At 68.6% G+C, this 44,889-nt stretch carries 40 protein-coding genes and 1 pseudogene; 25 read left to right on the forward strand and 16 right to left on the reverse strand.

Features of this window, described 5'->3' with window-relative positions; translation table 11 throughout:
• Positions 1 to 1,589, reverse strand: a 1,589-nt coding sequence (gene recJ / locus B2J89_RS01895; protein WP_169167540.1) for a single-stranded-DNA-specific exonuclease RecJ, incomplete at its 3' end; no start/stop codon positions are given.
• On the reverse strand, positions 1,586 to 2,551 hold the full coding sequence (locus tag B2J89_RS01900) for a phosphoglycerate mutase (RefSeq protein WP_169167541.1): 966 nt from the start codon (positions 2,549 to 2,551) through the stop codon (positions 1,586 to 1,588). The genes B2J89_RS01900 and recJ, both read right to left, overlap by 4 nt.
• Positions 2,552 to 2,586: 35 nt before the next feature.
• Here B2J89_RS01900 and B2J89_RS01905 point away from each other — a divergent pair, with 35 nt between their 5' ends.
• The 5 genes and pseudogenes from B2J89_RS01905 to B2J89_RS22635 all read left to right on the forward strand — a co-directional run.
• A complete protein-coding gene (locus tag B2J89_RS01905; protein ID WP_169167542.1) occupies positions 2,587 to 3,840 on the forward strand; it encodes a lipoprotein-releasing ABC transporter permease subunit in 1,254 nt (417 codons plus the stop codon).
• Positions 3,833 to 4,579, forward strand: coding sequence for a lipoprotein-releasing ABC transporter ATP-binding protein LolD (gene lolD / locus B2J89_RS01910; RefSeq protein ID WP_169167543.1), 747 nt, complete (start codon positions 3,833 to 3,835; stop codon positions 4,577 to 4,579). The genes B2J89_RS01905 and lolD overlap by 8 nt, the downstream gene beginning before the upstream one ends.
• A 5-nt stretch (positions 4,580 to 4,584) precedes the next feature.
• Positions 4,585 to 4,917 (forward strand): multidrug efflux SMR transporter, encoded by a 333-nt coding sequence (locus tag B2J89_RS01915; RefSeq protein WP_169167544.1) that lies wholly within the window; start codon positions 4,585 to 4,587, stop codon positions 4,915 to 4,917.
• Between the two features lie 74 nt (positions 4,918 to 4,991).
• Positions 4,992 to 6,872: a potassium transporter Kup gene (locus B2J89_RS01920; RefSeq protein WP_169167545.1), complete on the forward strand. Its 1,881-nt coding sequence runs from the start codon at positions 4,992 to 4,994 to the stop codon at positions 6,870 to 6,872.
• Positions 6,873 to 6,921: 49 nt separating this feature from the next.
• A pseudogene (locus B2J89_RS22635) lies at positions 6,922 to 7,189 on the forward strand (TatD family hydrolase); the annotation flags it as partial.
• On the opposite strand, the gene B2J89_RS01925 reads toward B2J89_RS22635, so the two are convergent.
• From B2J89_RS01925 to B2J89_RS01945, 5 genes are all read right to left on the reverse strand, one after another.
• A complete protein-coding gene (locus B2J89_RS01925) occupies positions 7,117 to 7,389 on the reverse strand; it encodes a hypothetical protein (protein WP_206041376.1) in 273 nt (90 codons plus the stop codon). The pseudogene B2J89_RS22635 and the gene B2J89_RS01925 sit on opposite strands and share 73 nt — an antisense overlap.
• A gap of 72 nt (positions 7,390 to 7,461) precedes the next feature.
• Positions 7,462 to 8,508: a VWA domain-containing protein gene (locus B2J89_RS01930; protein ID WP_169167546.1), complete on the reverse strand. Its 1,047-nt coding sequence runs from the start codon at positions 8,506 to 8,508 to the stop codon at positions 7,462 to 7,464.
• A 30-nt stretch (positions 8,509 to 8,538) separates the two neighbouring features.
• Entirely contained in the window at positions 8,539 to 9,555 is a 1,017-nt protein-coding gene (locus B2J89_RS01935; protein ID WP_169167547.1) for a DUF58 domain-containing protein, read from the reverse strand.
• A complete protein-coding gene (locus B2J89_RS01940; protein ID WP_169167548.1) occupies positions 9,536 to 10,552 on the reverse strand; it encodes a MoxR family ATPase in 1,017 nt (338 codons plus the stop codon). Before B2J89_RS01940 ends, B2J89_RS01935 begins: the two co-directional genes overlap by 20 nt.
• 32 nt (positions 10,553 to 10,584) lie before the next feature.
• Entirely contained in the window at positions 10,585 to 11,523 is a 939-nt protein-coding gene (locus B2J89_RS01945; RefSeq protein ID WP_169167549.1) for a S1C family serine protease, read from the reverse strand.
• 116 nt (positions 11,524 to 11,639) lie between these two features.
• Here B2J89_RS01945 and B2J89_RS01950 point away from each other — a divergent pair, with 116 nt between their 5' ends.
• The 11 genes from B2J89_RS01950 to B2J89_RS02000 all read left to right on the forward strand — a co-directional run bounded on the left by B2J89_RS01950 (position 11,640) and on the right by B2J89_RS02000 (position 25,119).
• Positions 11,640 to 12,491 carry a TatD family hydrolase gene (locus B2J89_RS01950; protein WP_169167550.1) on the forward strand — a complete coding sequence of 284 codons (852 nt, stop codon included), beginning with the start codon at positions 11,640 to 11,642 and terminating at the stop codon, positions 12,489 to 12,491.
• A 72-nt stretch (positions 12,492 to 12,563) separates the two neighbouring features.
• The gene (locus B2J89_RS01955) at positions 12,564 to 13,103 is read left to right on the forward strand and encodes a DNA-deoxyinosine glycosylase (RefSeq protein ID WP_169167551.1); all 540 of its coding nucleotides are present in this window, start codon (positions 12,564 to 12,566) and stop codon (positions 13,101 to 13,103) included.
• Positions 13,104 to 13,114: 11 nt separating this feature from the next.
• Entirely contained in the window at positions 13,115 to 13,900 is a 786-nt protein-coding gene (locus tag B2J89_RS01960; protein ID WP_169167552.1) for a spermidine synthase, read from the forward strand.
• Between the two features lie 34 nt (positions 13,901 to 13,934).
• Complete coding sequence (locus tag B2J89_RS01965) at positions 13,935 to 15,728, forward strand: GspE/PulE family protein (protein WP_169167553.1); 1,794 nt, start codon at positions 13,935 to 13,937, stop codon at positions 15,726 to 15,728.
• Positions 15,729 to 15,842: 114 nt separating this feature from the next.
• Positions 15,843 to 16,331, forward strand: coding sequence for a tripartite tricarboxylate transporter TctB family protein (locus B2J89_RS01970; RefSeq protein ID WP_169167554.1), 489 nt, complete (start codon positions 15,843 to 15,845; stop codon positions 16,329 to 16,331).
• A 15-nt stretch (positions 16,332 to 16,346) separates the two neighbouring features.
• Positions 16,347 to 17,858 (forward strand): tripartite tricarboxylate transporter permease, encoded by a 1,512-nt coding sequence (locus tag B2J89_RS01975; RefSeq protein ID WP_169167555.1) that lies wholly within the window; start codon positions 16,347 to 16,349, stop codon positions 17,856 to 17,858.
• Positions 17,859 to 17,992: 134 nt separating this feature from the next.
• Positions 17,993 to 19,291: a DUF3422 family protein gene (locus tag B2J89_RS01980; RefSeq protein ID WP_169167556.1), complete on the forward strand. Its 1,299-nt coding sequence runs from the start codon at positions 17,993 to 17,995 to the stop codon at positions 19,289 to 19,291.
• A gap of 55 nt (positions 19,292 to 19,346) precedes the next feature.
• Complete coding sequence (locus B2J89_RS01985; protein ID WP_206041379.1) at positions 19,347 to 20,276, forward strand: EamA family transporter; 930 nt, start codon at positions 19,347 to 19,349, stop codon at positions 20,274 to 20,276.
• Between the two features lie 65 nt (positions 20,277 to 20,341).
• A complete protein-coding gene (locus B2J89_RS01990) occupies positions 20,342 to 21,172 on the forward strand; it encodes an SDR family oxidoreductase (RefSeq protein ID WP_169167557.1) in 831 nt (276 codons plus the stop codon).
• Positions 21,173 to 21,361: 189 nt separating this feature from the next.
• Positions 21,362 to 22,459 carry a TRAP transporter substrate-binding protein DctP gene (locus tag B2J89_RS01995; protein ID WP_206041380.1) on the forward strand — a complete coding sequence of 366 codons (1,098 nt, stop codon included), beginning with the start codon at positions 21,362 to 21,364 and terminating at the stop codon, positions 22,457 to 22,459.
• Positions 22,456 to 25,119, forward strand: a complete 2,664-nt coding sequence (locus B2J89_RS02000; RefSeq protein WP_169167558.1) for an EAL domain-containing protein — start codon at positions 22,456 to 22,458, stop codon at positions 25,117 to 25,119. Before B2J89_RS01995 ends, B2J89_RS02000 begins: the two co-directional genes overlap by 4 nt.
• Before the next feature lie 79 nt (positions 25,120 to 25,198).
• Here B2J89_RS02000 and B2J89_RS02005 read toward each other — a convergent pair whose 3' ends face one another.
• A complete protein-coding gene (locus tag B2J89_RS02005; RefSeq protein WP_169167559.1) occupies positions 25,199 to 26,098 on the reverse strand; it encodes a DMT family transporter in 900 nt (299 codons plus the stop codon).
• A gap of 93 nt (positions 26,099 to 26,191) precedes the next feature.
• Here B2J89_RS02005 and B2J89_RS02010 point away from each other — a divergent pair, with 93 nt between their 5' ends.
• On the forward strand, positions 26,192 to 27,178 hold the full coding sequence (locus tag B2J89_RS02010) for a quinone oxidoreductase (protein WP_169167560.1): 987 nt from the start codon (positions 26,192 to 26,194) through the stop codon (positions 27,176 to 27,178).
• Positions 27,179 to 27,241: 63 nt separating this feature from the next.
• On the opposite strand, the gene B2J89_RS02015 is transcribed toward B2J89_RS02010, so the two are convergent.
• The 4 genes from B2J89_RS02015 to B2J89_RS02030 form a co-directional block, all read right to left on the reverse strand.
• Positions 27,242 to 28,885 carry a Na/Pi cotransporter family protein gene (locus B2J89_RS02015; protein WP_169167561.1) on the reverse strand — a complete coding sequence of 548 codons (1,644 nt, stop codon included), beginning with the start codon at positions 28,883 to 28,885 and terminating at the stop codon, positions 27,242 to 27,244.
• Positions 28,886 to 28,978: 93 nt separating this feature from the next.
• Positions 28,979 to 29,482: a signal peptidase II gene (gene lspA, locus B2J89_RS02020; protein WP_169167562.1), complete on the reverse strand. Its 504-nt coding sequence runs from the start codon at positions 29,480 to 29,482 to the stop codon at positions 28,979 to 28,981.
• A complete protein-coding gene (gene ileS / locus B2J89_RS02025; protein ID WP_169167563.1) occupies positions 29,483 to 32,353 on the reverse strand; it encodes an isoleucine--tRNA ligase in 2,871 nt (956 codons plus the stop codon).
• Positions 32,354 to 32,481: 128 nt separating this feature from the next.
• The gene (locus tag B2J89_RS02030) at positions 32,482 to 33,537 is read right to left on the reverse strand and encodes a bifunctional riboflavin kinase/FAD synthetase (protein ID WP_169167564.1); all 1,056 of its coding nucleotides are present in this window, start codon (positions 33,535 to 33,537) and stop codon (positions 32,482 to 32,484) included.
• Between the two features lie 175 nt (positions 33,538 to 33,712).
• Between B2J89_RS02030 and B2J89_RS02035 the strand changes: the two genes are divergently transcribed.
• The 5 genes from B2J89_RS02035 to B2J89_RS02055 all read left to right on the forward strand — a co-directional run bounded on the left by B2J89_RS02035 (position 33,713) and on the right by B2J89_RS02055 (position 38,387).
• Positions 33,713 to 34,270 carry an HNH endonuclease gene (locus B2J89_RS02035; RefSeq protein WP_169167565.1) on the forward strand — a complete coding sequence of 186 codons (558 nt, stop codon included), beginning with the start codon at positions 33,713 to 33,715 and terminating at the stop codon, positions 34,268 to 34,270.
• A 130-nt stretch (positions 34,271 to 34,400) separates the two neighbouring features.
• The gene (locus B2J89_RS02040) at positions 34,401 to 35,342 is read left to right on the forward strand and encodes a bestrophin family protein (RefSeq protein ID WP_169167566.1); all 942 of its coding nucleotides are present in this window, start codon (positions 34,401 to 34,403) and stop codon (positions 35,340 to 35,342) included.
• A 139-nt stretch (positions 35,343 to 35,481) separates the two neighbouring features.
• On the forward strand, positions 35,482 to 36,471 hold the full coding sequence (locus B2J89_RS02045) for a TRAP transporter substrate-binding protein (protein WP_169167567.1): 990 nt from the start codon (positions 35,482 to 35,484) through the stop codon (positions 36,469 to 36,471).
• 97 nt (positions 36,472 to 36,568) lie between these two features.
• Positions 36,569 to 37,084: a TRAP transporter small permease gene (locus tag B2J89_RS02050; RefSeq protein ID WP_169167568.1), complete on the forward strand. Its 516-nt coding sequence runs from the start codon at positions 36,569 to 36,571 to the stop codon at positions 37,082 to 37,084.
• 19 nt (positions 37,085 to 37,103) lie between these two features.
• Entirely contained in the window at positions 37,104 to 38,387 is a 1,284-nt protein-coding gene (locus tag B2J89_RS02055) for a TRAP transporter large permease (protein ID WP_169167569.1), read from the forward strand.
• A 67-nt stretch (positions 38,388 to 38,454) separates the two neighbouring features.
• Here the strand turns inward: B2J89_RS02055 and B2J89_RS02060 are convergent, their stop codons facing one another.
• The 3 genes from B2J89_RS02060 to B2J89_RS02070 all read right to left on the reverse strand — a co-directional run bounded on the left by B2J89_RS02060 (position 38,455) and on the right by B2J89_RS02070 (position 41,621).
• Positions 38,455 to 39,570: an acyl-CoA dehydrogenase family protein gene (locus tag B2J89_RS02060; RefSeq protein WP_169167570.1), complete on the reverse strand. Its 1,116-nt coding sequence runs from the start codon at positions 39,568 to 39,570 to the stop codon at positions 38,455 to 38,457.
• Between the two features lie 106 nt (positions 39,571 to 39,676).
• Positions 39,677 to 40,858 (reverse strand): acyl-CoA dehydrogenase family protein, encoded by a 1,182-nt coding sequence (locus B2J89_RS02065; protein WP_169167571.1) that lies wholly within the window; start codon positions 40,856 to 40,858, stop codon positions 39,677 to 39,679.
• A 46-nt stretch (positions 40,859 to 40,904) separates the two neighbouring features.
• Positions 40,905 to 41,621, reverse strand: a complete 717-nt coding sequence (locus tag B2J89_RS02070; protein ID WP_169167572.1) for a YceH family protein — start codon at positions 41,619 to 41,621, stop codon at positions 40,905 to 40,907.
• A 20-nt stretch (positions 41,622 to 41,641) separates the two neighbouring features.
• On the opposite strand from B2J89_RS02070, the gene purN reads away from it, so the two are divergent.
• On the forward strand, positions 41,642 to 42,259 hold the full coding sequence (gene purN / locus B2J89_RS02075; protein WP_169167573.1) for a phosphoribosylglycinamide formyltransferase: 618 nt from the start codon (positions 41,642 to 41,644) through the stop codon (positions 42,257 to 42,259).
• Between the two features lie 63 nt (positions 42,260 to 42,322).
• Here purN and B2J89_RS02080 read toward each other — a convergent pair whose 3' ends face one another.
• Positions 42,323 to 42,880: a hypothetical protein gene (locus tag B2J89_RS02080; protein WP_169167574.1), complete on the reverse strand. Its 558-nt coding sequence runs from the start codon at positions 42,878 to 42,880 to the stop codon at positions 42,323 to 42,325.
• Positions 42,881 to 43,119: 239 nt separating this feature from the next.
• On the opposite strand from B2J89_RS02080, the gene B2J89_RS02085 reads away from it, so the two are divergent.
• Both B2J89_RS02085 and B2J89_RS22640 read left to right on the forward strand, forming a co-directional pair.
• Complete coding sequence (locus tag B2J89_RS02085; RefSeq protein WP_169167575.1) at positions 43,120 to 44,442, forward strand: RsmB/NOP family class I SAM-dependent RNA methyltransferase; 1,323 nt, start codon at positions 43,120 to 43,122, stop codon at positions 44,440 to 44,442.
• 127 nt (positions 44,443 to 44,569) lie between these two features.
• A partial coding sequence (locus tag B2J89_RS22640; protein WP_240964694.1) for a fatty acid desaturase occupies positions 44,570 to 44,889 on the forward strand: 320 nt, incomplete at its 3' end.

The following is a 44,889-nucleotide window of genomic DNA, read 5'->3' on the forward strand; positions in this document are numbered from 1 at the left end:
ACCGGAGCGCCCTGGTGCAGCAGCTTGAGTGAGAGGTGGTTGCGGCCTTCGCCCACCAGGCGCTGCGAGAGCACCTCGACTTCCTCGCTGAACGTGGGCGGCGCAAAGCCCTGGCCCCAGACTTCGCGGTGCAGCGTGTCCACCATGTCGGCGCGGCAGTATTCGGGCGCGAGCGGACCGTCCGTGTCGATCCGGCGCGTCAGCGTCGCGGCGTCCAGCCATTCGTGCGCGACCTGCGCCAGCGCCTGCTCGAAGACCTCGAACTGGTCGGCGGGCACGGTGCAGCCAGCGGCCATGGCGTGGCCGCCAAACTTGAGCAGCACGCCCGGGTGGCGCTTGGCCACCAGGTCGAGCGCATCGCGCAGATGGAAGCCGGCAATCGAGCGGCCCGAGCCCTTGAGCTCGTGCCCCCGGCCGCTCGCGCTGCTGGCGGCGAACACAAAAGCCGGGCGGTGCAATTTGTCCTTGATGCGCGAGGCCACGATGCCGACCACGCCCTCGTGGAAGCCGGGGTCGAACACGCTGATGGCAGGCGGCGGCGCCTCGCCCTCGGCAAACAGGCTCTCGGCCATCAGCAGCGCCTGCTCGCGCATGCCGCCCTCGATCTCGCGGCGCTCGCGGTTGATCGCGTCGAGCGTGCGCGCCAGTTCGCCCGCGCGCCCTGCGTCGTCGGTCAGCAGGCATTCGATGCCGATGGTCATGTCGGCCAGGCGCCCGGCGGCGTTGATGCGCGGGCCCAGGGCAAAGCCGAAGTCGAAGGTGGTCGCCGCCGCCGCCTTGCGCCCCGCCGCCGTGAACAGCGCGGCCACGCCCGCGGGCATGTGCCCGGCGCGGATGCGGCGCAGGCCCTGGGCGACGAGGCGGCGGTTGTTGGCGTCCAGGCGCACCACGTCGGCCACCGTGCCCAGCGCCACCAGCGGCAGCAGCGGGTCGAGCCTGGGCTGGCTCGCGGCATCGAAGACGCCGCGCGCGCGCAGCTCGGAGCGCAGCGCCAACAGCACGTAAAACATCACGCCCACGCCGGCCATGCTTTTGCTCTCGAAGTCGCACCCCGGCTGGTTGGGGTTGACGATGGCGTCGGCGGCGGGCAGCTGCGCGCCCGGCAGGTGGTGGTCGGTCACGAGCACGGAGAGGCCCAGCGCCTTGGCCTCGGCCACGCCGTCCACGCTGGCGATGCCGTTGTCGACGGTGACCAGCAGGTCGGCGCCGCGTTCCTTGACGCGCCGGGCGATCGGGGCGGTGAGGCCGTAGCCGTCGTTCACGCGGTCGGGCACGAGGTAGTCGACGTGCTGCGCGCCCAGCAGGCGCAGGCCGCGCACGGCCACGGCGCAGGCGGTGGCGCCGTCGCAGTCGTAGTCGGCGACGATGCACAGCCGCTGCTGCTGCGCAATGGCGTCGGCCAGCAGCCGCGCGGCGTCGGCGATGCCCTTGAGGCCCGCGGGTGGCAGCAGGCGCGCGAGGCCATCGTCGAGCTCGTCCTTGGCCGTGACGCCGCGCGCCGCGTACAGGCGCGCGAGCAGCGGGTGCACGCCGGCCTGCTCAAGCGCCCACGCGGCGCGCGGGGGGATGTCTCTCGCTACTATCTTCATAGCTGCTCGCGCACGCTGGCAAAGCGCTGGGGGCTGAAAATGCTTGAAACCTTTTGCCGCAGGCTGCGCGGCGCTGAGTGCCACGACAGCGCGCCGCGCTCGCCGCACAGCGTGAGCTGCGCCGCGCCGCCGCGCGCCACATAGGCGCCGAGCTGGGCGATCGGGCCGGCGTCAAGCTGCTGCCAGGCGCCGGCCCAGGCGTCCCAGTCTTCGCGCAGCGCGGGGCCGCGCAGCGACAGCTCCAGCGTGGGCGCCGCAGCGGGGGCAGCGGGCGCACCGGCCGGCAGCCCGCCCGTGCCGTGCACCCAGAACGCGTTCACCGGGGGCAGGCCGCGCGCTTCGCGCTCGGCGTTGAAGGCGTGGGTGTAGAGCAGCATCTGCACTTCGCTGTGCAGGCGGCGCAGGCCGGCGGCCTGCGCGCTGGCGGGCATCCAGGCGCGCACATCGCGGTGCAGCACGCGCTCGAGCGAGGCGCTCGCCAGGCCCGCGAACACCGCGCCGTGCGCGAGCCAGCGCGTGGGCTGGTCGTAGTGCAGCGCGATGCCGTCCTCGGCAAACCACGGTGCCACCACGTCCAGCAGCGCGCGCGAGGCGGCCTCGTCGAGCCCCAGGCGGGCCGGGTCTTCGAGCGTGACATGGTCGGTGCGCACCTGCCAGTGGCATGGCGTGACGAAGGCCCAGGCGGCATCGTGCGGGGCCGCCGGAGCGTCCGCGCCCAGCCCGCGCACATGCCAGGCCGCCCAGGGAATGAGACCGCCGGCATCGGGCAGGCCGCTGGCGCGCGCCAGGGCGCGCTCGTGCGGGGTGGCGGGATTTTCTTCGTCGTCCAGGTCGCTGGCCAGAGGCGTCAGGCGGGCCAGCAGCCGGTCGAGCTGGGGCAGGGCCAGGCCGGCCAGCGCCTGCTGGCCGGCCGGTGAGTGGAGCGCCGCATAGGGCACGAGCAAATGGGTGGTGTCCGACATGGCGGTATTTTGCGGGATGCCACAATCGCGGGCACATGCAAATTCCCTACGAACTCGCCCTGGGCTGGCGCTACACGCGGGCCGGGCGCGCCACACGGCGCAATGGTTTCATCTCCTTCATCTCGGGCGTCTCCATGCTGGGCATTGCGCTTGGCGTGGCGGCGCTCATCATCGTGCTGAGCGTGATGAACGGTTTCCAGAAAGAAGTGCGCGACCGCATGCTCAGCGTGGTCTCGCACATCGAGATCTTTGCGCCTGGCGGAGCGGCGCTGCCCGACATGGCGCGCACGATGGCCGAGGCCCGGCGCAACCCGCAGGTGGTGGGCGCGGCGCCGTTCGTAGCCGCGCAGGCGCTGCTGGCGCGCGGCGAGGACATGAAGGGCGTGCTGGTGCGCGGCATCGACCCGGCGCACGAGGCCGAGGTGACCGAACTCGCCTCCGCCAACGCCGCCGCGGTCGCGCAGCTGGTGCCCGGCGAATTCCGCGTGGTGCTCGGTGTCGAGCTCGCGCGCGCACTGGGCGTGCGCACCGGCGACGCCGTGACGCTGATCGCGCCCAGCGGCCAGGTCACGCCCGCCGGCGTCGTGCCGCGCCTCAAGCAGATGACGGTGGCCGGTACCTTTGACTCGGGCCACTACGAATACGACTCGGCCCTGGTGCTGCTGCACCACGACGATGCGCAGCGCATCTTCCGCCTCGAAGGCCCGACGGGCATCCGCCTCAAGCTCAAGGACCTGCACCAGGCGCGCGCCGTCGCCTACGAGCTGGCCGGCAGCCTCAGCGGCGACCTGCTGATCCGCGACTGGACGCAGCAGAACAAGACCTGGTTCGCCGCCGTCGAGCTCGAAAAACGCATGATGTTCATCATCCTCACGCTGATCGTGGCCGTGGCCGCGTTCAACCTCGTCTCCACGCTGGTCATGACCGTCACCGACAAGCGCGCCGACATCGCCATCCTGCGCACGCTGGGCGCGAGCCCGCAGAGCATCATGGGCATCTTTGTCGTGCAGGGCGCGATGGTGGGCGTGATTGGCACACTCAGCGGGCTGCTGCTGGGCCTGGCGATCGCGGTCAACATCGACGTGATCGTGCCGGCGATCGAGCATCTGCTCAACGCCAGCTTCCTGCCCAAGGACATCTACCTGATCAGCAAAATGCCCAGCGACCCGCAGTCCAGCGACATCGCGCCGATCGCCATCATTTCCCTGGTGCTGTCCTTTTTGGCCACGCTGTACCCGAGCTGGCGCGCCAGCCGCGTCAACCCCGCGGAGGCCCTTCGCTATGAATAATGTAGCTGTCAGTGCCCGTCCAATCAGCGCTCAAGCCCAAAATGACGCCAACAAAAAAGTGGTGCTGCAGGCGCGCGGCCTGACCAAGCGATTCACCGAAGGGCGCCTGGACGTGACGGTGCTGCACGGCGTGGACCTCGATGTCTACGCGGGCGAGACGCTGGCCATCGTCGGCGCCTCGGGCTCGGGCAAAAGCACGCTGTTGCACCTGCTGGGCGCGCTCGATGCGCCCACGGCCGGCAGCGTGGAGCTGCTGGGGCAGAACCTGGCGCAGCGCTCGGCCGCGCAGCAGGGCGTGCTGCGCAACCAGCACCTGGGCTTTGTCTACCAGTTCCACCACCTGCTGCCCGAGTTCAGCGCGCTCGACAACGTCGCCATGCCGCTGCGCATCCGCCGCCTGCCGTACGCCGAATGCACGCGCCAGGCCGCGCAGATGCTGGCCCATGTCGGCCTGACCGAGCGCGTGCACCACCGCCCGGCCGAGCTCTCGGGCGGCGAGCGCCAGCGCGTGGCGATTGCGCGCGCGCTGGTCACGCAGCCCGCCTGCGTGCTGGCCGACGAGCCCACCGGCAACCTCGACCGCAGCACCGCCGAAGGTGTGTTCCAGCACATGCTGGCGCTGGCGCGCGAGCAGGGCACGGCGTTTGTGATGGTGACGCACGACGAGACGCTGGCCGCGCGCTGCGACCGGCAGCTGCGCCTGGAGGCAGGCCGCCTGGTGCAGGCCGCCCGGGGGTAAGCGCCATGCACGCCTACCTCGCGCTGGGCATCGCCATCGTGGCCGAGGTGGTCGCCACCTCGGCGCTCAAGGCCAGCGCGGGGTTCACCCGCCTCGGGCCGTCGGCCATCGTGGTGGCGGGCTATGGCACGGCGTTCTATTGCCTCTCGCTCACGCTGCAGACCGTGCCCGTGGGCGTGGCCTACGCCATCTGGTCGGGCCTGGGCATCGTGCTGGTCACGGTGGCGGGCTTCGTTCTGTACCGCCAGAGCGTGGACGCGCCGGCGCTGCTGGGCATGGCGCTGATCGTGGCCGGCGTCGCCGTGATCCAGCTGTTTTCCAAGACCGCCGCGCACTGACAAAAAAGCGCGGCTGCCTTGACCCTGGAGGCCATTCCCGAGACGATCAGGGACTTACGCCACCGATTGCCCACATGCAACCCCACCAGCAGCGACAGGGCCAAGGCCTGCTCACCCTCGGGGCGCTGGGCGTGGTCTATGGCGACATCGGCACCAGCCCGCTCTACACCATGAAAGAGGTGCTCAATCCGGCCAATGGCGTGCGGCTGGACGCCACCGACATCATCGGCGCCGTCTCGGTCATTTTCTGGATGCTGATGCTGGTGGTGACGCTGAAGTACGTGGTGCTCATCCTGCGCGCCGACAACCGCGGCGAAGGCGGCATCATGGCCTTGACCGCGCTGGCAGCGCGCGCTGCCGGCAGCACAGCACAGCGCCGGCGCGCGCTGCTGCTGACGGGCGTTTTCGGCGCCGCGCTCTTCTATGGCGACAGCGTCATCACGCCGGCGATCTCGGTGCTCGGTGCGGTCGAAGGGCTGCAGATCGCGACGCCGGCCTTCAAGGCCTATGTGCTGCCGATCTCCGCGGTGGTGCTGGTCGCCCTGTTCGTAGTACAACGCCGCGGCACGGCGACCGTGGGGGCGCTGTTCGGGCCGGTGATGCTGGTGTGGTTCGGCGTGCTCGCGGTCACCGGGGGCCTGCAGATTACCCAGATGCCGGAGATTCTGGCCGCGCTGAACCCGGTGCACGGCGTGCGCTTCCTGCAGGCGCGCGGCTGGGAGCTGTTCGTGGTCATGGGCTCGATCGTGCTGGCGCTGACCGGCGCCGAGGCGCTCTATGCCGACATGGGGCATTTTGGCAAGCGCCCGATCCGGCTGGCCTGGACGGCCCTGGTGCTGCCGGCGCTGGCGCTCAACTACCTGGGCCAGGGCGCCTTGCTGATGCGCGACCCGGCGGCGCTGGAGAACCCTTTCTTCCACCTCTTCCCCGACGCCTGGCTGTTGCCCACCGTGCTGCTGGCGACCTTCGCTTCGGTGATCGCGTCGCAGGCCGTGATCTCGGGCGCGTTCTCGCTCACCAAGGAGGCCATCCAACTGGGGTTGTTGCCGCGGATGCGCGTGCAGTTCACTTCGGCGCAGGCCATGGGGCAGATCTACCTGCCGACCGTCAACTGGGTGTTGCTTGTCGCCGTGCTGCTGGCGGTGTTCGGCTTCGGCAGCTCGTCGGCCCTGGCATCGGCCTACGGGATTGCGGTCACGGTCACGATGTTCATCACCACCGTGTTGACCTTCTTCGTCGTGCGCCATGCCTGGCACTATCCGCTGCCGGTGGCGCTGGCCGCAACCGGCCTGTTTCTGGTCGTGGATGCGGTGCTGGTCGTTTCCTGCGCGCTCAAGTTCATGCAAGGTGGCTGGTTTCCGCTCACGCTGGGGCTGGCGCTGTTCGCCGTGATGGCGACGTGGCGGCGCGGGCGCGAATGCCTGGCCGAACAGATCCGCGCCGAAGCGCTGGAGTTGCAGCCCTTCATCGCGTCGCTGGCCAGCGAGGGCGCGCTGCCGCGCTCTGAGCGCACAGCCATCTACCCCACGGCTCATCCCGACATGGTGCCACCAGCGCTGCTGCACAACCTCAAGCACTACCAGGTGCTGCATGTGCGCAACGTGGTGCTGAAGGTGCGTTTTCTGGAAGAGCCCTGGGTGCCGGCCGAGCAGCGCGTGCACGTCACCGCCCTGCCGGGCGGCTTCTGGCAGGTGCAGGTGGACTACGGCTTCAAGGATGAGCCCGACATTCCGGCCGCGCTGGCGCTGTGCCACGGCCAGGGACTGGACCTGGACCCCTTCCAGGTGTCGTACTTCCTCAGCCGCGAACTAGTGGTGCCGACGGGCGGTGCCGCCATGACGCCTTGGCGCAGCCGCATGTTTGCCGCCATGTCGCGCAACGCCGGGAGCGCGGCCGACTATTTCCGGCTGCCCAACAACTGCGTCATCGAACTGGGCTCGCGCGTGCAGCTTTGAAGGCCCACCGCACCGCACGCCGCCCGCGCGTTGCGGCATGATCGCCGCCATGCCGTGCTGGATCGACACCCATTGCCACCTCGATGCGCCCGAGTTCGCGCACGATGTGGATGCGGTGCGCGCGCAGGCGCGCGCAGGACGTGCAGCACCTGGTGATTCCGGGCGTCGAGCTGGCCCATGCGCAGGCCGTGCGCCAGCTCGCGCAGCGCCATGGCGACAGCTATGCGATTGGCATCTATCCGCTCTACACGGGCCGCGCGGGCGATGGCGACGTGGCCGCGCTCGCGCAGGTGCTGCAGGCCCACCACAACGATCCGTCGTGCTTGCCGGCCTTGTGCTGGACTTCGCCGTCCGCGCGCAACTGCTTGACCTTGGCTGCGTTGTCGGCGATCAGCGTCGGGTTGGCCGCCAGCTTGGTGTCGATGGCCTTCATTTCGTTGGGGCAGCTATGGGCCAGCGCGATGCCGGCCGCGAGGGTGAGCAGCACCAGCGCTGACGCTTTGGTCAGAGAACGCATCACAGTCTCCTTTGGGTTCACGCCACGCCGCTTCTGGACCGGCGCGACGCTTGCGTCTGCGCTGCCCGGGGCCTACATCACCCTCCCGTACCACCACACCGAAAGTGCTGCCGCCAGCAGGGCCAGCGCCGCACCCGCGAGTGCTAGCAGGGAGGAGATTTCCGTTTCCTTCTTCTCAACCGTCAAGCGCGAGCTCAGGGTGGCATAGACCTTCTTGAGATCGTCGGCCGAGGCCGCATGAAAGTAATCGGCATTGGTGCGCGCCGCCACGGCCTTGAGGGTTTCCTCATCGAGCCGCACGCGCATCGACCAGCCTTCGAAGCCGATGGTTTCGCCCTGCAGCGTGCCCACGCCCACGGTGTACACGCGCACGCCCCGGTCGGCGGCCCACTTGGCGGCTTCCAGCGGATCCACGCCGGTGGTGCGCTGGCCGTCGGTCAGCATGATGATGGCGGCCGAGTTGTAGGACCCCGGTGGCACCGGTTTGAAGGACTTGGCGGGGTCCTGCGGCTTGTCAATCTCGTTGATGGGCCGGGCCCGCATGGCCTGCTGGCCCCCCAGGGCCGAAATGTCGATGCCGGCGTCGGGAAAGAGGGTGGCCAGGGAAAGCATGATGCCGTTGCCCGTGGCCGTGCCGCGCTGCAGCTGAAAGCTGTCGATGGCCTTGACCAGGTCCTCGCGGCTTTGCGTGGGCAGCTGCGCCAGTTGGGCGCTGCCGGCAAAGGCGACGATGCCCACGCGCACGTGGCGTGGCAGCTCGGCAATGAACGCCTTGGCGGCGTTCTGGGCGGCGGTGATGCGGTCGGGCTCCACGTCGGTGGCGCGCATGCTGCCTGAGACGTCCATGGCCAGCATGATGGTCTGTTCCTGCGAAGGCAGGGTGATCACGGCCAGAGGCCGGGCGGCTGCCAGCAGCAGGGCGATCAGCGCCAGCAGGAACAGGGCCGGCGGGATGTGGCGCCGCAGGCGCTGGCCGGGCCCGAGCGCCTCGCGCACCAGCGACAGGCTGGAGTAGCTCACGGCATTTTTCTTGCGCCGGTGCAGCAACCACCAGTACAGCAGCACCAGGAGCGGCGCGAGCAGCAGCAACCAGAGCAGGGTGGGCCAGAGGAAAACCATGGTGCGGGTCCTAGATGGCGGTGGCGTGGGTCAGGCCGCGCTGGCCACGGGCGCGGCTGCCAGCGGCGTGCCGCTGCGCGGCGCCCGGACGCGGTGCCGGCGCAGGTCCATGAAACGCAGCAGTGCGTCGACCAGGTCGTCGTCGGTGCACAGCTCGAGCGTATCGGCGCCGGCGCGCGCCAGGCCTTCGCGCAGCGCCGCTTCGCGCTCGGCGGCCAGCCGGGCAAAGCGGCGGCGAAAAGCGGTGTCGTGCGTATCGACGTGCAGCTGCTCGCCACTTTCGGCATCGCGCAGGGTGATGAGGCCGAGGTCGGGCAAGGTGAGCTCCAGCGGATCCAGCAGCCGCAGCGCCACCACGTCGTGGCGCTGCGCAAGCTCGGCCAGGGGCTTCTCCCAGCCGGGAGCGCTGATGAAGTCGGACACCACGAACACCGTGGCGCGGCGGCGCAGGTTGGCAACACCGGTCTGCAGCAACCGGTGCAGCTCGGTGGCGGCACCTGCGTCCGCCGGGGCCGCCTCGGGAGCGAGCAGCAGGTGCACCAGGTGCAGCACATGGGCGCGGCTGCTGCGCGGGGGCAGCACGGCGTCCACTGCGCGCTCGCCCTGGTGGCTGGAGCCGCCGTACAGCATGGCGCCGACCCGGTTGCCGTGGCGCGTGAGCAGGCGCGCCAGCACGGCCACGAAGCCGGTGAGGATGTCGCGCTTGGCATGGCCCTGGGGGCCGAAGTTGATGGAAGGGCTCAGATCCAGCAGGAACCAGGCCGTCATCTCGCGGTCTTCCATGAACACCCGCACATGGGGCGCATTCAGGCGTGCCGTGACGTTCCAGTCGATGTGGCGCACCTCATCGTGGGGCTGGTATTCGCGCAGATCGGCCAGGTCCAGGCCGCTGCCGCGCATCAGCGTGCGGTAGTCGCCCTGCAGCAGACCGTCCAGGCGCCGGATGACTTTCCACTCGAGCTCGCGCAGCAGGCGGTCTGCCTTGCCAGGCAGCGTAGGCAAGGTATCCACAGCGGCGCTGGCGGGTTCAGGCGGCTTTTTGCTCATGGTGCAGCGGGCGCGCGGGCGCCGGGGTCTTGGCCATGATGCGCCGGACCAGGGCGTCGGCATCCAGGCCTTCGGACAGCGCCTCGTACGACAGCGAGACACGGTGGCGCAGCACATCGGCGGCCAGATCGGACATGTCCTCGGGCAGTACATAGTTGCGCCCGCGCAGCATGGCCAGCGCCTGGGCGCCCTCGGCCAGGGCAATGGTGGCGCGGGGGCTGGCGCCGCAGCTGATGTAGTTCGCCAGGTCCTTGAGGCCGTGCTTTGCCGGCACGCGCGTGGCAGCCACCAGCTTCACGGCGTACTGCAGCAGGGAAGGGTCGACATACACCATGCGGCACTCGGCCTGCAGTGCCGCCAGCTGCGCGGTGGTGGCCACCGGCAGCACCTGCACCGGCAACTCGAGCGCGCGCTGGGCGATCACGAATTCTTCTTCTTCGCTCGGGTAGTCCAGCAGCACCTTCATCATGAAGCGGTCCACCTGGGCCTCGGGCAGGGCGTAGGTGCCCTCGGTCTCGATGGGGTTTTGCGTTGCCATGACGAGGAAGGGCTCGGGCACGCGGTGGGTCTCGCCGGCAATCGTGACCTGGCGCTCCTGCATCACTTCCAGCAGGGCGCTTTGCACCTTGGCCGGTGCCCGGTTGATCTCATCGGCCAGCAGCAGGTGCGTGAACACGGGCCCGAGCGCGGTGCTGAATTCGCCCGTCCGCTGGTTGTACATGCGCGTTCCGACCAGGTCGGCGGGCACCAGGTCGGGCGTGAACTGAATGCGCTTGAAGCTGCCCTGGATGGTGGAGGCCAGCGTCTTCACGGTCAGAGTCTTGGCCAGGCCGGGCACGCCCTCGACCAGCAGGTGGCCCTGGGCGAGCATCGCCACCATGACGCGTTCCAGGAAACGGTCCTGTCCGACCACCACCCGCTTGACCTCGTAGAGCACCTGTTCCATCAAGGTGGCGGTGGCGGCATTCGTTGTGTTGGGCGATGGGATGAATTCCATGGTGCTCCTCGGTCAAGGTCGGTCGAAGGGGATCAGAACGGCGGCATGCCCACGGCCGACGCTGCGTGCTCGATGGGTACGGCGAAACCGATGCCGATGAAGGTCCGCGCCGGCGTCGGGTTGAGGATGGCGGTGACGATGCCGACCACCGCGCCATCGAGCGTGACCAGCGGACCGCCCGAATTGCCGGGGTTGACCGCGGCGTCGAACTGGATCAGGTTGCTGAGCTGTCGGTTGCCTTCGGGTGAGGTGAATTCGCGCTGCAGACCCGAGACCACGCCGGCAGAGGCCGATGGGCCGATGCCGAACGGGAAGCCTACCGCCACCACATGGTCGCCAGGGCGCAGATCCTGGGTGGAGCGCAGCGGGGCGGCGGCCAGGTCGTCGGGCACCTTGTGCGCCTGGAGCACCGCCAGGTCGTTCTCGGGCTGGGCGCCGGTGATGCTGGCGGCGGTTTCCAGGCCGTCGTGAAAGGTCACCACGATGCGGTCTGCACCCAGCACCACGTGCAGATTGGTCAGGATGATGCCCTTGTCGACGATGACGACGCCGGTGCCCACGCTGCGCCCCACTTCCTCCTTGCCATTGCCCGAGATGCGATAGCCGACGACCCGGACCACCGAGGGTGCGATCGCGTCGACGGCCCGGGCCGCGGCCGAGGGCGGGGTGGTGGTCTCCAGGGTGCGCAAAACGGCGGCGTCGATGTCCTTTTGCGTGATCCGTTGGGGCGCCGGCCGCTGCTGCAGCCCCAGACTGGCCGCCAAAAGCACGCACAGCACGGCGATCATGGACCACAGTGCCCGCGCGTGGCGGCGCGACAGTGCTGACGGGGCGGGAGAAACCGCTTGCGGCGCGTTGTCGCCTTCAGCGGCGGCCGGCTCCGCGGCGGGCGCAGCATCCGCTGCGGCCGCGTCGTGCGCCACAGGGCGGCGGGCGGCGCGGGAATTGCTGTAGAGGGCGGGCCGAGGCATCCTGTCACCTTTTCTACTGCGCCGCGAACGAGCGTATGGTTTTCACGTTAGCACGTATTGCAGCCGGATGCATTCCCCGGGGCGGGAGAGACCGCGTTCTCGTGCATCATGGCCGAATGACCGCCTGGATCGACACCCATTGCCACCTGGACGCCCCCGAGTTCGACGCCGACCGCGACGTGGTGCGCCAGCAGGCCCGTGACCGTGGCGTGGTGCACTGCGTGATTCCGGCGGTGGCGCCCGGTAACTGGGCCGCCGTGCGGGAGCTAGCGAACCGGCACGGTGACAGCTATGCGCTGGGCATCCACCCGCTGTGTACGGGCACCGCCGCCGAAGACGATCTGGAGCGCCTGGCGCAGGAGCTGCAGCAGCACCGCGCGGACCCGCGTCTCGTTGCCATCGGTGAGATGGGCCTGGACTACTTTGTCAAAGGCCTCGATCCTGCGCGCCAGGAGCGCTTTTACCGCGCCCAGCTGCAGCTGGCGCGGCGCTTCGATCTGCCGGTGGTCCTGCACGTGCGCCGCTCGGCAGACCGGCTGCTCAAGGGCCTGCGCGAGGTGCCGGTGCAGGGCGGCATTGCGCACGCCTTCAACGGCAGCCTGCAGCAGGCGCGCGCCTTCATTGCGCTCGGCTTCAAGCTCGGCTTTGGCGGCGCATTGACGTTCGAGCGCGCGCTGCAGCTGCGCCGCCTGGCCACCGAGCTGCCGCCCGAAGCGCTGGTGCTCGAGACCGACTCGCCCGACATGCCGCCGCACTGGATCTACCGCACCGCCGCCGAGCGCGCCTTTGGCGCGCCCCAGGGCCGCAACGCCCCGGCCGAGCTGCCGCGCATCGCGCAGCAACTGGCCGGCTTGCGCGGCATGCCATTGGCTGCGCTGGCGCAGCAGACCGGCGCCAATGCGCTGGCGGCGCTGCCGCGCTTGCAGGGGCGGTTTGAAATATCGGTGAAAAGTGCCTCTAACGCATGATGGGAAAGCGCTTGTAGCTATGAATAATGTAGTTTCCTCGGTCCAGCCCATCCGTAAAAAAGGCCACGCTCCATGACTTTTTCCGCTTCCGCTCCTGCGGCGCCCGCTGCTGCGTCCCGGCTGGTGGGCCTCGCGCCCGTGGTCGGTGCCGGCACCGTGCTGCTGGTGCTGGGCAGCTTTCCGGGCGCGGCCTCGCTGCGCGCGCAGCAGTACTACGGGCATCCGCAAAACCATTTCTGGTGCATCCTGCAGGCGCTGTGGCCCCAGCACCCGATGCCCGGCCGCGCCGATTACTCCGGTCGCTGCGGCTGGCTGCTGGCACGCGGCCTGGGCCTGTGGGATGTGTACGGCGCCTGCGAGCGCGAAGGCAGCCTCGATGCGCAGATCCGCCATGCCGAGGTCAACGATTTCGCCGCATTGCGCGTGCGCTGCCCGCGCCTGGCGGCCATCGCCCACAATGGCGGCGAGAGCTTCAAGCACGCGCGCGCCACGGCGGCGCTGGGCGTGCCGGTGTACAAGCTCCCTTCCACCAGCCCCGCGAATGCATCGTGGAGCTTCGAGCGCAAGCGCCAGGCCTGGGCCGAGGTCATGGCGGCGCACGGACTGCTTTGAATCGAGAACGAATGGCCCGCAGCAAAAAAATTTCTTCCTCCCCTTCTTCCGACCCCGCCGAACTGCCCGAAGTCACCGTCTCCGACGACGGCGAGGTGCGCCACCTGCACCTGGGCACGCCCTGGATCCAGGGCTCCATGCGCGTCAAGGAGCCGTTCGAGATCGAACTCGAATACGTGCAGCGCATGATGGCCTGGCTGCTGTTTGTCGAGCCTGCCAGCGTGGCCGAGCGCCATGCCATGCAGCTGGGCCTGGGCGCAGGCGCGATCACCAAGTTCTGCCACAAGAAGCTGCGCATGTGCAGCACCGCCATCGAACTGAACCCGCAGGTGCTGGCGGTGTGCCGCTCGTGGTTCAAGCTGCCGCCCGACGGCCCCACGCTGCGCGTGGTGCTGGCCGATGCCGCGCAGGAGGTGCGCAATCCGATGTGGCACGGCACGGTCGATGCGCTGGCGGTCGACCTGTACGACCACAACGCGGCCGCGCCGGTGCTCGACAGCGCAGAGTTCTATGCCGACTGCCGCGCCTTGCTCAGCGACGACGGCGCCATGACGGTGAACCTGTTTGGCCGCGCGGCGAGCTACGGCGAGAGCCTCGAAAAGATGGCCACCGTGTTTGGCGAAGACGCGCTCTGGACCTTCAAGCCCACGCGCGAGGGCAACACCGTGGTGCTCGCGCAGCGTACGCCCACGCACCCCAAGCGCGCCGAGCTGCAGGTGCGCGCCGAAGCCATCCAGGCACGCTGGGACCTGCCGGCCGCCAAGTGGATGCGCGTGTTCAAGCCCGTGGCCGGCTGATGCCGGGGTGGCCCTTCCATTTTCCGGACCTCCGATGACCTCTGCCCACGCTCCCCTGCAGGCTGCAGCTGCGCCTTCTTTTGCCGGGGCGCTGGACTGGCGCCGCATCGTCGACTGGCTGCACGCCGACGGCGTGATCGCCCCCGAGGAGGCGCAGCGCACCGTGGCGCGCTGCGCGCAGGCCGAGAGCCGCCAGCACCCGCTGGTGCGCCTGGCCAGCGTGGCCATGGCGCGCGCCAGCGACGGCAAGCCGCTCGATACCGAGATGCTGACCGAGTACCTCGCGCAGCGCTGCGGCCTGGCCTACCTGCGCATAGACCCGCTCAAGGTGGACGTCGGCAAGGTCGCCGACACCATGAGCGCCAGCTACGCCGAGCGCCACAAGGTGCTGCCGGTGCAGGTCACGGCGCAGGAGGTGGTGGTGGCCACGGCCGAGCCCTTCGTCACCGACTGGGTGGCCGAGGTCGAGCGCCAGGCGCGCCGCCCGGTGCGCCGCGTGCTGGCCAACCCACAGGACATCCAGCGCTACACGGTGGAATTTTTTGCGCTCGCCAAGTCCGTGCGCGCAGCGCAAAAGGCCGGCGGCAGCGCCGGCGCGAGCAGCTTCGAGCAGCTTGTCGAGCTCGGCAAGACGCACAAGCAGCTCGACGCCAACGACCAGGGTGTCGTCAAGGTGGTCGACTGGCTGTGGCAGTACGCGTTCGACCAGCGCGCCAGCGACATCCACCTCGAGCCCCGGCGCGAGCAGGGCGTGATCCGCTTTCGCATCGACGGCGTGCTGCACCCGGTCTATCAGATGCCGATGGGCGTGATGAGCGCCATGGTGGCGCGCATCAAGCTGCTCGGGCGCATGGACGTGGTCGAAAAGCGCCGGCCGCAGGACGGCCGCATCAAGACGCGCAACCCGCGCGGCGACGAGGTGGAGATGCGCCTGTCCACGCTGCCCACGGCCTTCGGCGAGAAGATGGTGATGCGCATCTTCGACCCCGACACGGCGCTCAAGGACCTCGATGCGCTGGGCTTCTCGCCGCACGACTCGCAGCGCTGGGAGGCGCTTATCGCGCGCCCGCACGGCATCATTTTGGTGACCGGGCCCACGGGCTCGGGCAAGACCACCACGCTGTACTCCACGCTCAAGCGCGTGGCAACCGAAGAGGTCAACGTCAGCACCGTCGAAGACCCGATCGAGATGATCGAGCCGAGCTTCAACCAGACGCAGGTGCAGCCGCAGCTCGACTTCAGCTTCTCCGAGGGCGTGCGCGCCCTCATGCGCCAGGACCCCGACATCATCATGGTCGGCGAGATCCGAGACCTGCCGACGGCCGAGATGGCGGTGCAGGCTGCGCTCACCGGCCACCTGGTGTTCTCGACGCTGCACACCAACGACGCGCCCAGCGCCGTCACGCGGCTGATGGAGCTGGGCGTACCCAACTACCTGATCAACGCGACGCTGCTCGGCGTGCTGGCGCAGCGCCTGGTGCGCACGCTGTGCAAACAGTGCAAGCAGCCCGACCCCGAGGCCTCGGCCCAGGTGCTGGCCGAAGCCGTCAAGCCCTGGAAGCTTTCCGGCGAATACCGGCCCTTCAAGGCCGTGGGCTGCGTGGACTGCCGCATGACGGGGTTCCGCGGCCGCATGGGGCTGTACGAACTGCTCACGGTGAGCGAGGCGCTCAAGGACGGCATCACGCGCGAGCCGTCGATCGACGCGCTGCGTCGCCAGGCCGTGCACGATGGCATGCGCCCGCTGCGCATGGCCGGCGCGCTGCGCGTGGCGCAGGGGCTGACCACGCTCGACGAGGTCATTGCGGCCACGCCGCCGCCCCAGTAAGAGGTGTTTCCTAGGGTAAACGCTTAGACCACCTGTAGGTGGAATCCACATCGAAAGTGCCCCCAATCGAACGCAAAATCGTTCGCTTGTGATTTCCTTCTGGGGGACATTTTTGTGAAAATCAAGAGTCAAAAAGACTTCTTTTCCGGCCTCATGTTCATGGGCGTCGGAGGGGCTTTTGCCATAGGTGCCACCACCTATAACGTCGGCTCGGGCGCCCGCATGGGACCCGGCTACTTTCCGCTGATCCTGGGCATCCTGCTGGCCATCCTGGGGGTGATCATCACCTTCAAGGCGACCGTGGTGGAAACCGAGGACGGCGACAAGGTGGGCAAGTGGGCATGGAAGCAGATCTTCTTCATCCTGGCCTCCAACTTCGCCTTCGGCATCCTGTTGGCCGGTTTGCCAAGCATCGGTGTTCCCGCCATGGGCCTGATCGTCGCCATCTACGGCCTGACGTTCATCGCCAGCCTGGCAGGTGACCAGTTCCATGCCAAGTCGGTGTTCGTTCTCGCCACCGTTTTGGCGATTGGTAGTTACGTGGCTTTCGTGTGGGCACTGAAATTGCAGTTCCCCGTGTGGCCTAGCTTCATTTCGGGTTAAGCGAGAGTACCGACCATGGAATTGTTTGATCACTTGGCGATGGGCTTCGGCGTCGCCTTCACGTTTCAGAACCTCATCTACTGCTTCATCGGCTGCCTGCTGGGCACGCTGATCGGCGTGCTGCCCGGCATCGGCCCGGTAGCCACCATCGCCATGCTGCTGCCCGCGACCTACGCGCTGCCCCCGGTGGCCGCGCTGATCATGCTGGCTGGTATCTACTACGGCGCGCAATACGGTGGCTCGACCACCGCCATCCTGGTGAACCTGCCGGGCGAATCCTCGTCGGTGGTGACCGTGATCGACGGCTACCAGATGGCGCGCAAGGGCCGGGCGGGGCCGGCGCTGGCGGCAGCGGGCATGGGCTCGTTCTTCGCCGGTTGCGTGGGCACGCTGATCCTGGCGGCCTTTGCGCCGCCGCTGACCGAAATCGCCTTCAAGTTCGGCCCGGCCGAATACTTCTCGCTGATGACCCTGGGCCTGATCGGCGCCGTGGTGCTGGCCTCGGGCTCGCTGCTCAAGGCCGTGGCCATGATCGTGCTGGGCCTGCTGCTGGGCCTGGTCGGCACCGACGTGAACTCGGGCGTGGCCCGCTACAGCTTCGACATCCCTGAATTGACCGACGGACTGAACTTCGTCGTGATCGCCATGGGCGTGTTCGGCTACGGCGAAATCATCGCCAACCTGTCCAAGCCCGAAGACGAACGCGAAGTGTTCACCGCCAAGGTGCAGGGCCTGATGCCGACCAAGGAAGACTTCAAGCGCATGATCCCCGCCGTGCTGCGCGGCACCGCGCTGGGCTCGGCCCTGGGTATCCTGCCCGGTGGCGGTGCGCTGCTGTCGGCTTTTGCCGCCTACACGATCGAGAAGAAGACCAAGCTGCGTGCCGGCGAGGTGCCGTTCGGCCAGGGCAACATCCGCGGTGTGGCCGCGCCTGAAGCCGCCAACAACGCGGGTGCGCAAACCTCCTTCATCCCGCTGCTGACGCTGGGCATTCCGCCCAACGCCGTGATGGCGCTGATGGTGGGCGCGATGACCATCCACAACATCCAGCCTGGCCCCCAGGTGATGACCAGCAACCCCGAGCTGTTCTGGGGCCTGATCGCCTCGATGTGGCTCGGCAATGCGATGCTGATCATCCTGAACCTGCCGCTGATCGGCATCTGGATCAAGCTGCTCACGGTGCCCTACCGCTGGCTGTTCCCGTCCATCGTGCTGTTCTGCGCGGTGGGGGTGTATGGCACCAACAACAACACGTTCGACGTGTGGCTGGTGGGCATCTTCGGTCTGGTGGGCTACATCTTCCACAAGCTCGGCACTGAGCCTGCGCCGCTGCTGCTGGGCTTCATCCTGGGGCCAATGATGGAAGAGAACCTGCGCCGTGCGCTGCTGCTCTCGCGTGGTGACTGGAGCGTTTTCGTGACGCGTCCGATCTCCGCCGGCATGCTGGTGGCCGCCGTGATCCTGCTGATCATCGTGCTGCTGCCCGCAGTGAAGAACAAGCGCGAAGAAGCCTTCGTCGAGGACTGACGCAGGCGGGCATGGCCCGTGCACACACAACGGCACCTTCGGGTGCCGTTTTTTTTTGCCGCGCCGGGTGCGCTCGGTTCGCCTGCGGGGCCGGAGAACGCCGCCACAATAGCGGGCTCTACAGGTCTCTGCCCATGCCCCTTGCCCTGACGCCACCGCAGCACCCCCAGCGGGTGCTGTTGCACAACGAAATCCATGCGCGCCCCCCCGAGTCGATGGCCGCGCCTTTGGCCATCGCGCACATCGTCATGCTGGCCGATGCGGCGGGGCGCGAGGCCAGCCGTGCCCACCTGGCGGCGCTGCTGCGTGAGCGCCACCTGGCCTTGCCCGATGCGCACACCACGCACCTGCGCATGGACCTGGGCGCTTTCCGCCTGCGCTGGGAGCTGCACACCGAGTTCGTGACCTGGACCTTCATGGTGCCCACGCAGGCCGAGGGCTTTGGCGAACGCGAGCCCGTGGGCGCCGCCGCCGCCGTGCCGCGCGAATGGCTGGCTGCGCTGCCGGGGCAGTGCCTGTGCAGCCTGAACCTGTGGGTGCTGTCCACCCAGACCTTTGGCGCGGGCGCGCTGGTGCCCCAGGTGCTGCACGAGGACACCCTGGTGGCCTCGACCGTGGCCGACGGCCACGGCGAGGTCTACACCGACTTCGCGCTCCACCCCGACGGCTCTTCGCGCATGGTGCTGCTGGCCGGCCGCATGGCGCCGCGGCGCCTGGGCCGGCTGGTGCAGCGCCTGCTCGAGGTCGAGACCTACCGCATGGCCGCGCTGCTGGGCCTGCCCGCCGCGCGCGGCGCCGCCGCCGAGCTGGCCAGCGCCGAGCGCGAGCTGGCCGAGCTGGCCGACGCCATCCGCACCGCCAACCGCCATGCCGAGCCGGCGCTGCTGGACCGGCTCACGCGCCTGGCCGGCCAGGTCGAGAGCCAGTACGCGGCCACGCATTCGCGCTTTTCGGCCAGCAAGGCGTATTTCGAACTGGTCGACCTGCGCATTGCCGACCTGGCCGAATCGCGCCTGGCGGGCCTGCAGACCATCCGCGAGTTCATGGACCGGCGCCTGAGCCCCGCGCGCAGCACCTGCGAGTGGGCGGCGCGGCGCCAGGAGGCGCTGTCGCAGCGCGTCTCGCGCATGAGCAACCTGCTGCGCACGCGCGTCGAGATCGAGCAGCAGCAAAGCAGCCAGGCGCTGCTGGCCACCATGAACCAGCGCCAGGGGCTGCAGCTGCAGCTGCAGTCCACCGTCGAGGGGCTGTCGGTGGCGGCCATCACCTATTACATCGTCGGGCTGGTGAGCTACCTGGCCAAGGGCGCGCAGCCGCTGGGCTGGCCGCTGGCGCCGGAGACCACGGCCGCCATCGCCATTCCGGTGGTGGCGCTCGCCGTGTGGGGGTCGCTGCGCCGGCTGCACCAGCGCATGTTCCATCCGGGTGCATGAGCGCGGCACCGCCGCGCCGTTGCCCGCCATTGTTCTCCACGAATAAATATCAAAAGTGCCTTCAGCCCAAGCCAGTCAAGCGCCAGAAGCTAGTAAAAACGTAGCACTCGGCATCGCCCTCGCAGTCCTCGGGGCCATCGCCTTCAGTGGCAAGGCCATCATCGTCAAGCTCGCCTACCGCCACGGCGTGGACGCGGTCACGCTGATCATGTACCGCATGCTGTTTGCCCTGCCGATCTTTGCGGCCATGGCCTGCTGGGCCAGCCGGGGCAAGCCGCCGCTCTCGCGCAGGGACTGGTGGGGGGTGCTGGGCCTGGGGGTGTCGGGCTACTACCTGGCGAGCTTTCTCGACTTTGCCGGCCTGGCCTATATCAGCGCCAGCCTCGAGCGCCTGATTCTGTACCTCAACCCGACCATCGTCATGGGGCTGGGCTGGCTGCTGTACGGCCGCACCATCCGCTGGCAGCAGGTGCTGGGCACGGCCATCAGCTACTGCGGCGTGGTGCTGGTGTTCGGGCAGGAGTCACAGGGCCAGGGCGCGAACGCCGCCTGGGGCGCACTGCTGGTGTTCCTGAGCGCGGTGAGCTACGCGATCTACATGGTCTACAGCGGCGAGATGGTGCAGCGCCTGGGCGCGCTGCGCCTGGTGGGGCTGGCCACCACGGTGGCGTGCCTGTGCTGCCTGCTGCAGTTCGCATTGCTGCGGCCGCTGTCGGCCGCGCTGGTGGCGCCCGAGGTGGTGTGGCTGTCGGTGCTCAACGCCACACTGTGCACCGCCGCGCCGGTGCTGATGGTGATGATGGCGATCGAGCGCATCGGGGCCAGCGCCGCCGCGCAGACCGGCATGGTCGGTCCGATGTCGACCATCCTGATGGGCGTGTGGCTGCTGGGCGAGCCTTTCACCGCCTGGGTGGCGGCCGGCACGGCGCTGGTGATCGCCGGAATTTTTGTCTTCTCGCGCACGGCGCGCCGGCCGCAGGCCTGAGCGCGCGGCGTGCCGCGAGAGGGGAGTGGAACGCTGGCGCTGCCAGCCTATGAACGGAGGAATGTATGGATCTGGGAATTGCAGGCAAATGGGCGCTGGTCTGCGGCGCCAGCAAAGGGTTGGGGCTGGGCTGCGCGCAGGCGCTGGTGCGCGAGGGCGTGAACCTGGTCGTCAATGCGCGCCAGGCCGGGGCATTGTCCGCAGCTGCTTCTGATTTGAGAGCTATGGGCGCAGATGCAGCCAGCGCCAGAGGCCAAAAAGACCCGGCGCCGCTGGTGCTGAGCGTCGCCGCCGACATCACCACCGCCGAGGGCCGCGCCGCCGCCTTCAGCGTGCCCGGCGGACCGGGGCAGGGCTTTGACATCGTCGTCACCAACGCCGGCGGTCCGCCGCCGGGCGATTTCCGCGACTGGGACCGGGCGGCCTGGCTGCGTGCGCTGGACGCCAACATGCTCACGCCCATCGAGCTGATCCGCGCCACGGTGGATGGCATGGCGGCGCGCGGCTTTGGCCGCATCGTCAACATCACGTCGAGCGCGGTGAAGGCGCCCATCGACATCCTGGGCCTGTCCAACGGCGCGCGCAGCGGCCTGACGGGCTTCGTGGCGGGTGCGGCGCGCAGCAGCATCGCCGGCAAAGGCGTGACGCTCAACAACCTGCTGCCTGGCAAGTTCGACACCGACCGCCTGGCCGCGACGCTGCAGGCGGCCGCCGAGCGCTCGGGCCGCGCGGTCGATGCGGTGCGCCAGGCCCAGGAGGCGCAGATCCCGGCCGGCCGCTTTGGCCAGCCGCAGGAATTCGGCGCCATCTGCGCCTTCCTGTGCAGCGTGCACGCGGGCTACATCACGGGGCAGAACGTGTTGGCCGACGGTGGGGCCTACGCTGGCGCGTTCTGAGCCCAGAGGCGCCGGGCCGGCGCCTGCGCTGGATTCCACGGCGCAGGGGGCACCGAGGTGCGGGCTCACCCCCATTCCCGGAGCTTCCACTTTTTTGTTACTCTGCGGCCCATAACGTCGCAACGTGTTAAACATGTGTCACTTTCGCCGCGGCCTCCGGTGCCGCGGGTGAGCACCCCGGAAACATCCATGCTGCTTCTGCCCCGCTTGCGAATGTCCTGGCTGCGCCACGCCGCGCTGTGCAGCGCCCTGCTGCTGGCAGCGATGGGGGCCCCGGCGCAAGTGCCCGCGCCAGCGCCGGACGCCGCGGTGCTGCGCCTGCGCGTCGTGGGGGGGCTCGCGGGAGTCAACCAGTTCACGCGCTGGGAGCAGCCCTTCTGGACCCAGGAGCTCGCGCGCCTCAGTGGCGGGCGCTTCACCGCCGACATCGTGCCGTTCGACCGCGCGGGTGTTCCGGACGTCGAAATGCTGCGCCTGCTGCAGCTGGGCGTGGTGCCCTTTGGCACCATGCTCATGAGCGCCATGGCGACGCAGTACCCGCAGTACACCGCGCCCGACCTCGCAGGCCTGAACCCCGACATGGCCAGCCTGCGCGCCAGCGTGGCGGCCTTTCGCCCCTACCTTGAAAAGACGCTGCGCGAGCGCCATGGCGTGGAAGCGCTGGCCATCTACGTCTATCCCGCACAGGTGCTTTTTTGCAAGCGGCCGCTGACCGCGCTGGCCGACCTGGCGGGGCGGCGCACGCGCGTGTCGTCCACCACCCAGGCCGACTTCGTGGGCGCCGTGGGCGGTGTGGCGGTGCACACCAGCTTTGCCCAGATCGCCGGCGCCCTGCAGTCGGGCAACATCGAATGCGCCATCACGGGCACCACCTCGGGCCGCGCGGTGGGCCTGCACACGCTGACCAGCCACCTGTACGCCATGCCCTTGAACTGGGGCCTGGCCATTTTTGGTGCCAACCGCAACGCCTGGGATGCGCTGCCGCCCGAGCTGCGCGCTGTGCTGCGGCGCGAACTGCCGCGCCTGGAAGCGCGGATATGGCGCGAGTCCGAGCGTGAGACCACCGAGAGCCTGGCCTGCCACAGCGGCGCGCCCAGCTGCGCCAGCGCAGCCAAGGGGGCCATGGCGCTGGTGCCGGTGTCGGCCCAGGACGAGCGCCGCCGTGTCGAGATCTTCCGTGCCACCGTGCTGCCGCGCTGGCTGATGCGCTGCGCCGACGGGTGCGCGGACCTGTGGAAATACACCATCGGGGAGGCGCGGGGCATTGCGCTGCCCGCCACGCCGTGACGCCCCCCGCGCCCTCCCGGATCGGACCCACGGTGTCGGCCCTGGCCGGTGCCTTCTTGCTGGCGCTGGCGCTGGCGTCGGCGTCGCTGGTGTGGAAGACGCGGCAGGCCGAGCTGGGCGACAGCGAGGCGCAAGTCACCCGCTTCGTGGCGGGCGCCGAGGCCGCGCTCAACCGCTCCTTCCTGGCCATCGATGTGATGCTCGCGAGCACCGGCGACCTGCTGGGGCTGTCCCGCACCCAGGCCGAATGGATCCACTCCGGTGCCACCAGTGCGCTGCTGCGCGCCACCATGCGCCAGAACCTCATGGTGCGTTCGGTGACGCTGCTCAATGCGCGCGGCCAGGTGCTGGCCTCGTCGGACGCCGCGGGCGCCCGCCTGTCACTGCGCCTGCCCGAGGGCTTTGTGGCCGAGGTGCTGGCGCCGCCCATGCCGACCCTGGTGGTCAGCGCCCCCGCGGTGAGCCTGGCCAGCGCGGAGCGGGTGCTGTATTTCGCCCGCTCCCTGCGCCTGGCCGACGGCGCCCGCGTGCTGGCGGTGGCCGAGGTGCCGACGGGCATGCTGGTGGCCGTGCTCACCCAGGGCGTGTCGATTGACGGCATGGAGGTGGCGCTCGAGCGCAGCAGCGGCCAGCTGCTGCTGGGCGTGCCCGATCCCGGCGACGCCCCGGCGCGTGCGCCTCCGCTGGCGCTCGCGGCCCAGGCGCCGCCGGCCTGGGACATGGCCGCCCGCCTGAGCGCCGCGCCGGCGCTGGTGGTCGCGCGGCCCCTCCTCTACCCGGACCTGTGGATTTCGGCCAGTCTCCCCGAGCAGGCGGCGCTGGCCAACTGGCAGACCGAGCGCACCGCCATCATCGCGGTGTCGCTGGCCTTTGGCCTCATGGTGTTGCTGGCCGCGGGCTTTGCGGTGGCCTACCTGCAGCGCACCACGGGCGCCCGGCTGGCCATCGCACAGTCCAAGGCCACGCTGGACCAGGCGCTCGAATCCATGGTCAGCGGCTTCGTGCTGCTCGATCCGCAGCACCGCGTGCTGCAGTGGAACCACCGCTTTGAGGAAATCTTCACCTGGCTGGCCGGCATGATGGCGCCGCAACTGCCGTTCCGCGCGGTGCTCGAGGCCACCGTGCGCCACCACCTGCCCGGCGCCAGTGCGGCCGAGCAGCAGCGCTGGGTGGAGCAGCGGCTGGCCGCGCAGCGCGTTCTCTCGGGGCCCCTGGAGCAGAACCTGCCCAATGGCCGCTGCATCCAGATCACCGAACGCGCCACGCCCGAGGGCGGGCTCGTGATCACCTACCACGATGTCACGGACCTGCGCCGTGCCAGCGCCGAAATCGAAAGCCTGGCCTTCTACGACCCGCTCACCGGCCTGCCCAACCGGCGCCTGCTGCTCGACCGCCTGGGACAGGCCACGGTGAATGCCGCGCGCTCGGGGCAGTTGGGCGCGGTGCTGTTCCTCGACCTCGACCATTTCAAGGTGCTCAACGACACCCAGGGCCACGAGGTGGGCGACCAGCTGCTGCTGCAGGTGGCCATGCGCATCCAGACCGCGCTGCGCGAGTCCGACACCGTGGCGCGGCTGGGCGGCGACGAGTTCGTGGTTATGCTCACCGAGCTGTCGGCCCACAGCGGCGAGGCCGCGGCGCAGGCGCAGCGGGTCGGCGAGAAGGTGCTGCTGAGCCTGGGGCGGCCTTACACGCTGGGCACGCATTCGCACCATGGCACCTGCAGCATCGGCGCCACGCTGTTTGGCCACGCCGAGCAGTCGGCCGCCGAGCTGCTCAAGCAGGCGGACATCGCGATGTACCAGGTCAAGGCGCAGCGCGGCAACGGGCTGTGCTTTTTCGACCCGCAGATGCAGACCCTGATCAGCGAGCGCGCCCAGCTCGAGGCCGACCTGCAGCTGGCGATCGAGCGCGACCAGCTGGCGCTGCACTACCAGCCGCAGTTCACGCTCGACGGCCGCATCGTCGGCGCCGAGGCGCTGCTGCGTTGGCAGCACCCGCGCCGCGGCATGGTCTCGCCGGCGGAATTCATTCCGGTGGCCGAAGACAGCGACCTGATCGTAGCGCTCGGCGACTGGGTGCTGCGCACCGCCTGCCAGCAGCTGGCGGCGTGGCAGGGCGATGCACGGCTGTGTCAGGTGCAGGTGGCGGTGAACGTGAGCGCGCGCCAGTTTCGCCAGCCCGGCTTTGCCCAGCAGGTCATCGGCGCGATGCAGAAGGCCGGCATCCGGCCGCACCTGCTGCAGCTGGAGCTGACCGAATCGCTGGTGCTCGACAACGTGGACGACACCATTGCCAAGATGCACCTGCTGCGCACCAAAGGCGTGCGCTTCTCGGTCGATGACTTCGGCACTGGGCAGTCGTCGCTCGCCTACCTTACGCGGCTGCCGCTGCACGAACTCAAGATCGACCAGTCGTTCGTGCGCAACCTGGGCGTGCGCCCCAACGACGATGTCATCGTGCAGACCATCATCGGCATGGCGGGCAACCTGGGGCTGGAGGTCATTGCCGAGGGCGTGGAGACCACGGCGCAAAAGGACTTCCTGGCGCGCTACGGCTGCAGGCTGTTCCAGGGCTACCTGCTGGGCCGGCCGACGCCGGTACAGGACTTCGAAGCGCTGCTGCTGGCGCCGCGCCGTGCCGGCGCCGAAAACAACTAAATTGATAGCTGTCAGCGCTGACGGGGTAAGCGTTTTGGCCGTTTTTGGTGTGTAAGCAGGCTGCGTGCGCAGGGTGTCCTCAGCGCCGCGAAGACACCACGATCCCGCCGACGATCAGCGCAAAGGCCACGGCATGGTAAGCGTGGGGCAACTCGCCCAGAAAGGCCGCCGACAGCAGCGCCGCAAACAGCGGCGTGAGGTTGGCAAAAAACCCCGCCACGGCCGGTCCCACGCGCTGCACGCCCATGCCCCAGCAGCGGTACGCCACGATGGCCGGCCCAACGGCGATGTAGGCCAGTGCCAGCGCCAGCGGCCAGCCCCAGGCGATGTGGTGCGCGCCCAGCGCCCATTCGCCGCCTGCCATCAGGCCCGACCAGCCCAGGCCGAACACCATTTGCGCCATCAGGAATGCGGCCCAGTCACCGCGCACGCCGGCCGGCCCGACCGTGCGCACCAGCAGCCAGCTGTAGAGCGACCACGACAGCGTGGCCAGCAGCATGAACAGGTCGCCCGGCACCAGGCGCAGCGCCAGCAGGGCGCTCCACTGGCCGTGGCTGAGCACGCACAGCACGCCAGCCATCGACAGCGCAGCGCCCAGCAGCTGGCGCCGCGTCACGGCCACGCCGAAGAACAGGGCGCCCAGCACCAGCATCCACAGCGGCATGCTGGAGCCGACCAGCGTCACGTTCAGCGGCGATGAGGTCTGCAGCGCCAGGTACTGCAGCGCGTTGTACAGGCCCACGCCGAGCAGGCCCAGCAGCGCATAGCGGCGCCAGTGCGGCCACAACGGGCTGCCGGCGCGTAGCACGCCATGGGCCAGCGGAAGCAGCAGGGCGAACGCCAGCGCCCAGCGCAGGAAGTTGAGCGTGATCGGCGGCACCAGCTCGTGCACCAGCCGCCCCACCACGGCGTTGCCTGCCCACAGCAGCGGCGCCAGGGTCAGCAGCGCGGCCGTGCCAGGTGTGATTTTTTGTGTCATCGCATCACTGTAGCGGCGCGCTGCGGGGCAAGGCTTGCAGAAACATGGCAGGATGCAGGCCCGTTTTCACCCGTGTCCTGGAGACCATTTCCCATGAGCCTTGCCATCCAGATCCGCCAGCACGGCGGCCCCGAAGAACTGCAGATCGTCGATGTGGCCGTGGGCGAGCCCGGCCCCGGCGAGGTGCGCATCCGCCACCATGCCGTGGGCCTGAACTTCATCGACGTCTACCACCGCACGGGGCTGTACCCGCTGTCCATGCCGGCGACCATCGGCATGGAAGCTGCGGGTGTGATCGAGGCCGTGGGCGAGGGCGTCACGCACCTGCGCGTGGGCGACCGCGCGGCCTACGCCAGCAACCCGCCCGGCAGCTATTGCGAGGTGCGCGTGATGCCCGCGCGCTGCGTGTGCCAGCTGCCCGACAGCATCGGCTTCGAGACCGGCGCCGCCATGATGCTCAAGGGCCTGACGGCGCAGTACCTGCTGCTCAAGGCGCGGCCGGTCGAGGGCCTGGTGCCCGGCGACTTCGTGCTGTTCCATGCGGCCGCCGGCGGTGTCGGCCTGATCGCCTGCCAGTGGGCGCGGGCGCTGGGCCTGCAGCTGATCGCCACCGCGGGCAGCGAGGCCAAGTGCCAGCTGGCGCTGGCCAACGGCGCGGCGCATGCGATCAACTACCGCACCGAGGACTTTGCCGCGCGCGTCAAGGAGATCACCGCCGGCCAGGGCGTCAAGGTCGTGTACGACTCGGTGGGCAAGGACACTTGGGACAAATCGCTCGACTGCCTGCGCCCGTTCGGCCTGATGGCCAGTTTTGGCAACGCCTCGGGCCCGGTGCCGCCGTTTGCGCCCGGCATGCTGGGCGCCAAGGGCTCGCTCTATGTCACGCGCCAGACGCTGTTCACCCACATCGCCACGCGCGAGAGCACGCAGGCCATGGCCGATGCGCTGTTTGCCGTGGTGCAGAGCGGGCAGGTGAAGATCCACATCGACCAGCGCTACCCCCTGCAAGAGGTGCAGCAGGCGCACCGCGACCTGGAGGCGCGCAAGACCACGGGTTCGACGATCCTGACGCTGTCCTGAGATGGCCGGTGCGGCACGAGGGCGCTGCACCCCCTGGGCCGCCGCCTCCGCAGCGGCCCGAGTTCAGGCCGATCCGCGCAGGCGGCTGGGCGCCAGCGAGCCGCTTTGCTCGAGGATGGGGTAAGCGATCGAGCACAACAGCGAATTGATGCGCTTGAAGTCGCTGATCAGGTCGATGTGCAGCGCGCTGGTCTCGATGCTGGGCACGGAATTGATCGACAGGCGCGCCAGGTGCGTGGCCGCATAGGCGCGTTCGAGCTCGCGGAAGTGCGTCTTTTCCTCGATCAGGCGCTTGGCGTCGCGCTCGTTGCTGTTAAGGAAGACGCTCATCGCTAGGCGCAGGTTGTCCAGCAGGCGCGCGTGCAGCTCGTTGATCTCCTGCATGCCGGGCTCCGAGAACTTCAGCCCCTTCTTGATCTTCTTGTCCTCGATGTCGATCAGCACGCGCTCGATGATGTCGGCGACCTGCTCCATGTTGATCGTGAAGCCGATGATGTCGGCCCAGCGCCGTCCCTCGCGCTCGTCCAGCGCCTCGCGCGGGATCTTGGTCATGTAGTACTTGATGGCCGAATACAGGCCGTCAACCTGGTCGTCGAGGCGGCGCAGGTCTTGCGAGAGCTTGAGGTCGTTGGAGCGGATGACGGTGTGGATGCCCTGCAGCATGGTCTCGACCACGTCCGCCTGGTGCAGTGCCTCCCGCGCGGCGCACGAAATGGCCAGCGACGGCGTGGCCAGCGCCGAGGGGTCGAGGTGGTGCGGGCGCGTGTCGGTGGCATGGGCCTCGTCGGCGGGCAGCAGGCGCGCCACCAGGCGTGCCACCGGTCCGGTCAGGCCGATGCAGACCATGGCCATCACGGTGTTGAAGGCCAGGTGGAACAGCACGACCAGCGCGGCATCGTTGGCCACATGGGGGCGAACGTACTGCATCCAGGGCGTGACCAGCGGCGTCATGATCAGCACCCCCGCGATCTTGAACAAGAGGTTGCCCAGCGGCACCTGGCGCGTGGCCACGTTGGCGCGCAGCGTGGTCAGCACGGCCAGCAGGCCGCTGCCCAGGTTGGCGCCCAGCACCAGCCCCAGCGCCACCACCACCGGGATGCCGCCCGAGCCGACCAGCGTCGCCGTCAGCAGTACGGTGGCGAGGCTCGAATACGACACCAGCGCCAGCACGGCGCCCATGGTGATCTCGAGCAGCGGGTCGCTCGTCAGGGCGCCCAGAATGGCGCGCACCGTCTCCGACTGCGTCAGCACCGTCGTGGCCTCGGTGATCAGGCGCAGCGCCAGCAGCATCAGGCCCAGGCCGATCAGCACGCGCCCCATGCGCCCCACGGTGGCGTCCTGGCGCGGCACGTAGAGCACCACGCCGACAAAAATGAGCAGCGGCGACAGCCAGGACAGGTCGAGCGAGAACACCACCGCCATGATGCTGGTGCCCACGTCCGCCCCCAGCATCACGGCCAGCGCCGCCGGCAGCGCCATCAGGCCCTGGCCGACGAACGAAGAGACGATGAGCGCTGTCGCCGTGGCCGACTGCACGACGGCCGTGACCCCGACCCCCGACAGCGCCGCCGTCAGCGGCGTGCGCACACTGCGTGCAATGATCTGGCGAAGGCTCGCACCAAACACCCGCAAGATGCCGGTGCGCACGAGTTGGGTGCCCCACACCAGCAGGGCGATGGCGGCTAAGAGATTGAGTAGGTGCTTCATGAAGTGAGCCGGACACTATAACGGCGCCACTCCAACTTGTACCAGACTGTATGCAATAGCACACTTTGCAGTGCGCTATTGGCGTTCAGCGTTTCACCGTGTCTGGCGCACGCGCAGCAGCTCGTCGACGATCAGGCAGACCGCGCCCACGGTGATGGCGGCATCGGCGACATTGAAGGCCGGGAAGTGCGACGCCGCCCAATGGAAGTCGAGGAAGTCGACCACGTAGCCATGCATCATGCGGTCGACCACGTTGCCGACGGCGCCGCCCAGGATGCTGGAGAGCGCGAACGCAAACAGCTTCTGGCCCGGGTGCGCGCGCAGCTGCCATAGGATGAACAGCGCCGCCGCCACGCCAAAGCCGGTGAACAGCCAGCGCTGCCAGCCGCCGGCCTGCGCCAGGAACGAGAACGCCGCGCCGGTGTTGTGTGCGCGCACGATGTTGAAGAAGCTGGTCACATAGGTCGCGTCGCCCAGGCGGTAGGCGCCCAGGATCAGCGTCTTGGTGAACTGGTCGGCGACCAGGATCAGCAGCGCCCAGCCCAGCCAGGGCCAGAGGCTGCTGTCCGAGCGGCCCGAAGCCGCGGCGCGGGCCATTTAAGCGTGCTCCCGGTGTTCGCCGGCGCCGAAAAGGTTGCTGGTGCAGCGCCCGCACAGCGTGGGGTGCTGCGCATCGTGGCCGACGTCGCTGCGGTAGTGCCAGCAGCGCTCGCATTTGGTGTCTGAACTGGCTGTAACGCTTGCCTGTAGGGCGTCTCCAGCTACCAATTCAATAGTCGATGTGATGAACACGAACTTCAGGTCGTCGCCCAGGCTGGCCAGCAGGGCGTGGTCTTCGGGCGCCGCCGTGAGCACCACGTTGGCCTGCAGCGAGGCGCCCACCTGGCCTTCGGCGCGCAGGGCCTCGATGTCCTTGTTGACCGTGTCGCGGATCTCGCGGATGCGGCCCCACTTGGTCAGCAGGCCGTCGTCGGGCTGGCCCAGGGACTGGAATTTCTCGACAAAGATGGAGTCGCGCCCGCCAAAAACCTTCCAGGCCTCTTCGGCGGTGAACGAGAGGAACGGCGCCATCCAGCGCAGCATGGCGTGCGTGATCTGGTGCAGCGCGGTCTGGGCGCTGCGCCGTGCCAGGCTGCCCGGCGCGGTGGTGTAGAGCCGGTCCTTCAGGATGTCGAGGTAGAAGCCGCCGAGGTCTTCCGAGCAGTACAGCTGCAGCTTGGCGACCACGGGGTGGAATTCGTAGACCTTGTAGTGCGCCAGGATGTCCTCCTGGAACTGCGCCGCGCGCACCAGCGCGTAGCGGTCGATCTCCAGCATCTGCGCGAACGGCACGCTGTCGCGGGCCGGGTCGAAGTCGCTGACGTTGGCGAGCAGGAAGCGCAGGGTGTTGCGGATGCGGCGGTAGGCGTCGACCACGCGCGCGAGGATCTTGTCGTCGCCCGCGATGTCGCCCGAGTAGTCGGACGCCGCCACCCACAGGCGGATGATTTCGGCGCCGAGCTTCTTGTTGATCTCCTGCGGATCGATGCCGTTGCCAAGCGACTTGCTCATCTTGCGGCCCTGGCTGTCCACCGTGAAGCCGTGCGTGAGCAGGCCTCGGTAGGGCGCGCGGCCTTCGAGCGCGCTGGCCAGCAGCAGCGAGCTGTGGAACCAGCCTCGGTGCTGGTCGTGGCCTTCGAGGTAGAGGTCGGCCTCGGGGCCGCTGTCGTGGTGCACGTTGGGGTGCGTGCCGCGCAGCACGTGGCTGAAGGTCGAGCCCGAGTCGAACCACACTTCGAGGATGTCGGTGCTCTTGGTGTAGTGCGGCGCGTCTTCTGCGCCGAGGATCTCTTCGGCCGTCACGCGGCTCCAGGCCTCGATGCCGCCCTGCTCGACGATGGCGGCGGCCCGGTCGAGGATCTCCATGGTGCGCGGGTGCAGCTCGCCCGAATCCTTGTGCAGGAAGAACGGGATCGGCACGCCCCAGCTGCGCTGGCGCGAGATGCACCAGTCGGGCCGATTGGCGATCATGTCGTGCAGGCGGGCCTTGCCGTTCTCGGGGTAGAAATGGGTGTGCTCGATGGCCTTGAGGGCGGTCTGGCGCAGGGTTTCGGGGGCCTTGTCGGTCGTGAACACGCCCTCGCCCTCGTCCATGCGGATGAACCACTGGGCGGCGGCGCGGTAGATCACGGGCGTCTTGTGGCGCCAGCAGTGCGGGTAGCTGTGCGTGATGTTTTCGGTGGCCATCAGGCGGCCGGCGTTGTCCAGCGCCTGCAAAATGGTCGGCACCGCCTTCCAGATGTGCTCGCCGCCGAACAGCGAGAGGTCGGTGGCGTAGGCGCCGTTGCCCTGCACCGGGTTCAGGATGTCGTCGTAGGCCACGCCATGGGCGATGCAGGAGTTGAAATCCTCCACCCCGTAGGCGGGCGACGAGTGCACGATGCCGGTGCCGTCGTCCGCTGTGGCGTAGTCGGCCAGGTACACGGGCGCGAGGCGGTGATAACCGTAGTTGCCGGTGCTGTCCTGCACGTCATAGAGCGGGTGCTCGAATTCGAGCCCGCCGAGTTTTTCGCCCACGGTGGTCGCCAGCACCTTGCCTTCGATGCCATAGCGCAGCAGGCAGCTTTCGACCAGCGACTCGGCCAACACGAGCAGGCCGCGCGGCGTGTCGACCAGCGCGTAGACCAGCCCGGGGTTGAGGTTGAGCGCCTGGTTGGCGGGAATGGTCCAGGCCGTGGTGGTCCAGATCACCGCGAAAGCGTCCTGGGCCAGGCTGGGCAGGCCGAAGGCGGCCGCCAGCCGGGCCGGGTCGTGCGCCTTGAACGCCACGTCGAGCGTGCTGCTCTTCTTGTCGGCGTATTCGATCTCGAACTCGGCCAGCGAGCTGCCGCAGTCAAAGCACCAGTACACGGGCTTCAAGCCGCGGTAGACGAAGCCGCGCTCGATCACGCGCTTGAAGGCGCGGATCTCGCCGGCTTCGTTGGCGAAGTTCATGGTCTTGTACGGGTTGTCCCATTCGCCCAGCACGCCCAGGCGCTTGAAGTCCTGCATCTGCTGCGCGATCTGCTCGGTGGCGTACGCCCGGCTCTTGGCCTGCATGTCGTCGCGCGAGAGCTTGCGGCCGTATTTCTTCTCGATGGCGTTTTCGATCGGCAGGCCGTGGCAGTCCCAGCCGGGCACGTACAGCGCGTCGAAACCTTCGAGCTGGCGCGCCTTGACGATCATGTCCTTGAGGATCTTGTTGACCGCATGGCCCATGTGGATCTGGCCGTTGGCATAGGGCGGGCCGTCGTGCAGGATGAACTTGGGGGCGCCGCAGCGGGCATCGCGCAGGCGCTTGTACAGGCCCTGCTCCTCCCATTCCTTGACCCAGCCCGGCTCGCGCTTGGGCAGGTCGCCGCGCATCGGGAAGGGCGTGTCGGGCAGGTTCAGGGTGCCGCGGTAATCCGGGGCGGGAGAGGCGGGGCTGGCGGTGTTGGCGTCGGACATGGCGATGTTTGAAAGGCTTCGACAAGCTCAGCCCGAACGTCTGTGCGCCCGGGTGGCGGTGTGGGGGAAGGGGTGCTGGCAGTCCGCCGGCCCGAGCCTGTCGAGAGGCAGCAGGCGGCGCCAACGCATCAAATTCGGTCGCGCGTGGTCTGGCGGCGGGTTTCGGCGTGGGCGGCAAACCACGCACGCGCGTCGGCACAGTCGCGGGCAATGCCGGCGGTGAGGGCGCCCAGGCTGTCGTATTTGAGCTCGTCGTGCAGTTTGTGCAGCAGTTCCACGCGGATGATTTTACCGTAGGCCCCCTCGGCCCCCAGGTGCGCCGGCCATTCGAGGCAATGGGTCTCCAGCAGCACGCGCCCGCCGTTGACATCCTGCGGGTCGATCGACGGGCGGATGCCCAGGTTGGCCACGCCGGGCAGCGGGGCCGCGCCCAGCCCATGCACCAGCACGGCGAAGATGCCGCTGGCCGCCGGCTTCCAGTGCGCAAAGCGCAGGTTCAGCGTGCGAAAGCCGTCGCCGGCCGCGGCGCTGCTGGCGCCGAGCGCGCGCCCGAGTTTGCGCCCATGCACCACGTGGCCCGAAATGGAATACGGCCGGCCCAGCAGGCGCGCAGCGTCGTCCATGCGGCCGGCGGCCAGGGCCTCGCGCACGGCCGAGCTGGACACGCGCAGGCCGGGCCCGCTGCCGTGGGGGTCGGACACTTCGTAGCTGTTCATGCGCGCGACCTCGAAGCCCTGGGCCCGGCCGGCGGCGTCGAGCAGGGCGTAGTCGCCCGCGCGCTGGCGGCCAAAGCGGAAGTCGTCGCCCACCAGCACATAGCGCGCGCCCAGCCCCTGCAACAGCACCCCGTCGATGAACGCCTGGGGCGACTGTGCCGCCAGGCGCGCATCGAACGGCAGCACCACGGTCTGCTGCACGCCGCAGCGCGCCAGCTCGGTGAGCTTGTCGCGCAGCGTGCCGATGCGCGCGGGCGCCAGCTCGGGCTTGCGCAGGGCGCCGGCAAAGTAGTCGCGCGGGTGCGGCTCGAAGGTGAGCACACAGCTGACCACGCCACGGTGCTGGGCCTCGTTGTGCAGCAGGGCCAGCATGGCCTGGTGGCCGCGGTGCACACCGTCGAAGTTGCCAATCGTCAGGGCGCAGGCGGGCGCAATGGCGGGGTGGCGGAAGCCGCGGAAGATCTTCATGGGTTGTTATCTTTTTAATAGCGCGTGGCGCAAGGCCACCAAGCGCCTGGCGCCGGTTTGACTTGAAAAAAGCGTATATTGTGACGCAGCCATGGGCGCTTCTGTCGCGTCTGCGCAGCGCGCAGGCGGGCCGCGCTCCATTCCTTGTGTGCATTGTTGTTCCAGGAGGCGCGTTGTGAAGGTTTTGAAGCTTTCGGCCCAGGGGGTGCCCCAGTCGTGGATCACGCTGGAGCAGGCGGTGATCCACAGCGCAGCGGGCGACGTGCGCTGGGTGGCCGGCAGCGAGGTGGCGGTGTTCCACGGGGGGCACAACGCCGTCACAGGTCTGCAGTCGGTGATTGCCGTGAACAGCATCATCGGCACGCGCGGCGTCTCCCGCATCAACCCCTTTGAGCTCAAGCCGGGCCTGGCCAACAACAAGCTGTTTGCGCGCGACCGCAATGTCTGCGCCTATTGCGGCGGGCATTTTGACGAGCACGACCTGACGCGCGAGCACATCGTGCCGCTCGCGCAAAAGGGCGCCGACCAGTGGATGAACGTCGTCACCGCCTGCCGCCCCTGCAACCACCGCAAGGGCCCGCGCACGCCCGAGCAGGCGCGCATGCCGCTGCTCTATGCCCCCTATGTGCCCAGCCTGTGGGAAGACTTCATCCTGCGCAACCGCCGCATCCTGGCCGACCAGATGGAGTTCCTGGCCGCGCACCTGCCGCGCTCCTCCCGGCTGCTGAACTGAAGCGCGCGCACCCGCGCGCAGGTGCAGTGCCGCTCGCCGCCCGGAGCGCCCCGTTCTGCGGAGGTTCTGGCCCGCGCGGGGCTCGGGCTGTGCTCCAATCGGGGTTTTCCCTTGCCCGCATGCGCTGCCCATGATCGTTCGTGACCGTCCTTCCGGACTGCGTTTGTTTCTCATGCTCCGGGGTTCGATCCTGCAGCGCATCCGCACCACCTTGCTGCTCAACATCGTGCTGGCCACCCTGGTCACGCTGGTGCACGGCAACCTGTTCACGCTGAAGATCACGGTCACGCCCATCCCGTTCACGCTGATCGGCCTGCCGTTGGCGATCTTTCTGGGCTTTCGCAACAACACGGCCTACGACCGCTACTGGGAGGCGCGCAAGCTCTGGGGCGAGCTGCTGCTGCGCATGCGTTCGCTCTCGCGCCAGTGCCAGGGCCTGATCCGCGTGGACCAGCCGCTGGACCCCGCGCGGCGCGACGACGACGTGCGCGTGCGCATGGTGCACCGGGCCATCGCCTTCGCCCACGCGCTGCGCCTGCAGCTGCGCGACCAGAAGGACGACGCGCTGCTGCAGCGCTGGGTCACGCCGGCGGAATTTTCCCAGGTGCGCACCACGTCCAATCCCGCCGACGCACTGATGCTGGCCATGGGGCGCGACCTGGGCGAATGCGTGCGCCGCGGGCAGCTCGAACCCTGCTTGGCGGTGCCGCTGGACGGCACGCTGACGGCGCTCACGGCCGCCGCGGCCTCGTGCGAGCGCATCAAGAACACGCCGGTGCCGTTTTCCTACACCCTGCTGCTGCACCGCACGGCCTACCTGTACTGCTTTCTGCTGCCCTTTGGCCTGGTGGACGCCACCGGCTTCATGACGCCCTTCGTCGTGGGCATCGTGGCCTACACCTTCTTCGGCCTCGACGCGCTGGGTGACGAGATCGAGGAGCCGTTCGGCCTGGAAAGCAACGACCTGCCGCTGGACACCCTGTGCCGGGCCATCGAGATCAACCTGCGCGAGTCGCTCGGCGAGACCGATCTGCCGCCGCCCCTGCAGCCGGTGAACTACCAGCTCACCTGAGCGCTGTGCCGGGGCAGTCCAAAAAGGCCCGCGCCACCGGCCGTGCTGGCCTGCGCGGGCGCGAAGCGCTGTGGATGGGGCTTTAAAAATTACAATAGAGGGTTTTTCCCCTAGCCACCTCTCCAAGGATCCCTTTCCCATGCGCATTTCCCGCCGTTCCCTCGTTGCCACCTGTGCCACCGCCGCGCTCGCTGTGTCCGCTGGTTCCGTGTTCGCCCAGCAGGCCAAGGAAGTCAAGCTCGGCTACGCCCTGGCCGTCAATTCGCACTATGGCGCGGCAGCCAACGCGTGGGCGGATTCGGTGGAGAAGACGACGAATCAGGCCTTCAAGTTCAAGCAGTTCCCCTCCAGCGCTCTCGGCGGCGAACGCGAGCTGATCGAGGGCCTGCAGCTGGGCACCGTCGAGGCCGTGATCGTCTCCACCGGCGCGCTGAGCAACTTCGTGCCCGACGTGGGCGTGGTGGACATTCCCTTCCTGTTCCGCGACACGCAGCACGCGCGCGCCGTGCTGGACGGCCAGTTCGGCCAGGACCTGCTGGGCAAATTCAAGGCCCGTGGCCTGATCGCGCTGGCCTGGGGTGAGCAGGGCTTTCGCCACCTGAGCAACAACAAGCATGCGGTGCAGAAGGTCGAGGACCTCAAGGGCCTGAAGATCCGCGTGACCGAAAACCCCGTGCACATCACGGCGTTCAAGACCCTGGGCGCCTCGCCCACGCCCATGTCCTGGCCCGAAGTGATCGGCGCGCTGCAGCAGGGCACGATCGACGGCCAGGAGAACCCGATCTCCGTGCTGGCCTCGGCCAAGCTGTGGCAGGTGCAGAAGCACCTGACGCTGAGCTCGCACGTGTACGCGCCCGTGGCGCTGATCGTGTCGCCCAGCTTCTGGAGCGGTCTGAGCGACGCGCAGAAGGCCGCGTTCACACAGGGCGCCAAGGTGGGGGCGCTCGCATCGCGCGCCTTCGTCGACGCCGTCGAGAAGAAGGGCGTGGAAGAGGCCAAGAGCCAGGGCATGCAGGTCGTGTCCCAGGTGGACCAGGCGGCCTTCCGCGCCGCGCTGGCGCCGGCCTACAAGCAGTACGCCACCAAGTTCGGCCAGAAGACGCTGGACGCCATTGCCAGCGTGAAGTAACGCGGTTCTCGGTGCGTTCGCAACCGCCCGGCCTGGCCGGGCGGTTTGTTTCCTTCCTTCCTTCCAAGACAGGCGCCCTCCGGCGTATCAAACCCTCATGCTCAATCGCGTGGAACGCGCGCTGGTGGCTTGCAACCGCTGGGTGCTCATCGTGCTGCTGCTGGCCATGGCCTGCATCGTTTTCGCCAACGTGGTGCTGCGCTACACCACGGGGGACTCCATCGTCTGGGCCGAAGAGGTGGCCCGGCACCTGATGATCTGGTGCACCTTCCTCGGTGCCGGACTGGTGCTGCGCTTTGGTGGCCATGTGGCCATCGACAACCTGCACGGCGCGGTGGGCAGCCGCGCGGCGCGCGCGATCCGCAGGTTCGTAGTGTTCGGGGTCGGCCTGTTCTGCCTGGTCATGGCCTATTTCTCGGTGCTCTATGTCTGGGCCACGCGCTTTCAGACCACGGCGGCCACCGATGTGCCCATGGCCTGGATCTACGTGGCGATGCCGGTGGGCTTCGTGCTGATGTTCCTGCACCTGCTGTTTATCGCGCGTGCCTACATCGCGGACGGCAGCTATGCCGAGTCCGATGAGATGGACGCCGAAGCGGCGGCCTCGATCTGACCGCAGGGAAAGAAAAACCATGGCTATCACGCTTTTCATTGCCATCGTCGTGTTGCTGGCGCTGGGCTTCCCGGTGGCTTTTGCGCTGGCGATTTCGGCCGCTCTTGCGGTGTTTGTGGGCGGGCGCTACCCGCAATTGGTGGTGTTCAAGGAGATGTTCACCGGCATCGACAGCTTTCCGCTGATGGCGGTGCCGTTCTTCATCCTCGCGGCCGAGCTGATGTCGGGCGGTGCGCTCACGGCGGTGCTGCTGCGCTTCGCGGCGCAGTTCGTCGGCCACCTGCGCGGCGGCCTCGGCTACGCCAACGTGCTGTCGCTGACGCTGTTCTCGGGCATCTCGGGCTCGGCCCTGGCCGATGCGGCCGGACCGGGCTCGATGATGGTCAAGATGATGGACAAGGCCGGCTATGCGCGCCCCTATGCCGCGGCGCTCACCGCCAGCACGGCCATCGTCGGCCCCATCATTCCGCCGTCGGTGAGCATGATCATCTATGCGCTGCAGGATGAGAACGTCTCGGTCGGCGGCCTGTTCATCGCCGGCTTCCTGCCGGGGCTGCTGATCGCAGCCGCCATGGCGGCCGTGAACTGGTATGTGTGCCGCCAGCGCGACTACCGCTCGCGCGAGCCGCGCCCCAGCGGCCGCGAGATGCTGGTGACCAGCATCAAGGCGATTCCGGCGCTGATGCTGATCGTGCTGATCGTCGTCGGCATCCGCTTTGGCATCTTCACGCCCACCGAGGCCTCGGTGGTGGCGGTGTTCTATGCGCTGGTGTGCGGCAAGTGGATCTACCGCACGCTGGAGTGGAAGGCCCTGCCCGGCATTGCCGCGCGCTCGGCCATGCTGACTTCGTCGGTGCTGCTGGTGATGGCGACCTCGGCGGCCTTCGCCTGGGTGCTCACGGTGGAGGGCGTTCCGCAGTACCTGTCGGAGCTGATCGTGAGCTGGCAGCTCTCGCCCGTGATGTTCCTGATCGCCGTGAACGTGCTGCTGCTGGTGTTCGGCATCTTCATGGAGCCGCTGCCGGGCGTGATGATCCTGGTGCCCATCCTGGCGCCGATCGCCGCCGCGCTGGGCATCGACCCGATCCACTTCGCCATGGTGGTGATCGTCAACCTGACGCTGGGCATGATCACGCCGCCCGTGGGCGGGCTGCTGTTCGTGACGGCGGTGTCCACGCGCGTATCGATCACCGCGCTCACGCGCGAAATGCCGCTGTTCCTTCTGGCGCATTTCGTGGTGCTGGTGATGCTGACCTTCATTCCGGCCATCTCGACCTGGCTGCCGCACGCGCTCGGTTTCTGACGCCGGCACGCCCATGAAAAAAGCCCCGCAGGCCTGGCGCCTGCGGGGCTTTTTTTGCGCGGCACTGTCAGGCGAACACGCCGGCCGTCTCCTGCATGCGCGCCGACACCTCGCCCAGGTGGTGCAGCGTGTCGCCGAACTGCATCTCCATCTGGCTGAGTTTCTTGAAGTAGTGGCTGCCGATGTATTCATCGGTCACGCCGATGCCGCCATGCAGCTGCACCGACTGCTGGCCGACGAAGCGCATCGACTGGCCCAGCTGGACCTTTGCGCGGGCCAGGGCCCGGCGACGCTCGGGCGCCGGGGCGCCGAGCTTGAGGCTGGCGTAGTAGCCCATCGAGCGCGCCAGTTCGAGCTGCATCTTCATGTCGGCCACGCGGTGGCGCAGCGCCTGGAAGCTGGCGATGGCCACGCCGAACTGCTTGCGCTGGTTCATGTAGTCCACGGTGAGGGCCAGGGTCTGGTCCATCACGCCCACGGCTTCGGCGCACAGGGCGGCAATGCCGGTATCCACGGCCAGCTCCAGGGCGGCCAGGCCGTCCGCGGTGACGAGCATGGCCGGGGCGTTGTCCAGCTCCAGCTCGGCGGCGCGACTGCCGTCCTGCGTGCCGTAGCCGCGCGCGGCCACGCCAGCGGCGCCGCGCTCGACGAGGAACAGCGCGATCTGGCCGTCGAGCTGCGCGGGCACAAGGTAGGCATCGGCCTGGTCGCCGGCCGGGACTATGCTTTTCATAGCTGTCAGCGTATGCCCTGTGGGCGTTACAGTCGCTTTTGCCTCGCAAACGTCGAGGCGGTAGCGGGCCTTGCGCTCCTGCTGCGCCAGCACGACCAGGGCCTCGCCACTGGCAATGCGCGGCAGCCAGGCGGACTGCACGGCGGCGGGGGCGCACTGCGACAGCACGGCGCTGGCCATGAAGGCCTGCGCCAGCGGCTCGAGCACCATGCCGCGGCCCAGTTCTTCCATCACCACCATCGCATCGATCGCGCCCTGGCCCAGGCCGCCGTGCTGCTCGGGCACGGTCAGGGCCGTGAGGCCCAGCTCGGCCAGTTCGCCCCAGGCGGCGCGGTCAAAGCCGCCGGCAGCGGCAATGGCGCGGCGGCGCTCGAAGGAGTAGCCCTTGTCCACCCAGCGGCGCACGGCGTCGCGCAGCTGTTGCTGGTCGTCGGAAAAATCGAAGTCCATTTTGTTTATTCCTAGCGAAGCTCTTGCGGGAGCCCCCTCGCGGAGGGGGTGCGGGGGAGCGGTCCTGTTTCGCGAAGCGAAAATCGGCGCCGCTCACGGACATGGTTCAACCCAAAACGGTTTGAGCGACGATATTTCGCTGCACTTCATTGCTGCCGCCGTAGATGGTGGTCTTGCGCAGGTTGAAGTAGGTGGAGGCCAGCGGCGCATTGGCCGCGGCGCCGCCCGGGAAGTCGCCCTGCCAGCCCGCTTCCATGGCTTCCTCGATGAACGGCAGGGCAAACGGCCCGGCCGCCAGCATCATCAGCTCGGCATAGCGCTGCTGGATCTCGCTGCCTTTGATCTTGAGCAGGCCGGCGATGTCGAGCGAGTTCTTGCCCGATTTTTCGGCCGACAGCACGCGCAGCACCAGCATCTCGAGCGCCACGATGTCCACTTCGAGCAGCGCGATCTGGTCGCGAAAGCGCAGGTCGTCGTACACGCCCTCGGCGCGGGCGATGCGTTTGAGGCGCTCCAGCTCGCGCTTGCTGCGGTTCACGTCGGCGATGTTGGTGCGCTCGTGGCTCAGCAGGTGCTTGGCGTAGGTCCAGCCCTTGTTCTCTTCGCCGATCAGGTTCTCGGCGGGCACCTTCACGTTGTCGAAGAAGACCTCGTTGACCTCGCACTCGCCGTCCAGCAGCTTGATGGGCCGCACGGTGACGCCGGGCGATTTCATGTCCAGCAGCAGGAACGAAATGCCGGTCTGTGGCTTGCCCTCGTTGCTGGTGCGCACGAGGTTGAACATCCAGTCGCCGTACTGGCCCAGCGTGGTCCAGGTCTTTTGGCCGTTGACCACGTAATGGTCACCCACCCGTTCGGCGCGTGTCTTGACCGAGGCCAGGTCCGAGCCCGAGCCCGGTTCGCTGTAGCCCTGGCTCCACCAGACCTCGCCGCTGGCAATGCCGGGCAGAAAGCGCTTTTCCTGCTCGGCATTGCCGAACGCCATGATCACGGGCGCGACCATCACCGGCCCGAACGGGACGATGCGCGGCGCGCCGGCCAGTGCGCATTCTTCTTCGAACAGGTGCTTTTGCACGGCGGTCCAGCCGGGGCCGCCAAACTCCTTGGGCCAGCCGAACGCCAGCCAGCCCTTTTTGCCCAGGATCTTGGCCCAGCCCTGCAGGTCTTCGCGGGTCAGGCGCAGCGCGTTGTGCACCTTGTGGGCAATGTCCGGGGGCAGGTGGCTGCGAACCCAGGCGCGAACTTCGTCGCGAAAAGCCTGCTCGTCGGGGGTGAATGCGAGATCCATGCGATATGCCTCCTGAGAAGGCATATTTGTAGCACGGTCGTTCGATTCAGTCCTGTCCGGGGGGCGACATGGGCACGGCGGGTGCCACGGCGTTCAGCCCGAGTTCGGCGCACAGGCGCTGCAGCGTGGCCTGCAGTGCGGCGACCTGCTGCTCCAGCGCATGCATGCGCGCCTGCAGGGCCGCGGGCGCGGCACCGTGCGGCGCATCGGTGGCGTCGCTGGCGGGCGGCAGCGCCGTGGTGTCCACCGGGCCGCACAGCAACTGGGCCCAGCGCTGCTCGCGCGCGCCGGGTGCGCGCGGCAGCTGCACGACCAGCGGGCCGCCCTTGTCGCTGCTGCGTTCCTGCAGCTCGTCGAGGAAGGCCTCGACCGACGAGATGTCGGCAAAGCGGTGCCAGCGCTCGGCGTTGGTGCGCAGTTCGCCGGCGGTCTGCGGACCGCGCAGCAGCAGCAGGCCCAGCAGTGCGGCCGACTGGTCGGGCACGCCCACGCCGCGCGGGAAATTGTGCTCCCAGCGCGCGACGCGGCTGCCGCCGCCCTCGCACACCAGTGCCAGGCGCTGCAGTTCGTCGAGCGCTTCCTGCGCCTGGGCGTCGGAGACATGCATCACCGGCTCGCGCGTGGTTTTCTGGTTGCAGCCCGTGACCACGGCGTTGAGCGTGAGTGGGTAGCTGTCGGGCACGGTGCGGGCCTTTTCCATCAGCGTGCCGAGCACGCGGGCTTCGATGGCGGTCAGGGGGCGGGTGCGGGGGTCAAAAGGCATGGCAGGGATAATTCCAGCAAATGAAAAACATCGTGATTCTGATTTCAGGCGGCGGCTCGAACATGGCCGCCATCGTACGGGCTGCGCAGCAGCAGGACTGGGAGCGGCGCCTGGGCGCGCGGGTGGCGGCGGTGGTCAGCAACAAGGCCGACGCGAAGGGGCTGGAGTGGGCGCGCACCCAGGGCATTGCCACCGAGGTGCTCGCCCACAAGGCGTTCGGCAGCCGCGAGGCCTTCGACACCGCGCTGGCCGCGCTGATCGACCGGTACGACCCCGCGCTGGTGGTGCTGGCGGGCTTCATGCGCATCCTCTCGCCGGGATTTGTGGCGCACTACGCAGGGCGCCTGACCAACATCCATCCTTCGCTGCTGCCGGCCTTCGCCGGCCTGCACACGCACCAGCGCGCCCTCGATGCGGGCTGCAAGGTGGCCGGCGCCACGGTGCACCTGGTGACGGCCGAGCTGGACGTGGGGCCCATCCTCGACCAAGCCGTGGTGCCGGTGCTGCCGGGCGACACGGCCGAGACGCTGGCCGCGCGCGTGCTCACGCAGGAACACCTGGTCTACCCGCGCGCCTTGGCCCAGTGGCTGGAAGCCACAGCGCTGAAAGACCACGTGGCGTCGCCGCCTGGCGTTTAAGGGCCTGGTGCGGTGCAGCGCCGGTTCACGCGCACCTTAGGCGTCTGCCGGCTGGGACGCAGGTCACAGCGTGCTCAGCGTCTCCGCGCTGGTGGCCGTCAGCAGGTCCTTGGCCGCCTGCGTCTGGTCGGCATCGGTCGGGTGCAGCACCAGGGCCCAGCGCCCGCTGGCCAGCGCACTGCGCACCGAGGTGATCAGCTGGACGTGGTCGGGCCGCAGCGCGATGAGGCCCCCCAACAGCAGGCCGAAGGTGATGGCAAACCCCACGATGGCGATGAAGGCCAGCAGCGGACTGCTGGCGATCATGGGCTGGCCACTGCGGTAGAGCCACAGAAACAGCAACAGACCGAGCACGCCCCCCGCCACGCCGGTGACGGCATGGGCCCGGAAAATCGTTTTGAAAATGCCGCGCTGTTCGGGCTCCAGGCTGCGGCCAAAGAAGTTGCGGTGCGACACCTTGGCGTCTTGCGGGCCCAACAGGCGCACCTGCCCGGGGGCCATGCCGGGCAGGGCCCGCGCTCTGGCCGCAGCGGCCTGTGCATCGCTCTGGTTGCTGTAGAGGCCCACGACCTTGGTGACCGATTGCTCGCCGAACAGGCCTTTTTTGAGAAGGTATTCCACGGTTGACTCCTTTCCACTGCGCTTTTCCTGGGGCGCCGAGGTGCCGCCCGCGCAGCCCGCGTGCCACGTCCCACCTTAGGCCGCTGCTGCCGCTGCCCCTGTAGGACGCCGGCGTGTGCGCCCGCCGGCCGGCAGCGGCGTGCGGACCTGGCCACGCAGCGTGGCGCAGGGCGGGCGCAACGGGTGTGCAGCGCGCGCTGCGCCGCCTGCGCAGTTCGGCGGTGGGACAATCGCTGCCTATGCACCCCAATGTCTTGATCAATGCCTGCGCTGAACTCGTCAGGCTCACCCTCACTTTTGAACACCCGGCCGACGCAGTGGTGTCGCGCTTTTTCCGCGACCACCGCGGCCTGGGCCAGCGCGAGCGCGCCGCACTCGCAGAAACCGTCTACACGGTGCTGCGCAAGAAGCTCCTGTTCGACCACATGGCGCCGTCGGGCTCCGGCCCCAAGGAGCGGCGCCTGGCCATCCTGGGCTACGCCCACTGGCAGGACGAGGAAGCGCGCCGCACGAACCCGCAGGCGGCGCACGGTGCGCGCGAGTTTCTGCACGGCGCCCTGAGCGACCGCGAAAAGCAGTGGCTGGAGCAGTGCGACGCGGTGCGCGAGGACGAATTGCTCGAACGCCACCGCCACAACCTGCCCGAGTGGCTGGCGCAACCGCTCAAGGCGCAGCTGGGCGACGGCTTCTGGCCGCTGGTGCAGGCGCTGTCGCGCAGCGCGCCGCTCGACCTGCGCGTCAACGTTTTGAAGGAAAAACGGCCTGAAGTGCAGAAGGAGCTTGCGCAGGCAGCTATTAAATCCGTAGCAACGCCGTATTCGCCCTGGGGCCTGCGCGTCGAGGGCAAGCCGGCGCTGGCCAAGCTGCCGGCCTTCGTGCGCGGCGCCATCGAGGTGCAGGACGAGGGCTCGCAGCTGCTGGCCCTGCTGCTCGACGCCAAACGCGGCGAGATGGTAGTGGACTTCTGTGCCGGCGCCGGCGGCAAGACGCTGGCCATTGGCGCCACCATGCGCAGCACCGGACGCCTGTACGCGTTTGACGTGTCGGGCCACCGGCTCGATGCGCTGGGGCCGCGGCTCAAGCGCAGCGGGCTGTCGAACGTGCACCCGGCCGCCATCGCGCACGAGCGCGACGAGCGCGTCAAGCGCCTGAGCGGCAAGATCGACCGCGTGCTGGTCGATGCCCCGTGCTCGGGCCTGGGCACATTGCGCCGCAACCCCGACCTGAAGTGGCGCCAGACGCCCAAGGCGGTGGAGGAACTGGTGGCCAAGCAGACCGCCATCCTGGCCAGTGCGGCGCGGCTGGTGAAAGACGGCGGGCGCCTGGTCTATGCCACCTGCAGCGTGCTGCCGCAGGAGAACGAGGCCATTGCCGAGGCCTTCGCCGCCGCGCACCCGGACTTCGTGGCGCTAGACGCGGGCGAGGCGCTGGCGCAGCTGAAGGTGGAAGGCGCGGCGGGCCTGTGCAGCGGGGGCGAAACCGGCGGCCGCTACCTGCGCCTGTGGCCCCATGTGCACCAGACCGACGGGTTTTTCGCCGCGGTCTGGACCAAAAAGCCCTGAGCAGCGGAGAAGTCAGCGTAAACCCAGGGGTAAGTCCACGCTCCCGCGGAGCGCCGGCCTTCTAAAATCGGGGGTTCGCCCCTGCTGGAAGGGGCGTCCACGATACGGCGAAAAGGGTTGGTGAGATATGTTGTTGCCCGATGGGGTGGTTCTGAATGCGGCCGTGGACTGGCTGGCCCATGGCGCGCTGCGCCTGGCGTGGTGGCAGGTGGTGCTGTACACGCTGCTGCTCACGCACATCACCATCGCCGCGGTGACGATCTTTCTGCACCGCTCGCAGGCCCACCGCTCGCTGGACCTGCACCCGATTCCCGCGCATTTCTTCCGCTTCTGGCTCTGGCTGACGACCTCCATCGTCACCAAGGAGTGGGTTGCGATCCACCGCAAGCACCACGCCAAGTGCGAAAGCCCCGACGATCCGCACAGCCCGCAGACGCGCGGCCTGCG

This window comes from Acidovorax sp. SRB_24 (assembly GCF_012931925.1).

Coding starts and splice junctions, on each gene's coding strand:
- B2J89_RS02055 (WP_169167569.1), top strand. CDS start 37,104: ATGGCTATCACGCTTTTCATTGCCATCGTCGTGTTGCTGGCGCTGGGC.
- ileS (WP_169167563.1), bottom strand. CDS start 32,353: ATGTCCGACGCCAACACCGCCAGCCCCGCCTCTCCCGCCCCGGATTAC.
- B2J89_RS01920 (WP_169167545.1), top strand. CDS start 4,992: ATGCAACCCCACCAGCAGCGACAGGGCCAAGGCCTGCTCACCCTCGGG.
- B2J89_RS01960 (WP_169167552.1), top strand. CDS start 13,115: ATGGCCCGCAGCAAAAAAATTTCTTCCTCCCCTTCTTCCGACCCCGCC.
- B2J89_RS01940 (WP_169167548.1), bottom strand. CDS start 10,552: ATGGAATTCATCCCATCGCCCAACACAACGAATGCCGCCACCGCCACC.
- B2J89_RS01980 (WP_169167556.1), top strand. CDS start 17,993: ATGCCCCTTGCCCTGACGCCACCGCAGCACCCCCAGCGGGTGCTGTTG.
- purN (WP_169167573.1), top strand. CDS start 41,642: ATGAAAAACATCGTGATTCTGATTTCAGGCGGCGGCTCGAACATGGCC.
- B2J89_RS02050 (WP_169167568.1), top strand. CDS start 36,569: ATGCTCAATCGCGTGGAACGCGCGCTGGTGGCTTGCAACCGCTGGGTG.
- B2J89_RS01935 (WP_169167547.1), bottom strand. CDS start 9,555: ATGAGCAAAAAGCCGCCTGAACCCGCCAGCGCCGCTGTGGATACCTTG.
- B2J89_RS01925 (WP_206041376.1), bottom strand. CDS start 7,389: ATGCGTTCTCTGACCAAAGCGTCAGCGCTGGTGCTGCTCACCCTCGCG.
- B2J89_RS02010 (WP_169167560.1), top strand. CDS start 26,192: ATGAGCCTTGCCATCCAGATCCGCCAGCACGGCGGCCCCGAAGAACTG.
- B2J89_RS02030 (WP_169167564.1), bottom strand. CDS start 33,537: ATGAAGATCTTCCGCGGCTTCCGCCACCCCGCCATTGCGCCCGCCTGC.
- B2J89_RS02040 (WP_169167566.1), top strand. CDS start 34,401: ATGATCGTTCGTGACCGTCCTTCCGGACTGCGTTTGTTTCTCATGCTC.
- B2J89_RS01965 (WP_169167553.1), top strand. CDS start 13,935: ATGACCTCTGCCCACGCTCCCCTGCAGGCTGCAGCTGCGCCTTCTTTT.
- B2J89_RS02015 (WP_169167561.1), bottom strand. CDS start 28,885: ATGAAGCACCTACTCAATCTCTTAGCCGCCATCGCCCTGCTGGTGTGG.
- lspA (WP_169167562.1), bottom strand. CDS start 29,482: ATGGCCCGCGCCGCGGCTTCGGGCCGCTCGGACAGCAGCCTCTGGCCC.
- B2J89_RS01990 (WP_169167557.1), top strand. CDS start 20,342: ATGGATCTGGGAATTGCAGGCAAATGGGCGCTGGTCTGCGGCGCCAGC.
- B2J89_RS02070 (WP_169167572.1), bottom strand. CDS start 41,621: ATGCCTTTTGACCCCCGCACCCGCCCCCTGACCGCCATCGAAGCCCGC.
- B2J89_RS01905 (WP_169167542.1), top strand. CDS start 2,587: ATGCAAATTCCCTACGAACTCGCCCTGGGCTGGCGCTACACGCGGGCC.
- B2J89_RS02005 (WP_169167559.1), bottom strand. CDS start 26,098: ATGACACAAAAAATCACACCTGGCACGGCCGCGCTGCTGACCCTGGCG.
- B2J89_RS01950 (WP_169167550.1), top strand. CDS start 11,640: ATGACCGCCTGGATCGACACCCATTGCCACCTGGACGCCCCCGAGTTC.
- B2J89_RS02085 (WP_169167575.1), top strand. CDS start 43,120: ATGCACCCCAATGTCTTGATCAATGCCTGCGCTGAACTCGTCAGGCTC.
- B2J89_RS01975 (WP_169167555.1), top strand. CDS start 16,347: ATGGAATTGTTTGATCACTTGGCGATGGGCTTCGGCGTCGCCTTCACG.
- B2J89_RS01900 (WP_169167541.1), bottom strand. CDS start 2,551: ATGTCGGACACCACCCATTTGCTCGTGCCCTATGCGGCGCTCCACTCA.
- B2J89_RS02060 (WP_169167570.1), bottom strand. CDS start 39,570: ATGGACTTCGATTTTTCCGACGACCAGCAACAGCTGCGCGACGCCGTG.
- lolD (WP_169167543.1), top strand. CDS start 3,833: ATGAATAATGTAGCTGTCAGTGCCCGTCCAATCAGCGCTCAAGCCCAA.
- B2J89_RS01995 (WP_206041380.1), top strand. CDS start 21,362: ATGCTGCTTCTGCCCCGCTTGCGAATGTCCTGGCTGCGCCACGCCGCG.
- B2J89_RS02045 (WP_169167567.1), top strand. CDS start 35,482: ATGCGCATTTCCCGCCGTTCCCTCGTTGCCACCTGTGCCACCGCCGCG.
- B2J89_RS01955 (WP_169167551.1), top strand. CDS start 12,564: ATGACTTTTTCCGCTTCCGCTCCTGCGGCGCCCGCTGCTGCGTCCCGG.
- B2J89_RS01930 (WP_169167546.1), bottom strand. CDS start 8,508: ATGGTTTTCCTCTGGCCCACCCTGCTCTGGTTGCTGCTGCTCGCGCCG.
- B2J89_RS02065 (WP_169167571.1), bottom strand. CDS start 40,858: ATGGATCTCGCATTCACCCCCGACGAGCAGGCTTTTCGCGACGAAGTT.
- B2J89_RS01945 (WP_169167549.1), bottom strand. CDS start 11,523: ATGCCTCGGCCCGCCCTCTACAGCAATTCCCGCGCCGCCCGCCGCCCT.
- B2J89_RS01915 (WP_169167544.1), top strand. CDS start 4,585: ATGCACGCCTACCTCGCGCTGGGCATCGCCATCGTGGCCGAGGTGGTC.